The organism is Mesorhizobium sp. B2-5-4, assembly GCF_006441095.1.
GTDB classification, from domain to species: Bacteria; Pseudomonadota; Alphaproteobacteria; order Rhizobiales; family Rhizobiaceae; genus Mesorhizobium; species Mesorhizobium salmacidum.
The window spans coordinates 56,821-114,073 of the sequence record NZ_VFUR01000004.1 but is presented as its reverse complement, the minus strand read 5'-3'; the positions used below and the strand labels follow the sequence as shown (position 1 = coordinate 114,073).

46 protein-coding genes, 1 tRNA gene and 2 pseudogenes (2 of these 49 running past the window's edge) are annotated in these 57,253 nt (G+C 62.6%); 26 read left to right on the top strand and 23 right to left on the bottom strand.

Annotated features, from left to right (window positions below; all coding sequences use genetic code 11):
• From FJ492_RS06625 to FJ492_RS06615, 3 genes are all read left to right on the top strand, one after another.
• Positions 1-779 carry the 3' portion of a DUF2066 domain-containing protein gene (locus tag FJ492_RS06625; RefSeq protein ID WP_140506527.1) on the top strand. The gene continues 43 nt to the left of window position 1, outside the view, so 779 of the gene's 822 nt are visible here — the last part of the coding sequence; the start codon falls outside the window, past its left edge; its stop codon occupies positions 777-779.
• Positions 780-891: 112 nt separating this feature from the next.
• Positions 892-1,923, top strand: a complete 1,032-nt coding sequence (gene hemB, locus FJ492_RS06620) for a porphobilinogen synthase (RefSeq protein WP_140769119.1) — start codon at positions 892-894, stop codon at positions 1,921-1,923.
• 442 nt (positions 1,924-2,365) lie between these two features.
• Positions 2,366-3,010, top strand: a complete 645-nt coding sequence (locus tag FJ492_RS06615; protein WP_140506531.1) for a dihydrofolate reductase family protein — start codon at positions 2,366-2,368, stop codon at positions 3,008-3,010.
• A gap of 202 nt (positions 3,011-3,212) precedes the next feature.
• Here the strand turns inward: FJ492_RS06615 and ppk2 are convergent, their stop codons facing one another.
• A complete protein-coding gene (ppk2, locus tag FJ492_RS06610) occupies positions 3,213-4,133 on the bottom strand; it encodes a polyphosphate kinase 2 (protein WP_140506533.1) in 921 nt (306 codons plus the stop codon).
• A gap of 282 nt (positions 4,134-4,415) precedes the next feature.
• Here ppk2 and FJ492_RS06605 point away from each other — a divergent pair, with 282 nt between their 5' ends.
• Complete coding sequence (locus tag FJ492_RS06605; protein ID WP_140749490.1) at positions 4,416-5,459, top strand: aldo/keto reductase; 1,044 nt, start codon at positions 4,416-4,418, stop codon at positions 5,457-5,459.
• Positions 5,460-5,486: 27 nt separating this feature from the next.
• On the opposite strand, the pseudogene FJ492_RS06600 reads toward FJ492_RS06605, so the two are convergent.
• A pseudogene (locus FJ492_RS06600) lies at positions 5,487-6,458 on the bottom strand (glycosyl transferase family 90).
• Positions 6,459-6,709: 251 nt separating this feature from the next.
• Positions 6,710-7,681 carry a glycosyl transferase family 90 gene (locus FJ492_RS06595; RefSeq protein ID WP_140769117.1) on the bottom strand — a complete coding sequence of 324 codons (972 nt, stop codon included), beginning with the start codon at positions 7,679-7,681 and terminating at the stop codon, positions 6,710-6,712.
• Positions 7,682-7,879: 198 nt separating this feature from the next.
• On the opposite strand from FJ492_RS06595, the gene FJ492_RS06590 reads away from it, so the two are divergent.
• Entirely contained in the window at positions 7,880-8,026 is a 147-nt protein-coding gene (locus FJ492_RS06590; RefSeq protein WP_140506538.1) for a hypothetical protein, read from the top strand.
• A 60-nt stretch (positions 8,027-8,086) separates the two neighbouring features.
• Here the strand turns inward: FJ492_RS06590 and FJ492_RS06585 are convergent, their stop codons facing one another.
• Positions 8,087-8,347 carry a DUF982 domain-containing protein gene (locus FJ492_RS06585; protein ID WP_140769290.1) on the bottom strand — a complete coding sequence of 87 codons (261 nt, stop codon included), beginning with the start codon at positions 8,345-8,347 and terminating at the stop codon, positions 8,087-8,089.
• A gap of 103 nt (positions 8,348-8,450) precedes the next feature.
• Positions 8,451-9,116 (bottom strand): GntR family transcriptional regulator, encoded by a 666-nt coding sequence (locus FJ492_RS06580; protein ID WP_140769114.1) that lies wholly within the window; start codon positions 9,114-9,116, stop codon positions 8,451-8,453.
• A 115-nt stretch (positions 9,117-9,231) separates the two neighbouring features.
• Between FJ492_RS06580 and FJ492_RS06575 the strand changes: the two genes are divergently transcribed.
• The gene (locus FJ492_RS06575; RefSeq protein ID WP_140769112.1) at positions 9,232-10,491 is read left to right on the top strand and encodes a multidrug efflux MFS transporter; all 1,260 of its coding nucleotides are present in this window, start codon (positions 9,232-9,234) and stop codon (positions 10,489-10,491) included.
• Between the two features lie 36 nt (positions 10,492-10,527).
• Complete coding sequence (locus FJ492_RS06570) at positions 10,528-10,893, top strand: DUF423 domain-containing protein (protein ID WP_140769110.1); 366 nt, start codon at positions 10,528-10,530, stop codon at positions 10,891-10,893.
• A gap of 15 nt (positions 10,894-10,908) precedes the next feature.
• Here FJ492_RS06570 and FJ492_RS28665 read toward each other — a convergent pair whose 3' ends face one another.
• Together FJ492_RS28665 and FJ492_RS28660 are read right to left on the bottom strand one after the other, a co-directional pair.
• On the bottom strand, positions 10,909-11,058 hold the full coding sequence (locus FJ492_RS28665) for a hypothetical protein (RefSeq protein ID WP_181166593.1): 150 nt from the start codon (positions 11,056-11,058) through the stop codon (positions 10,909-10,911).
• A gap of 59 nt (positions 11,059-11,117) precedes the next feature.
• Complete coding sequence (locus tag FJ492_RS28660) at positions 11,118-11,261, bottom strand: hypothetical protein (RefSeq protein WP_181166592.1); 144 nt, start codon at positions 11,259-11,261, stop codon at positions 11,118-11,120.
• Between the two features lie 162 nt (positions 11,262-11,423).
• On the opposite strand from FJ492_RS28660, the gene FJ492_RS06565 reads away from it, so the two are divergent.
• Positions 11,424-12,500, top strand: a complete 1,077-nt coding sequence (locus tag FJ492_RS06565) for a substrate-binding domain-containing protein (RefSeq protein ID WP_140769108.1) — start codon at positions 11,424-11,426, stop codon at positions 12,498-12,500.
• A gap of 18 nt (positions 12,501-12,518) precedes the next feature.
• Here FJ492_RS06565 and FJ492_RS06560 read toward each other — a convergent pair whose 3' ends face one another.
• Positions 12,519-13,760 carry an OpgC family protein gene (locus FJ492_RS06560; RefSeq protein ID WP_140769106.1) on the bottom strand — a complete coding sequence of 414 codons (1,242 nt, stop codon included), beginning with the start codon at positions 13,758-13,760 and terminating at the stop codon, positions 12,519-12,521.
• 201 nt (positions 13,761-13,961) lie between these two features.
• On the opposite strand from FJ492_RS06560, the gene FJ492_RS06555 reads away from it, so the two are divergent.
• From FJ492_RS06555 to FJ492_RS06535, 5 genes are all read left to right on the top strand, one after another.
• Complete coding sequence (locus tag FJ492_RS06555; RefSeq protein ID WP_140506550.1) at positions 13,962-14,648, top strand: alpha/beta hydrolase; 687 nt, start codon at positions 13,962-13,964, stop codon at positions 14,646-14,648.
• 114 nt (positions 14,649-14,762) lie between these two features.
• Positions 14,763-15,842, top strand: coding sequence for a toxic anion resistance protein (locus tag FJ492_RS06550; RefSeq protein ID WP_140769104.1), 1,080 nt, complete (start codon positions 14,763-14,765; stop codon positions 15,840-15,842).
• 11 nt (positions 15,843-15,853) lie between these two features.
• Positions 15,854-17,425 carry a substrate-binding domain-containing protein gene (locus FJ492_RS06545; protein ID WP_140769101.1) on the top strand — a complete coding sequence of 524 codons (1,572 nt, stop codon included), beginning with the start codon at positions 15,854-15,856 and terminating at the stop codon, positions 17,423-17,425.
• A gap of 11 nt (positions 17,426-17,436) precedes the next feature.
• Positions 17,437-18,054, top strand: coding sequence for a 5-bromo-4-chloroindolyl phosphate hydrolysis family protein (locus tag FJ492_RS06540; RefSeq protein WP_140506556.1), 618 nt, complete (start codon positions 17,437-17,439; stop codon positions 18,052-18,054).
• A complete protein-coding gene (locus FJ492_RS06535; protein ID WP_140506558.1) occupies positions 18,054-19,160 on the top strand; it encodes a hypothetical protein in 1,107 nt (368 codons plus the stop codon). The genes FJ492_RS06540 and FJ492_RS06535 overlap by 1 nt, the downstream gene beginning before the upstream one ends.
• 1 nt (position 19,161) lies before the next feature.
• Here FJ492_RS06535 and sthA read toward each other — a convergent pair whose 3' ends face one another.
• A complete protein-coding gene (gene sthA / locus FJ492_RS06530; RefSeq protein ID WP_140769099.1) occupies positions 19,162-20,550 on the bottom strand; it encodes a Si-specific NAD(P)(+) transhydrogenase in 1,389 nt (462 codons plus the stop codon).
• Between the two features lie 202 nt (positions 20,551-20,752).
• Here sthA and FJ492_RS06525 point away from each other — a divergent pair, with 202 nt between their 5' ends.
• The 3 genes from FJ492_RS06525 to FJ492_RS06515 all read left to right on the top strand — a co-directional run bounded on the left by FJ492_RS06525 (position 20,753) and on the right by FJ492_RS06515 (position 23,151).
• Complete coding sequence (locus tag FJ492_RS06525; protein ID WP_140715243.1) at positions 20,753-21,223, top strand: RDD family protein; 471 nt, start codon at positions 20,753-20,755, stop codon at positions 21,221-21,223.
• Positions 21,224-21,362: 139 nt separating this feature from the next.
• A complete protein-coding gene (locus FJ492_RS06520) occupies positions 21,363-22,121 on the top strand; it encodes an arginyltransferase (RefSeq protein WP_140506563.1) in 759 nt (252 codons plus the stop codon).
• A gap of 133 nt (positions 22,122-22,254) precedes the next feature.
• The gene (locus tag FJ492_RS06515) at positions 22,255-23,151 is read left to right on the top strand and encodes a DMT family transporter (RefSeq protein WP_027146679.1); all 897 of its coding nucleotides are present in this window, start codon (positions 22,255-22,257) and stop codon (positions 23,149-23,151) included.
• A gap of 15 nt (positions 23,152-23,166) precedes the next feature.
• On the opposite strand, the gene FJ492_RS06510 is transcribed toward FJ492_RS06515, so the two are convergent.
• Positions 23,167-24,384, bottom strand: a complete 1,218-nt coding sequence (locus tag FJ492_RS06510; RefSeq protein ID WP_140769097.1) for an AI-2E family transporter — start codon at positions 24,382-24,384, stop codon at positions 23,167-23,169.
• A gap of 270 nt (positions 24,385-24,654) precedes the next feature.
• A complete protein-coding gene (gene parC / locus FJ492_RS06505; RefSeq protein ID WP_140769095.1) occupies positions 24,655-26,907 on the bottom strand; it encodes a DNA topoisomerase IV subunit A in 2,253 nt (750 codons plus the stop codon).
• A 331-nt stretch (positions 26,908-27,238) separates the two neighbouring features.
• Here parC and FJ492_RS06500 point away from each other — a divergent pair, with 331 nt between their 5' ends.
• Positions 27,239-28,429, top strand: coding sequence for a hypothetical protein (locus FJ492_RS06500; RefSeq protein WP_140769093.1), 1,191 nt, complete (start codon positions 27,239-27,241; stop codon positions 28,427-28,429).
• A gap of 110 nt (positions 28,430-28,539) precedes the next feature.
• Here FJ492_RS06500 and aspS read toward each other — a convergent pair whose 3' ends face one another.
• Complete coding sequence (aspS, locus tag FJ492_RS06495) at positions 28,540-30,330, bottom strand: aspartate--tRNA ligase (RefSeq protein WP_181166600.1); 1,791 nt, start codon at positions 30,328-30,330, stop codon at positions 28,540-28,542.
• A 223-nt stretch (positions 30,331-30,553) separates the two neighbouring features.
• Here aspS and FJ492_RS06490 point away from each other — a divergent pair, with 223 nt between their 5' ends.
• The 3 genes and pseudogenes from FJ492_RS06490 to rnd all read left to right on the top strand — a co-directional run bounded on the left by FJ492_RS06490 (position 30,554) and on the right by rnd (position 32,453).
• Positions 30,554-30,928 (top strand): avidin/streptavidin family protein, encoded by a 375-nt coding sequence (locus FJ492_RS06490; RefSeq protein WP_140769091.1) that lies wholly within the window; start codon positions 30,554-30,556, stop codon positions 30,926-30,928.
• 14 nt (positions 30,929-30,942) lie between these two features.
• Positions 30,943-31,226 (top strand): annotated as a pseudogene (locus FJ492_RS06485) (MFS transporter); the annotation flags it as partial.
• Between the two features lie 75 nt (positions 31,227-31,301).
• Positions 31,302-32,453, top strand: coding sequence for a ribonuclease D (gene rnd, locus FJ492_RS06480; RefSeq protein WP_027143088.1), 1,152 nt, complete (start codon positions 31,302-31,304; stop codon positions 32,451-32,453).
• A 48-nt stretch (positions 32,454-32,501) separates the two neighbouring features.
• On the opposite strand, the gene FJ492_RS06475 is transcribed toward rnd, so the two are convergent.
• The 3 genes from FJ492_RS06475 to guaB are packed head-to-tail and all read right to left on the bottom strand — an operon-like array spanning position 32,502 to position 35,023.
• The gene (locus tag FJ492_RS06475; protein WP_140769089.1) at positions 32,502-32,921 is read right to left on the bottom strand and encodes an MAPEG family protein; all 420 of its coding nucleotides are present in this window, start codon (positions 32,919-32,921) and stop codon (positions 32,502-32,504) included.
• Between the two features lie 25 nt (positions 32,922-32,946).
• Positions 32,947-33,489, bottom strand: a complete 543-nt coding sequence (locus FJ492_RS06470) for a hypothetical protein (RefSeq protein ID WP_181166599.1) — start codon at positions 33,487-33,489, stop codon at positions 32,947-32,949.
• 31 nt (positions 33,490-33,520) lie between these two features.
• Positions 33,521-35,023 (bottom strand): IMP dehydrogenase, encoded by a 1,503-nt coding sequence (gene guaB, locus FJ492_RS06465; RefSeq protein WP_140507237.1) that lies wholly within the window; start codon positions 35,021-35,023, stop codon positions 33,521-33,523.
• A gap of 280 nt (positions 35,024-35,303) precedes the next feature.
• Between guaB and FJ492_RS06460 the strand changes: the two genes are divergently transcribed.
• Complete coding sequence (locus FJ492_RS06460; protein WP_140769288.1) at positions 35,304-36,725, top strand: MFS transporter; 1,422 nt, start codon at positions 35,304-35,306, stop codon at positions 36,723-36,725.
• Positions 36,726-36,769: 44 nt separating this feature from the next.
• Here the strand turns inward: FJ492_RS06460 and FJ492_RS06455 are convergent, their stop codons facing one another.
• On the bottom strand, positions 36,770-37,483 hold the full coding sequence (locus tag FJ492_RS06455) for an RlmE family RNA methyltransferase (protein ID WP_140714296.1): 714 nt from the start codon (positions 37,481-37,483) through the stop codon (positions 36,770-36,772).
• Between the two features lie 25 nt (positions 37,484-37,508).
• Positions 37,509-38,870, bottom strand: coding sequence for a Ppx/GppA phosphatase family protein (locus FJ492_RS06450; RefSeq protein WP_140769085.1), 1,362 nt, complete (start codon positions 38,868-38,870; stop codon positions 37,509-37,511).
• Between the two features lie 55 nt (positions 38,871-38,925).
• On the opposite strand from FJ492_RS06450, the gene FJ492_RS06445 reads away from it, so the two are divergent.
• From FJ492_RS06445 to FJ492_RS06435, 3 genes are all read left to right on the top strand, one after another.
• On the top strand, positions 38,926-39,198 hold the full coding sequence (locus tag FJ492_RS06445; RefSeq protein WP_140769082.1) for a hypothetical protein: 273 nt from the start codon (positions 38,926-38,928) through the stop codon (positions 39,196-39,198).
• Between the two features lie 85 nt (positions 39,199-39,283).
• Positions 39,284-40,216, top strand: coding sequence for a lysylphosphatidylglycerol synthase domain-containing protein (locus FJ492_RS06440; RefSeq protein WP_140769080.1), 933 nt, complete (start codon positions 39,284-39,286; stop codon positions 40,214-40,216).
• A 180-nt stretch (positions 40,217-40,396) separates the two neighbouring features.
• A tRNA-Gln gene (locus tag FJ492_RS06435) sits at positions 40,397-40,470 on the top strand.
• Between the two features lie 399 nt (positions 40,471-40,869).
• Here the strand turns inward: FJ492_RS06435 and FJ492_RS06430 are convergent.
• Positions 40,870-42,267 (bottom strand): calcium-binding protein, encoded by a 1,398-nt coding sequence (locus tag FJ492_RS06430; RefSeq protein WP_140769078.1) that lies wholly within the window; start codon positions 42,265-42,267, stop codon positions 40,870-40,872.
• 508 nt (positions 42,268-42,775) lie between these two features.
• On the opposite strand from FJ492_RS06430, the gene FJ492_RS06425 reads away from it, so the two are divergent.
• Positions 42,776-43,405: a hypothetical protein gene (locus FJ492_RS06425; RefSeq protein WP_140769076.1), complete on the top strand. Its 630-nt coding sequence runs from the start codon at positions 42,776-42,778 to the stop codon at positions 43,403-43,405.
• A gap of 39 nt (positions 43,406-43,444) precedes the next feature.
• On the opposite strand, the gene FJ492_RS06420 is transcribed toward FJ492_RS06425, so the two are convergent.
• Positions 43,445-43,837, bottom strand: a complete 393-nt coding sequence (locus tag FJ492_RS06420) for a hypothetical protein (protein ID WP_140769074.1) — start codon at positions 43,835-43,837, stop codon at positions 43,445-43,447.
• 69 nt (positions 43,838-43,906) lie between these two features.
• Entirely contained in the window at positions 43,907-44,593 is a 687-nt protein-coding gene (locus tag FJ492_RS06415; protein WP_140714283.1) for a D-lyxose/D-mannose family sugar isomerase, read from the bottom strand.
• 186 nt (positions 44,594-44,779) lie between these two features.
• Here FJ492_RS06415 and FJ492_RS06410 point away from each other — a divergent pair, with 186 nt between their 5' ends.
• The gene (locus FJ492_RS06410) at positions 44,780-45,838 is read left to right on the top strand and encodes a D-TA family PLP-dependent enzyme (RefSeq protein WP_140769072.1); all 1,059 of its coding nucleotides are present in this window, start codon (positions 44,780-44,782) and stop codon (positions 45,836-45,838) included.
• A gap of 4 nt (positions 45,839-45,842) precedes the next feature.
• On the opposite strand, the gene FJ492_RS06405 is transcribed toward FJ492_RS06410, so the two are convergent.
• From FJ492_RS06405 to FJ492_RS06395, 3 genes are all read right to left on the bottom strand, one after another.
• Positions 45,843-46,604 carry a heme ABC transporter permease gene (locus FJ492_RS06405; RefSeq protein WP_140714279.1) on the bottom strand — a complete coding sequence of 254 codons (762 nt, stop codon included), beginning with the start codon at positions 46,602-46,604 and terminating at the stop codon, positions 45,843-45,845.
• Between the two features lie 102 nt (positions 46,605-46,706).
• Positions 46,707-48,479, bottom strand: coding sequence for a glucan ABC transporter ATP-binding protein/ permease (locus tag FJ492_RS06400; RefSeq protein WP_140769070.1), 1,773 nt, complete (start codon positions 48,477-48,479; stop codon positions 46,707-46,709).
• 371 nt (positions 48,480-48,850) lie between these two features.
• Positions 48,851-57,253, bottom strand: partial view of a glucoamylase family protein gene (locus FJ492_RS06395; protein WP_140769068.1) — the 3' portion only. Its footprint extends 186 nt past the window's final position; the window shows 8,403 of its 8,589 coding nt (coding positions 187-8,589); the start codon falls outside the window, past its right edge; it ends in the stop codon at positions 48,851-48,853.

The following is a 57,253-nucleotide window of genomic DNA, read 5'->3' as shown; positions in this document are numbered from 1 at the left end:
CTGCGTTGTGGGCAACCAATGTTCCCGCCAGGGCAACCGACCTTGGCGATCTTTACCAATCGCAGACCATCGTCACCGGCCAGGGTGAAGAAAACCGCCAGCTCGGCTTCAAGACTTGCCTCGACAAGGTCCTCGTCCGTGTTTCGGGCGATCAGCGGCTGCTTGCCAGACGCGAAATGGACGCGTTGCGCGACAAGGCCGGCAGCTTTGTCGACAGCTTTCGCTACCATGACCGGCTGGAGGGTATTCCGATCCATGACGAGCAAGGCACGCATGACCGGCCGCATGACCTCACCTGCCTCTACAAGCCTGATGTGATCGACAAGGTGCTGGCATCGCTTGGCAGCAGGCCCTGGCTTGGCGAGCGGCCGACACTCGCCGTCTTCCTCACGACTGAACAGGGCACTCGGCATTTCGTGCTGAGCGCTGAGGAAGGCCACGGCGAAACGATGCGCGAATCCTTCATCAATGCCGCCGGTCCAACACTGATACATGTCGTCTTTCCGAAGGCTGCGGAGCTTGGCGACCTGGGCGAAGAAGCGTTGCGCGCGGCTGACATGGCAAAGTTGGATCGGCTGGCCAAACAGGCAGGTGGCGACCGAGCGCTCGCCGGCAGCATCGTATGGAGCGATGAGGAGCTAGGCTGGATCGCCGATTGGCGACTGGCCGATCAGGGCAAGACCTGTCGTTGGCAGGTGCGCGGTGTCAGCTTCGACGAGGCGTTCCGCGTCGCGATCCGTGGCGCGGCACAGATCCTTTCGGGCAATGGGCAGCCCTGATCAATAGGCGTGGTGGGACAGCGCCGTGGCAGCTTTGACCCCTGGCACAAACGTGTCGCATTGGTCAGCACCAAGGGCTCGTGCTAAAAGCCGCCGATCCGGAGTTTTGGCCATGAACAAATTCACCCCAGCAAAACCTGCCGGCGCGCGCAGCGTCGACGACGTCACCGGCAGCCGCCGCCTGCGCCGCATGCGCAAGGCCGACTGGTCGCGTCGGCTCGTGCAGGAGAACAGGGTTTCGGTCGACGACCTGATCTGGCCAATCTTCGTCGTCGAGGGTAGGAATGTCCGCGAACCGATCGCTGCCATGCCCGGCGTCTTCCGCCTGTCGGTCGACCTTGCCGTCAAGGAGGCCGAACGCGCGGCCAAGCTCGGCATCCCGGCTCTTGCCACCTTCCCCAATGTCGATCTCGGCCTGCGCGACCAGACCGGCTCGCACATCCTCGACCCGGAAAACATCATCAACCGCGCCACCCGCGCGATAAAGGAGGCGGTGCCCGAGATCGGCATCATCACAGACGCGGCGCTCGATCCGTTCACCAGCCATGGCCATGACGGCATTCTGCGCGACGGCATCATCGTCAATGACGAAACCGTGGAACAGGTCGCGGCGGCGGCCGTCATCCAGGCGGCTGCCGGCGCCGACATCATCGCGCCATCAGACATGATGGACGGCCGTATCGGTGCCATCCGCGACGCGCTCGACGCCAACGGTTTTCAGGACGTGGCGATCATGTCCTACGCCACCAAATTCGCCTCGGCCTTCTACGGCCCCTATCGCGAAGCCGTCGGCACCGCCGGCCTGCTCAAGGGCGACAAGAAGACCTATTATATCGACCACGCCAATTCGGACGAGGCGGTGCGCGAGGCCGAGCAGGACATCGCCGAGGGCGCCGACATGCTGATGGTGAAGCCCGGGCTGCCCTATCTCGACATCATCCGCCGGCTGAAGGACGAATTCCAGATGCCGACCTTCGCCTATCAGGTGTCGGGCGAATATTCGATGATCAAGGCGGCCGGCGCCAATGGCTGGATCGACGGCCAGAAGGCGATGCTGGAATCGCTGCTCGCCTTCAAGCGTGCCGGCTGCGACGGCATCCTGACCTATTTCGCTCCCGAAGTGGCGGAAATGCTGAAAGGGTAGTCTCAAGGTCCCGGGCAAGGCCTTTCAGTAGATGTCACCACTCTTTCGAGCGGTCGGCGGTTCCTTCGAATTCCCGCTGACAAAAACCGGCAGCTGCAGCTAAAATAACCGCGCGGCCGGAGGCGGCCGGCAGCCCGCACCTCGGCCAAGAGGTACGGCTAACGCCTCCAGAGGATGCTTCCTGACCCGGTTCCCTGTCGGCCTCGTCAATGCGGGCACCACATCCGTTTCGTGAAATTTACAGGCGAATGAGTTGATATCGCGGCTGACTCGACGGCCGCCACTGGCGTCCGTGCCGACCGCTACACAACAGTCTGGACATCGCTTGGTGCAAAGGTCTGGATAGATGTCTTTCGATCCGAAAAATACCGCTTGCAATTCACAATCAGTTTGCTAGAAGAAAACCACTTGCAAAATACAACTGGTTACCGAGGAGGTCTTCATGTCCAAGCTTCGCGTCAACGCTTTCAGCCTGTCCCTCGACGGCTACGGCGCCGGGCCTGATCAGAGTCTGGAAAATCCGCTCGGCGTCGGCGGAATGGCCCTGCACAAATGGGCTTTCAGCACCCGCACCTTCCGCAAGATGTTTGGCGAGGAAGGCGGCGAGACAGGCGTCGACGAGGACTTTGCGGCGCGCAGCTTCGAGAACCTCGGCGCCTGGATCCTCGGCCGCAATATGTTCGGCCCGATCCGGGGTGAATGGCCCGACGACAAGTGGAAGGGCTGGTGGGGCGACAATCCGCCCTATCATGTGCCGGTGTTCGTGCTGACCCACCACGAGCGGGCGCCCATCACGATGGAAGGCGGAACGATTTTCCATTTCGTCACCGGCGGGATCCATTCGGCGCTAGAGCAGGCAAAATCAGCGGCCAGCGGCAAGGACGTGCGGGTCGGCGGCGGCGTCTCCACCATCCGGCAATATCTCCAGGAGCGGCTGATCGACGAGATGCACCTGGCAATCTCACCGGTGCTGCTGGGCAAGGGAGAAAACCTTTTTGCCGGCCTCGACATGCCCAACCTTGGTTATCAGTGCACCGAACAGGCGGCAACGGCACTTGCCACACACGTGGTCATCAACAGGGCTTAGGCCGAGCCCTTTTGGCGCAGCTCCTTTCTCCCCGTCACTATACCAGGAGAAAGGTCCGGCAGGACAATGAGGGGCGGTGCTGCCGAACGAAGATGATGCTGGCGTAGTCCTGCGAATGGCGGTCTAACCAGTTAGCCCTGCGCCCCTCTCATCCGCCCTTCGGGCACCTTCTCCCCGTGAAACGGGGAGAAGGAAAGGTTCCTCAATATTTCTCCGGCACGTAAAGTTCGCGCGGCAGGACCTGGCGTTCGTATTCGGGGTTGAAGACGCGCTCCGGCAGCGTGATCTCCTCGTGCGGCACGTCTTCGTACGGCAGCTGCTTCAGCAGATGATCGATGCAGTTCAGGCGCGCGCGCTTCTTGTCGTTGCCCTCGACGATGAACCAGGGCGCTTCGGGGATGTTGGTGCGCGCGAAAGTCTCCTCCTTGGCCTTGGTGTACTGTTCCCAGCGCACACGTGACTGCAGGTCCATCGGCGACAGCTTCCACTGCTTCATCGGATCATGGATGCGCATCAGGAAGCGCATCTGCTGTTCTTCGTCGGTGATCGAGAACCAGTATTTGACCACGGTGATGCCCGAGCGCACCAGCATGCGCTCGAACTCCGGCACGTCATGGAAGAACTCCTCCACCTGCTCGGGGTTGGCAAAACCCATTACCCGTTCGACGCCGGAGCGGTTGTACCAGGAGCGGTCGAGCAACACGATCTCGCCGCCTGCCGGCAAATGCGGGACATAGCGCTGGAAATACCATTGCGACTTCTCGCGTTCAGTCGGCGCCGGAAGCGCCACGACGCGACAGATACGCGGGTTGAGCCGCTGGGTGATGCGCTTGATGACGCCGCCCTTGCCGGCGGAGTCACGGCCCTCGAAAATCACCACCAGTTTCTTCTTGTGATAGGCGACCCAGGATTGCAGCTTGATCAATTCGGACTGCAAGCTGATCAGGTCGCGAAAATATTGCATGCGATCGATCGAAGGCGGATGCGAGTTCTTGTAGATCTTGGCGATCTCCATCGACAGCGCCGGCTCCGACATTTCGAGCTCATAATCTTCGTCAAGCGTGTCGGCGAGCTCGGCTTCGAGCCAGTCCTTGGCAGGGGAATTCTTTTTTAGCTCGGTCATATCAGCTGCTCCGCTTGCAAGCCCTGTCGGTTACCACTGGCGCCCCAATTTCTGGCCAGCGGCCAAGAATGGAAACACCTGAGCCGACTTCAATATAGGCCGGCGGTGACGGTTTTATTGCAGCCCGGGCGCGATTGCCGCCACGGCGGATTCGGCGATGTGTGATCGATCCAATGTCATTCTACGGCGACAAGCCGGCCGAATTGTCCTACAAATCCGCGGTCGCGTTCCAGGCCTGCCCCTTGGCGGCACGCCTCTTCAACAAAATCGTGAGGATCTGACATGGAATACCGCACCCTTGGCCGTTCGGGCCTGAAGGTTTCGACACTGACGCTTGGCACCATGACCTTCGGCGGCTCCGGGCCCTTCGCCGCGGTCGGCAACAGCGATCTCGCCGAAGCCAAGCGGATGATCGATATGTGCATTGACGCCGGCATCAACCTCATCGACACCGCCAACGTCTATTCGAACGGCCTGTCTGAAGAGATTATAGGCGAAGCGCTCGGCGGCAAGCGCAAGAACGATGTGCTGATTGCGTCCAAGGCGCGGATGCGGATCGGCAAGGGCCCGAACGACGAAGGCCTGTCGCGCCACCATCTGATCCGCGAATGCGAGAGAAGCCTGAAGCGGTTGAAGACCGATGTCATCGACATCTATTTCGTCCACCAGTGGGACGGCCTCACCCCGCTCGAGGAAACCGTTGCCGCGCTCGACACTTTGGTCAGCCAGGGCAAGGTGCGCTACATCGGCTGCTCCAACTATTCCGGCTGGCAGGTGATGAAGGCGCTTTCCATCAGCGACAGCCGCCACCAGCAACGCTTCGTCACCCAACAGATCCACTACACGCTGGAAGCGCGCGAGGCCGAGTACGAGCTGCTGCCGATCTCGGTCGACCAGGGGCTGGGCGTGCTGGTCTGGAGCCCGCTCGCCGGCGGCCTGCTGTCGGGCAAATACCGCCGCGACAGCCCGACCGCCCGCCAGCTCGCCGGCTGGTCCGAGCCGCCGATCCGCGACGAGGACCGGCTGTGGCGGATCGTCGATCTGCTGGTCGACATCGGCAAGGATCGTGGTGTGTCGGCGGCGCAGGTGGCACTTGCCTGGCTGCTCGGCCGCCCTGCCGTCTCGTCGCTGGTGATCGGCGCCCGCAACGACGTCCAGCTGAAGGACAATCTCGCGGCCGCCGCCCTGGAGCTCGGCACCGAGGAACGCCAGCGCCTCGACGCCGTTAGCCGACCGCCCCTGCTCTACCCCTACTGGCACCAGCAACTGACGGCGAAGGATCGCTTCGGCCCCGCCGACATGGTTCTCGACCGCAGCGACATCTGATCAGCGGCGTCGGGCCGAGCACAAGAGCTAGGTCCCGATGAACCGCCAGAGCTCGGGATCGGGTTCGATCTGGCCGCTGAGCACGAAATATTTGTAGAGGACGAGCAGGGAGATCGCCTGCTCGTCCCGTTCATTGGAAAATTTGCCGCAATAGGCATTGGCCGCGGCGATGATGCGCTCCGCCGCGGCCGGATGCTGCTCGAAATAATCTATCTTTTCACGAAGATCGGAGAAGTCCGGGTCGAGCGGCGCATAGTGGACACCGGCCTCGAGCTGGCTCTCGCCAAACCATGTTTCGTAGGTCGGCGGCGGCATCAGACAGAGCGAGTTGGAATTCATGATCCATTTGAGGTTGGTCGCCACGTCATTGCCCTCCAACGAGACGATGTAGCGATAGCGCAGATGCTGGCTGATGCTGAGGAACGGCTGGCTGTACTCAGCCGGTGCACTGCGCTTGTGCGAACCGACGTCGCAGAACGGCAAGCCGCGCGCGACATCCAGGAACCGTGTCCTGATCGGATTGTTGAGGTCGCCGCGCCAGACCACGACCGGGCGTTTGTCGGCGAAGGCGACGGTGTCGACGGGCATGTGGAAGTGGCGAAACTTGTTGAACTTCATAACGACAGCGTTGCCGTTGTCGACGCTGATCGGCCGATCCTTGACGAGCGTCGGCAGCTTGGGCACGCCTTTGACGTCGCCGAACTTCAGGTCGATGAGCAATGACGGATCGAAATAGCGGGCAAATTCCTTCAGGTCGTAATAATACATGCTCGGTTCAAACGGCATCTTGTCGATGCGCACGGCATCCGGGCTTGGCGTAAAAGCGTTCTGCAGCTTGTTGTAGTGATTCAGCCGTCGGCGCACGGCTTCATTCGAGAGTCTGGCCTGTTCCAGGCGGCCCGCCAACCGTCGTCGGAAGATCGCCTAGGGTGCGATATCGCGCATGACGTTTCGCGCGTAGTAGAAGACCCTTGCCGTCGTCCGTTGTATGGTGGCCATCGTTCTCGTAGTCTAAAACAAGCGCCACTAAACAGACAACAGCCGGGATGGTTGCCGCAGCGTTGCGCATCTTTAGTGCACGCATTCCGGCAGTGCCCGGACACGTGATGGCCGGCCTCGACGAGACGCGCCGGGGATGCCGCGGCAACTACAGCATGTCGCGGCGAACAGGATTCGCCCGACCTGCTGTAAGCTTCTGATTTTATGCATGTCGTTATCCCGGAACCGAGGACACTTCCGGGCGACATGCATTAGCCCGTTATGTAGCGCCACACCTCGGCATCAGGTTTGATCTGGCCAGAGAGCACGAAGTATTTGTAGAGCACCAGCAGCGAGATCGCCTGTTCGGTCCGCTCGTCGTCGAATGTCCCGCAATAGGCGTTCGCGGCGGCGATGATGCGCTCTGCCTTGGCCGGGTGCCGCTCGAAATAGGCGACGTTTTCGGCAAGATTGGAGAAGTCTGCCTCTAGCGGCACATAGTGGACATTGGCTTCGAGCTGTCGCTCGGCAAACCATGTCTCGTAGGTTGGCGGCGGCATCAGGCAAAGCGACTTCGAGTTCATGATCCATTTGAGGTTGGTCGCCACATCATTACCCTCGAGCGAGACGATGTAGCGATAGCGCTGGTGCTGGCTGATGCTGAGAAAAGGCTTGGCGTATTCCGCAGGCGCGTTCGGCTTGTGCGAGCCGACATCACAGAACGGCAGGTCGCGCACGGCTTTCAGGAATCTTGTCCTGATCGGATTGTTGAGATCGCCGCGCCAGACCACGGCCGGCAGCTTGTCGGCGAACGAGATGGCGTCAGCCGGCATGTGGAAGTGGCGAAACTTGTCCAGCTTCATGATGATCGCATTCTTGTCGTCGTTACGGATCGGTCGATCCTTGACGATCGTCGGCACCTTCGGCACACGCCTGACGTCGCCGTATTCCAGGTCGATGAGCAAATCCGGATCGAAATAGCGGGCGAATTCCTTCAGGTCATAATAGTACATGGTCGGCGTGAAGGGCAGCTTGCTGATGCGCTTGGCATTGGCGCTTGGCGCGAAACCTTCCTGCAGCTTGTTGTAGTAATTCAACCGCTGGCGCACCGCCCCACCGGAAAGCCGGGCCCTTTCGAGACGGCCGGCCAGCCTGGCGCGAAACAGCGCTTGCGGAGCCACGTCGCGCGCGACGTTTCGCGCATAATAAAAAAGTTTTGCTGCGGTCCGCGAAATTGTGGCCATCGGTCACTTGATCAAAACAAACAGGCAGCTCTCAATTCATTGGCGCCCTGGGTTTCCTACATCATTGTGGCGCCCATCTGGCAAGCCCCGCATCTCTTCGACACCAGCGTCCACGCATTGTCGCTTCGGCTGTTGTGTTTGACGGCTAATGCTCCTAGGCAGGTGCAGGGCCGCAAGGCAGTGACAAAAGGAGCCGATATGGCGCGAGCACCAAACTACGATCAGGAACGCAAGGAGCGCGACCGCCAGAAGGCGGCCAAGAAGGCTGAAAAACTGGCGGCCAAGGTTGCCGCGCGCGAGCGTTCGAAGCCTGAGACCGAGACGGAGAACGAAACCGAGGAATAACGGCATGCGGCCCGCGAATGCGGGCCGTGCCTCAATCCGAATTGTCGGTATCAGTCTATGTCAGGCTGGCGCCTTGTCGCTGATGAAAACATCCACCTCCCGCGCCGCGGCGATGAAAGCGCGTCGGGCATTCATCGCCGGCTTGTCGCCGGCGAGTGCGTCGTGGCAGGCCTGCAGCGCCGCACGATGCTTGGCGCTGCGCTTGCCCGGCCAACTGTTGAGGAGGTAATCGGAAGCCTCCCTTGCCGAATGCAAGAGCTGAGTGCTTCCCGCCGTGACGGATTTGACGGTCACGGGTGTTTCAAAGCGATTGTTTTCCATCGCCGCTCTTACGCCATCGGCTTGCATGAAGCGAGGCTGAAAGTGCGCTTCGCGTCGGATGCCGCCTGTTTTCCGGCGAGCGGGCTGCCGCGCATAGGCCGTACTAAGCGGCGACGACGGCAAATCCCCTCGCGCGAAGGCCTCGTCGGTCGTTGGCAAGCGACGTCACCAGCCGGTCGCGGCTGCCGACGATGTGGGCCGACAGGAGCCGCGCGGCTTCATCGGCCTGAGCAAGGCGTGTAGCGGCTAGGATGGCGCGATGCTCGAGCCAGGCACGGCCAAGGGCCGTTTCGTCACGCACTTCCAGCCAGCGGGCGCGCGACAGGCGCGTCATGGCGTCCCGAACCGCCCGGAACAGGAATTCGTTGCCGGAGAGCCGCGCCAGTTCGATGTGAAAATCCATGCCGACACGATGCCATTCCTCGCGCGGGGTGTTTTCGTCGCAGGAATCGAGCATCGCCTCGATGACATCGATGGCGCTCTTGTCCGCTTGCCCGCATGTCAGCCGCAGCGCCGCGACCTCGACCGCCTCGCGATAGACCGCAATCTGCTCGAGCTCGGCCAGGTTGATTGGCGAGACCGTCCAGCCGCGCCCGTCCCTGCCGACCAGCCCCTCGGTCTCCAGCCGCAGAAGTGCCGCCCTGACCGGCGTGCGCGAGGCGCCGAAACGGCCTTCGATCCAGCGTTCGGTCAGCCGCTCTCCCGGCCCGATCTCGAGCGCCAGGATCATCTCGCGAAGCTGCCGTTCGACATTCTGCATCTGCGACATCGCGCACCCTTTCCGAAGCCGCATTGACAGCGACCGGCTTGAAGTTCATGACGGATACCAGATTGGTATCCCAAAATGGTATCCGCAACAAGCACTGATACCGGGCAGGCAGGACATGACGCAGGAAGACACGTGGCAAAGCGGCTACAACATCCATTGGCGGCGCAATCTCGCCGTCTGTTTCGCGGGGTCGTTCAGCACGCTCATCGCCATGACCCTGCTCCTGCCCTTCTTGCCGCTCTACGTCGAACAGCTCGGCGCACAGGGTCATGCCGCCATCGTACAATGGTCCGGCATCGCCTATGGCGCCACCTTCTTCGCCGCGGCGATGGTCGCGCCGTTGTGGGGACGCCTGGGCGACCGCTACGGCCGCAAGGTGATGCTGGTGCGCGCCTCCTTCGGCATGGCGATCTGCATGTCGCTGACGGGCATGGTCGAGACGGTCTGGCAGTTGGTGCTGCTGCGCCTGCTGATCGGCTTCGCCGGCGGCTATTCCTCGGGTTCAACCATATTGGTGGCCATGCAGACGCCGAAGGAGCGCTCCGGCTGGGCGCTTGGCGTCCTGTCGGCGGGCATCACGGCGGGCTCGCTGGTCGGCCCGCTGCTCGGCGGCGTGCTGCCGCCGGTGATCGGGATTCGCGCCACCTTCCTCTTGTCGGGCGGGGTGATCTTCCTCGCCTTCCTGGCGACGACCTTCCTCATCAAGGAGAGTCCGCGCCCGAGCCCGAGGGCTGCCAAAGCCGCGTCGGCGACAAAACCGAAAAGCGGCTGGTCGCAGATCCCGGACAAGCGCCCCGTCGTGGCCATGCTGACCACCGGCATGCTGCTCGCCTTCGCCACGATGTCGATCGAGCCGATCATCACCGTCTATGTGCAGCAGCTCATCGAGGACCAGAACCGGGTGACGCTCGTCGCCGGCGTGGTAATGTCGGCGGCCGCCCTCGGCACCATCTTGTCGGCGTCCTGGCTCGGCAAGCTCGCAGACCGGATCGGGCACTGGAACGTTGTCGTGGGAGCGCTGGCTGTCTCGGCGCTGTTGCTCATCCCGCAGGCTTTTGTCACCAACAGCTGGCAGCTTATCGGCCTGCGTTTCCTGATGGGCCTGGCGCTGGGCGGCCTCCTGCCCTGCATCACCAGTGTCATCAGGCACAACATCCCCGACGGCGTCGGCGGCAACGTGCTTGGCCTTGCGATCTCGGCACAGTATGTCGGGCAGGTCGCGGGGCCGCTGGCCGGCGGTTTCGTCGGCGGCCATTTCGGAATGCCGGCGGTGTTTCTCGGCACGTCGGTGCTGATGGCGCTCGGTGCCGCCTACAACTGGATCGTCCAGTCGCGGCGGACGCGGCATATGGCGCTGGAAGCGGGCAAGCCCTGAGCTTGCCTGGCCTGCAAAAGAAGGAGCACGCCGACCATGAACCTCGCCAATCCAAACGGCAGCCGGCTCCTCGTGCTTGCCGGCGGTCTCGTCGGCGCGGCGGGGGTGGCGCTTTCGGCAGCTGCCGCGCATCGCGGCGGCGCCTTCACCGGCACGGCCGCGTCATTCCTCCTGATGCATGCGCCGGTCTTTCTCGCCATTGGCCTTGTCGGAGCAAACCGCTGGCTGCGCACCGCAAGCCTCGTTCTGCTCGCCGGGCTGCTGCTCTTCGCGGGTGATCTTCTCGCCCGCGATTTCTGGGGCTCAAGGCTGTTTCCGATGTCGGCGCCGATCGGCGGCACCCTGCTCATTGCAGGCTGGCTTGCGATAGCGATTTCGGCCGTAGCGCACCCACGACCCTGAGATGATTGCTTGAGGTCAATCCCGGCGACGTTCCGGGCGGATCCAAGGAGCACGGCCCTCAACAGCGGGTTTCACCCGGCGTCGCGCCCCCGGTCGTTCGATGGCCGGTGCGATGCCCCAGTAGTTGCGGTAGATATCTTCGAACAGATGCTTGATGGGATGCATGACTCATCCTCCTTGTCTTTGAATCGATCCAATCATTGGGCGCGAAAAGAGCCGGTTGATCAGCTCCGCTTGCGCGCCACCAAGAAGCGCAGATCGCGAATCCATGGGCCCGCCTCACCACGATGCCTGGCCTTGCTGGTGGCTGACCCGATATTCCAGTCGTTGCGATAGATGTCGGCGAACAGGTAGTTGACGGGATGCATGGCGCTCCTCCCTTTGCCGGTTCAGCAGAACAAGCTGCCACTTGGATCGATTCAAACGTAGGACTGGCACCGGCGTGGGTCAAGCAAAATTTGAATCGATCCAACGAAAGTGCTAGATGCGGCCCAGGAACGTGCTAAATGCATGTCAGGAGGCACGCGCAAATGGCGTCACTCACCGCAGGCAATCGACGACCCGTCCGACTGGCCGATATCGCAAAGGCCGCCGGTGTTTCGCACGGCACCGCGTCCAATGTATTCAGCCGCCCCGAGATCGTGCGCGAGGAAGTTCGCGACCGGGTTCGCGCGGCAGCCGAGGCAATGGGTTATGGCGGGCCCGATCCAAAGGGGAGGCTGCTGCGGGCCGGAAAGGTCAACGCCATTGGCGTGGCCACCGCCGAGCCCCTCTCCTATTTCTTCGACGATCCGTTTGCGCGCGTCATGATGGCGGGCATCTCGCAAGCTTGCGATGCGACCGGAGCCGGCATTTCCCTGGTCTCGGCCGCCAACAACGAGCAGCTTGCCTGGAACATCCAGAGCGCGCTGGTCGACGGCTTCATCGTCTTTTGCATCGAAGGCGGCTCGCGCCTGGTGGAGTTGGCACGCGAGCGCAAGCTTCCCTTCGTCGCGCTCGACCTCGATTCCGAGGACGGATCGGTCGCCGCGATCGGTGTCGACAACATCGCCGGCGCCGGCATGGCGGCCCGCCATCTCACCGATCTCGGACATCGCCGCTTCGCCGTTCTGGCCCTGCCCTTCGCCGACAACAGGACAGGCCTTGTTTCGGCCGAACAGGTCCGGGCGGCAACCTATGCAGGGACGCGCGACCGCCTCACCGGCTATCTCCGGGAACTTTCGCGGGTTGGCGTCGATACATCCAAAGTACCCGTCTACGAGACCGCCAACGACGTGGCGAGCACGAAGGCAGGGCTCGAAACCATCTTCGCCTCCGACGCACCGCCCACCGCCATCCTGGCCATGTCGGACCGAATAGCCCTGGTGGCGCTCGAATGGCTGAGCGCACGCGGGCTCAACGTGCCTGACGATGTTTCCGTCGTCGGGTTCGACGGTGTTCCGGAAGCAGCGGTGTCCGAGCCGCCATTGACCACGATCGCCCAGCCGATTGCCGAGATGGGCCGCCTCGCCGTCAGGGCGATCCTGGAGAGCGACGCGCCGGTCAGCCGGCAGCAACTGCCGGTCGAACTGATCGTGCGGGGCTCGTCGGGTCCGCCCCGCGGTTGAGCCGCACGCCCGAAACGACTACCGATTGGCTCTTGCCATGGCAGAGAGGCCCAAAGGCGCACGAACCGGCGCGGGATCCTTTTGGGCCGTGCGGGCCTTGCCCGAACCGCCGATGGCCGACAGCCATTCGAGATAGAAGGCGAGCGCGAACTGCATGGCAATGCCGGCCGATATCAGCAGGCCGTCATAGACGAACCCGCCCGGATTGATCACCTTCATCACCTGCGCGACCATGGCGATCAGCGTGCCGGCGATGAAGACCGGCAGCGATCGTTTGCCCAGTATCGCCAGCGGATGGTCGGGGCTGGTGCGGAACAGGTTTGACAGCGTCGGCAGGGCGACGACGAGGTAGCTGACCGCCAGGATGTGCAACAGCCGCGGCAACGACAGGAAGGTCTTGTCGAAGCCGCCGATCACCACCGGCAGGTTGAACCACGTTATATGTCCCCAGAGCGGGCTATGCACCCACACCAGCGCCGCCAGCACATAGGCGGCGGCCGCGCCGATCAGCCAGCGGTTGACCGGAATGACACCACCGCGCCTGACATGCAGCATGGCGGCAAGGCCGATGTTGAACAGGAACTGCCAGGACAGCGGATTGAGGAACCAGAAACCGGGCTCGGGATAATTGGGCGGCGCGATCTGCCAGATTCCAGCAACGAGCCACAGCATGCCGGACAGGAGAAGGGCCGCGACGGGCCTGTAGCTGACAAACAGCACGAAGGCCGGCGCCATCAAAAGCAGCGCGGCATAGACCGGCAGGATGTTGTTGTAGCCGAGCTGGTGGCCAAGCGTGACGATGCCGACCAGCACTTGCGGCGTGTCCTTCATCAGCGGCTCGATATTGATGAGCTTCAGCAGTTCCGGCCGCTTGGCAAACACCGCCACGGCGCAGAACAGGGCCATCACCACCATCGTCGTGACGATATGGGCGACGTAGAGCACGCCCGCCCGCCGCCACATCTTCAAGGTCGCCAGAAGCCGGCCTCCCGGCCGGAATTTCGTGCCGTAGGCGAGCGCGACCGAGATGCCGGAAATCAGCACGAACGCTTCGGCCGCATCAGAAAAACCGAAATTCTTGTAGGTCAGGGCCTCGAAAGCCGTGCCCGGCACATGGTCGATGAAGATCGTGAGCAGGGCCAGCGCGCGCAGTACATCGATACGCGTGTCGCGTTCCAAGATACGCGAATTGCGATCTGGGATACGCAACTCGCGATCTGGGATACGCGAATCGCGATCTGGCGAAATAGGGGTGGTCATCGACAAAAGGCCTCAAAGCTGGTTGTTCATGTCCAGCAATGCGACCCCCGACGCACCGCTTCGATTCCTCCCACAGGGAGTATATCGGCGCAGAAACGGGCTGGAATGCGCCTGGTTCAATCAACTTTCGCGGAGCATGAAAATATTGCGTTTTGAAGCCGGCAAATTGAGCGAAACCTCATATAATCAACGGGATGCGATATGATTGGCGCCAGTGTCGAAAATGGTCCGCCGATGCTGGACCTGGCCTTTCCCTATCGTCTCCTCGGCGCCGGCGGAGGCGGCCGTGAATGCCTGTTCCTGCTGCATGGATCGGGTGTCGACGAGACAAGCATGGTGGCGCTGGCGAGACGCATGGCACCAGATGCCGCACTGGTCGCGGTGCGTGGCCGTATCCCCCAGGAGGACGGTTTTCGCTGGTTCGAGCGAATCTCGCCGACGCGCTTCGACCAGGAAAGCATCCGTGTCGAAACCGCCACGTTCGCGGCATTCGCAAGAGAAGCCGCCGCGCGCCACGGGCTTGATCTCGATCACGCGACATTCCTTGGCTATTCGAACGGCGCCAATCTGGTTTCAAGCCTGATGCTGCTCCATCCCGGCATGGTCCGGAGCGCCGCGCTGCTGAGGCCAATGCCTGTGCTCGACAAGGTCCCGGCGACGGACCTTGCGGGAACACGGACATTGATCATTGCCGGAGCCGCCGACGAGACCTACGGGCCTTTCGCGCCGGCGCTGGTGACGCTGCTCAGCCGGCACGGCACGGAAATCGACGCCCGGATTGTTCCATCGGGCCACGAAATCGGCAACCCGGACGCCGCGATCGTCGGCCGATGGCTGGCGGAATCGGTGGCGGCTGCGCAGGAAGGGTCCATCGGACGCACAAGTTGAAGAATAGCGTTTATCTACGGCCTTGGGCTGCCTCCAGCTTCCATTGTCCACAGCGGCGACATATCACTGTTACAGATTGCCTATCGAGATACTGTTCACTGAGGGGAGGTCTGCATGGCCGACAAGAACAGCATCACTTTGCTCGACGACACTTCGACATTGCCGGCAATCGTAGCCAATCCGTCCGACATCGCCAGAATCGAAAGCACGATCGACGTCAGAGACCGTGCCGGCATTTCTGTCTATGGCGACCGTGCCCAGCAGGCAGTCAGCGACTATGCCGACAAGATATTGTCCCAGTTGCGCAACCGAGACCTCGGCGATACCGGCGACCTCCTGACCGACATCATCATGAAGGCCAAGAATCTCGATCCGGCCTCGCTCAAGGACCAGGGTTTCCTCAGCGGCCTGTTCTCCTCGTTCAAGGAGCGGCTCGAGCGCTTCAAGGAGAAGTACGAGGACGTGGCGGGACAGATCGATCGCATCGGCCTCGAACTCGACCGTCACAAGGACACGCTGCGGCGCGACATTGCCGTGCTCGACGAGCTCCATGAGCAGACAAAGGGCTCCATCCTCAAGCTCGATGCCTATGTGCAGGCCGGCAAGAAATTCGTCGATGACTACCGCGGCAACGAGTTGCCGAAGTTGAAGGCCGCGGCGGATGCCGCTAGCGGCGACACTGGAGGCACGCTGGAGGCGCAAACCTATCAGGACGCCGTGCAGGCGCTCGACCGCCTGGAAAAGCGCATCTTCTACCTGGTGCAGGCGCGCCAGCTCGGCATCCAGCAATTGCCGCAGATTCGCATCGTCCAGTCGGGCGACGAGACGCTGATCGAGAATTTGCAAGCGACCTCGGCGCTGACCGTGCCGGCATGGAAGCAGAAGATGGTGATCCTGCTTGGGCTGACCAACCAGAAGTCGGCGCTCGAGCTGCAAAACACGGTGACCGACGCAACCAACGAGATGATCCGCCAGACGTCGAAAATGATGAAGGACCAGGCGATTTCGGTCGAGGAACAGGCGCAGCGCGGCATCGTTGACGTCGAGACGCTGGCGCAGGCCAATCGCGATCTCATCGACACGGTACAAGGCGTTCTGAAAGTCCAGCAGGAGGGCCGCCAGAAGCGGGCCGAAGCCGAAAAACAGATGGACCAGATGACGATCGACTTGAAGAAAGCACTGACCCAGTCCTGATCGGAACCGCCATGCCGAAGACGCTGACGTCCGTTCTGCTGCTCGCCTTCGCGGTGTTTTTGACGGCCTGCAATTCCAGCCAAGTCAAATTCTCGATCGTCTCCGGCTCCGAGAATACGGTGCTGGAGCCGATCGTCCAGGAATTCTGCGCCAAGCAAGGCGCGACCTGCACCATTTCCTATCAAGGCTCGCTCGACATCGGGCTCGGACTGCAAAAGCCTGGCGGCCTCGACCAGGACGCGGTTTGGCCGGCCTCCAGCGTCTGGGTCGACCTGTTCGACAGCGGCCGCAAGGTGCGCAACCTGACGTCGATCGCGCAGATGCCGGTCATTCTGGGCGTGCGCAAATCCAAGGCCACCGAACTCGGCTGGGTCGGCAAGCCGGTGTTCATGAAGGACATCCTGGCCGCGGTGAAGGACGGCAAGCTGAAATTCCTGATGACGTCGGCGACGCAGTCCAATTCGGGCGCCAGCGCCTATCTCGCCATGCTGTCCAGCGCGCTCGGCGGCAAGCAGGTGATCGAGCCGGGCGACCTCGACAATCCCGCCGTGCACGATACGGTAAGTGCCTTGCTGCAAGGCGTCGAGCGCTCGTCCGGTTCGTCGGGCTGGCTCGCCGATCTCTACGTCGACAGCGCCGGCAAGGGCACCGTCTATGACGCGATGTGGAACTACGAGGCGACGCTGAAGGAGACCAACGACAAGCTCAAGCAGATGGGCAACGAGCCGCTATACGCCGTCTATCCGGCCGACGGCGTCGCTGTCGGCGACTCGCCGCTCGGCTTCATCGATCATGGACGCGGAGCCGATGTCGAAAAATTCTTCACCGACCTCCTCGCCTATCTGCAGTCGGACGCGGCGCGCAAACGCATCGCCGATACCGGCCGGCGGCTGCCGCTCGGCGGCGCGGCCATCCCGGCCACCGCCGAGCCGGATTGGAATTTTGATCCCGGCAAGCTGGTGACATCGATCCGCATGCCGGAGCCGGCGGTGATCCGCAAGGCGCTCGACCTCTATCAGGAGGCCTTGCGCAAGCCTTCGCTGACGGCGCTGTGCTTCGACTTCTCCGGCTCGATGGAAGACCAGGGCGAGAAACAGTTGCAGGCGGCCGCGCAATTCCTGTTCACGCCGGAAAAGGCAAGCGAGGTGCTGGTGCAATGGACGCCGTCCGACCGCATCTTCGTGCTGCCTTTCGACGCCGTCGTGCGCGACACATTCGAGGCGAAGGGCGATGCGGCGGGCCAGAGCGAGCTGCTGACGGACGTTGCCCAGCAACGCGCCGGCGGCGGCACCGATATGTATGCCTGTGCCGACCAGGCCCTGCGGAAGATCGTTGCCACGGCGGACCTTTCGAAATACCTCCCGGCCATCGTCATCATGACCGACGGCCGCACCGATGGCGGCGCGGACCTGTTTCTCGCACGCTGGCGCAACGCCCCCGTGCGCGTGCCGGTCTTCGGCGTCACCTTCGGCGACGCCGACAAGAGCCAGCTCGACAGTCTCGCCAAGGCGACGTCGGCACGGGTCTTCGACGGCAGCGGCGATCTGGCCGGCGCCTTCCGCGCCGCCCGCGGCTACAATTAGAGCCTGCCGGGATGCGCGGCTTGTTCGGCAATGACTGGAACTGGATCGCGGCGGGCGTGATCTCGGCGGCGCTTCTTGTCGGCTTGGGTGTTCTGACCCAGTTCCCGTTTCTGGTGTCGGCGATCATCGCTGCCCTCGTCTTTGCCGGGCTGGTGTTTGTCCTGGCGCCGCGACAGCTTTTCGAAGGGCTCGACCTCAGCACGCTCAGCGGCAGCAAAGTGGCCTTCGCCCGCGAACTTCTGGCGCAAGCGCAGCCAGCCGCGGACCGGCTGTCGGCAGCGGCCGGTTCGATCACCGACAAGGACATGAAGGCCAAGGTGAAGAACCTGTCCGACATCGCCGCCGACGTGATTTCCAAAGTCGAGACGAAGCCGGAAACCGCGCCCTCGGTGCGGCGTTTCCTCACCTACTACGTGCCGCAGGCGGCGGAAGTGGCGGAAGGTTACGCGACGCTGGCGAACCGGCGTGCACCCAGCCAGGTCCGGCTCGCCAATGTCGGCGCCGTCATCACCAAGCTGCAGGACGCGTTTGTGCATTATGCCGACAGCCTGGCCGATAGCGAACTCGGCACGCTCGACGTCGACCTGCGACTCATTCAGGAGTCGCTGAACGAGGATATCGGACGCTGATGGCCATTTCGCGCCGCGCTTTCGGACTGGGTCTGCTGGGTGTCGCCGCTGCCGGCACCGGCGGCTATTTGACGCTGAAGGATCGTCCCGAGTTTCGTGGCTATCTTGGCAACAAAGCGCATCTGTTCGGCTTCATCGGCGGCGAGAAGCAGGCATTCCTGGCCGATCTGGACGTCGTGCATGCGCTTGGCGGCTACGGGCTGGAACTCGATGCGCGTGTCGCCGGTTCGGTTGAGATGGTGCGCGAGCCGGCATTGCTCACCCAAAAACCGCAATTCCTGTGGCCCTCTTCCTCGATCATGGTCGATCTCGCGCGCAAGAACGGCGTCTCGATCCGCAACGACCAGGTGGTGCTCAACTCGCCGATCGTCGTCTACACCTGGGGACCGGTGGTCGAAGGGCTGAAGAAGAGCGGGCTAGTCACGGTCGCCGCCAAGGGCGGCTACAACCAGCTCGATCTCAAGGCCTTGCTCGATGCCGTCCTGGCCGGCAAGAACTGGGCCGATCTCGGCATTGACGAGCTTTATGGCCGCGCCCGTATCGTCTCCACCGATCCCAACCGCTCCAACTCCGGTTTCATGTTCGCCGGCCTGGTGCTCAGCCTGATGAGCGGCGACGTGGCGACCCAGGAACTGCTTGCCCAGCACGGCGACCAGGCCAAGGCGATCTTCCGCGGCATGGGGCTGAAGTCGTCCTCGTCGGGAAAGCTGTTCGACCAGTACATCGCCGGCGGTCTCGGCGCCGAGCCGATGGTGGTGGGTTATGAGAACCAACTGGTGGAATGGGCGCTCGCCGATCCCGCGCGCTGGCAAAGGGTGCAGGCCGGCATGGGCGCCAAGCCCGAGATTCTCTACCCCAGGCCAACCGTCTATTCGGCGCATCCGCTGATCGTCGTCGATCCCTCGGTTGACAGGCTGCTGGAGGCGCTGACCAGCCCCAAGCTGCAGGAGCTTGCCTGGTCAAAGCACGGATTCCGCGGGCCGCTCGGCACCGTGGCGGGTGACGTCGGCGCGATAGCCGGCGTGCGCCCCGCTGAAATCGAGGCGGTGCTGCCGATGCCCTCCGCCGACGTGATGCTGGCGCTGCTGTCGGGGTTGGAAGGCTGATCTACCCTCTTCCCATCCTGTTCCAGGCGTCGAGGCCGGCGATCTTGTAGGCTTCCGCGAGCGTCGGGTAGTTGAAGGTGTTGTTGACGAAGAAGTCGACCGTGCCGCCGAGATTGATCACCGCCTGGCCGATATGAATGAGTTCGGTGGCGCCCTCACCGACGATGTGCGCGCCGAGCAGGCGCCGCGACTCGATCGAGAACAACAACTTCAGGAAGCCGGTGTCGACGCCCATGATGTGGCCGCGCGACGTCTCGCGGAAGCGCGCGACGCCAACCTCATAGGCGCCGCCGCTTTGGCGTACCTGCTCCTCGGACTGGCCGACCGTCGATATCTCCGGCACCGCGTAGATGCCGTAGGGAAAGGTTTCCGGCGGCGCCGGCAGGGTCACGCCAAAGGCATGGCAGGCGGCCACCCTGCCCTGCTCCATCGAGGTGGAGGCGAGGCTCGGAAAGCCGATGACGTCGCCGGCGGCGTAGATATTGGGCACGCTGGTCTGGAAGGTCTGCGGATCGACCTTGATACGGCCCCTGGAGTCGGCTTCGATGCCGACCACGTCGAGGCCGAGGCTGCCGACATTGCCGGTGCGGCCGGCGGCGTAGAGCACGACCTCGGAGCGGATGGTTCGGCCATCGGCCAGTTCCACTTCGGCGGCTTCCGGCTTGGAGCGGATTTCCTTGACCGCGCTGCCCAATCTTATCGTCATGCCGCGGTCGCGCATCTGGTGGATGAAATCGTCGACGATCTCCCGGTCGACGAAATCGAGGATGGAGTTGCGCGGCTCGACCAGCGTCACCGGTACGTCGAGCGCGGAAAAGATCGTGGCGTATTCGACGCCGATGACGCCGGCACCGATCACCGTCAGCGTGCGCGGTAGCCGGTCGAGTTCAAGCATCTCGTCGCTGTCGAAGACACGGGTCTTGTCGAAGGGCACGTCGCGCGGCCGATGCGGCCGGGTGCCGACGGCGATCAGCGCGTTGGCGAAGCCGACTTCGCTGTAATCGCCATTGTCAGATGTCAGACTGACCTTGTTGTGGCCGAGAAATTTCACCGCCGCGCGCGCACTTTTGACCGTGTTTCGCATGAACTGGTGTTGCAGCACCTCCACCTCGTGGTCGAGCGTCTTGTGCAGGCGCTCGATCAGGTCGCCGACCGAGATATCCTGCTTGACCCGATAGCCGCGTCCATAGAAGCCGCGCTCGCGCCAGCCCGAGAGGTTGAGCACAGTTTCGCGCAGCGTTTTCGATGGGATGGTGCCGGTGTGCACAGAGACGCCACCAAGACGCCGGCCCCGGTCGACCACCAGCACCGATTTGCCGAGTTTGGCCGATTGCACCGCCGCGCGGCGGCCCGAAGGGCCGCTGCCGATGACCAGCATGTCGTAGTCCATATCACCCCGTCCCCTCGGCGTCTTGTTGCGCCGCAGCAAGCTAACGCCATCCACGCTGCAAATTCAACCGGTTCAGACCGTCAGCCCGTTCTACCCTGCCCGGTGCGCGGCGAAACGGTCCGATCTTGATTCCACCACCAGCCTTCACCATTTCTGATGAGGTGGGCCCAGGCTAAGCAGGCCCCTGTTACGAGGAAATGACATGGACGCTCGCGTTCTCGATGGCGAAATCATCAACACCCGGCTTGACGATGTCAGGGCTTATGAAGGCGTGCGCACGAGGCGCATCCTGGCCTTCGTGCTCGACTATATCATCGTCGCCCTGCTCACCATTCCGTTCGCCATCCTGGTGTTCTTCCTCGGGCTTTTGACCCTCGGTCTTGGTTGGATGCTATTTGGCGTCCTGGTGCCGGCAGTCGCCATCCTCTACATCTGGAACACACTTGGCAGCGCCGACCAGGCTACTACGGGCATGAAGATGATGGGCATCCGCCTCGACCGTCTCGACGGCAGGCCGATCGACGGCCTCACGGCGGTCGTCCATTCCGTGCTGTTCTGGGCCGGCAACGTCATCCTGTCGCCGCTGGTCCTGCTGGTGACCCTGTTCTCCGACCGCAAGCGCACGCTGCACGATCTTTTGCTCGGCACGGCCGTCAGCCGCACTGGCCGCTAAAACCGACCCTCAAGAGAAATCGCAGCCCCTTGAGCGCAAATGTGAAGGTGTTCAGTCAACCGCACCTTCACTATCCTATTGAATTTTTCGCCGCCGGAGCCAAAGGTAGAGCGATTCGAAGGAGTGTTTCCAAGGCTCGATGACGCAGCATCCGACCCAGTCGCCGCAGTTTTTCCTGACCGCGCCGTCGCCGTGCCCCTACCTCGAGGGCCAGTTCGAGCGCAAGGTGTTCACGCATCTGGTCGGCGACAAGGCCTCGGAGATGAACGACCTGCTCACGCAAGGCGGCTTCCGGCGCTCGCAGAACATCGCCTACAGGCCAGCCTGCGAGACCTGCCGTGCCTGTGTATCCGTGCGTATCCTGGCCCAGGAGTTTACCGCCAGCCGCAACATGAAGCGCGTGCTGCAGCACAATTCCGACCTCGTCGGCGCCATGCACAATGCCGAGCCCTCGACCGAACAATATTCGCTGTTCCGCGGCTATCTCGATGCCCGCCATCGCCGCGGCGGCATGTCCGACATGACGGTGCTCGACTACGCCATGATGGTCGAGGATACCCATGTCGACACCAAGGTGATCGAATACCGGCGGCGCGGACCCGATACTTTCATCACCGGCAAGGGTCAGGGTGAACTCATCGCGGTGGCGCTCACCGACAAGATGGCCGACGGCCTGTCGATGGTCTATTCCTATTTCAATCCCGATTTCGAAAGCCGCTCGCTCGGCACGTTCATGATCCTCGACCACATCGCCCGTGCCAAGGCGATGGGACTGCCCCATGTCTACCTTGGCTACTGGGTCAATGGTTCGCGCAAGATGAATTATAAGATGCGCTTCATGCCGCAGGAGCATCTCGGCCCAAAAGGCTGGGAGCGCTACACCAACGAAGCGGTCTGACGCTGAGTTTTCCCACGATCCACGCTTAACTGTTTCAAGGCAGGGGATGCTGGTCTTTCAGCCGCTCGGCTGGAGAGAGTGCGCGATTGCGCCGATCGGCCATCGCCTGCAATTCAATTGCGAAAGTTCCTGCATGTCCTCTCACCATGACCACCAGAAGGGTCTTCTGATAACCGCCATCGGCGGACTAATACTGACTGTCGACATACCGTTGATCCGCCTTGCGGATGGCGGCGCGTGGACCATCCTTTTGCTGCGGACCGGAACTACTTTCATCGCCGCGATGATCATCTGGTCGGTCTGGCGCGCGCTGAGCCGGAATGTGCCGCCGCTCATCCCCGGCTGGTCCGGGCTGATCGTGGCGATATGCTATGGGCTGACCTCGATTACCTTCGTTACGGCGGTCTTTCATACCTCGACCGCCGATCTGGTGTTTATCCTGGCCTTCAACACCGTGTTCGCCGCACTGCTGTCCTGGATATTCCTGAAGGAAAGACCGCGGGCGGTGACGATCGTGGCGATGCTGGTCATGATCCTCGGCGTGCTGGTCATCGTCGGCGGTTCGGTCGGCACCGGCAAGCTGTTCGGCGACTTCATGGCGCTCTGCTCGGCTTTCTTCATCGCGGTCGCCATCACCATCTCGCGCGCCAGCGGCAAGGATATGGGATTCACCTCGCTGATCGGCGTCCTTCTGCCGCTTGGACTGGCCGCCTTCATGGTGACAGGCGAAGGCTTCCACGTGAACGCGCCGTGGTGGATCATCTTCAACGGCGCCGTCATCATGCCGATCTCGTTCTTCTGCCTCGCCGCAGGGCCGAAATATATTTCGGGACCCGAAGTGGCGATGTTCTACCTGCTCGAAACGGTGCTGGCGCCGATCTGGGTGTGGATGATCTTCGCCGAGACGCCGACGCGCAACAGCCTGATCGGCGGCGGCATCCTGATCGTCACGCTGGTCGCCCATTCGCTCTGGCAGCTGCATGATGGGCGCAGGCGCCGGGGCGACCTTGCGGTGCACCATCCGGCCTAGATTTGTCCGAAATCCCTATCCGGCGCTCGCCTTCTTCGCGGCGCTTGGTTCGGGCAGGACGTCGATCTGCGGACCCGCCTCGATCTCGGCGGCAGAGCCGTCCGCCATCTCGTCTGCCATTTCCACCTCGCGCAGCCACTCGCGCCAGATCGCGACCAGCAGCGCCATCAGCACCGGGCCGATGAACAGGCCGAGAAAACCCATCGTCTTGACGCCGCCGATCAAGCCGAAAAAAGTTGGTAGGAAGGGCAGTTTTATCGGTCCGCCCACGAGCTTGGGGCGCAATGTTTTGTCGACGATGAACAGCTCGACCGTTCCCCATATGAACAGCGCCAGGCCGGCCATCGGCGAGCCGCTGGCGGCGAGGTAAATCGACACCAAGGTAAAGGACAGCGGCGCACCGCCGGGGATGAGCGCCATCACGCCTGTCAGCGCGCCCAGCGTCACAGGCGACGGCACGCCGGCCAGCCAGTAGGCGACGCCCAGCACCAGACCCTCGCCGATGGCAATCACGGTCATGCCGGTCACGGTCGAGGAAATGGTCGCCGGCACGACGCGGGAGATCCGCTCCCAGCGGGTCGGCAGGATGCGTTCGCCGAGGCGGTCGATCTGGCCGGCGAAATTCTCGCCATCGCGATAGGCGAAAAACAGGGCGATCATCATGAACAGCAGCGTCAGAAAGAGGCTGAAAGCGCTGCCGCCGGCGGCGAGCGCGCCGCGGTAGATGCTGCCGATATTGGCGCCGCTGACCAGCTGGATCAGTTCCCCGATGCCGCCGGGATGGCCGAGATTGGCCGTCCACTGCTCGTTCAGCCACTCACCCACCACAGGCAGGGTGGCGATCCAGTGCGGCGTCACCGCACCGTGCCGATTGGTCTCGATCGCCCAGCCGACCCACTCGCGCACCTCGTTGATTGCATAGGTGCCGGCAAGCGCGATCGGTATCACCAGGAAGGCGAGGATGAACAGGATGGCAAATGTGGCGGCGATGGTTCGGTTACCGCCGACGCCGACCAGCAGGCGCCGATAGAGCGGCCAGCTGGCGAAAGCGATGACGAGCGCGGCCAGCACTGGGAACAGGAAGCCATGGAAGAAATAGACACCAGCGGCAACGATCAGCACCAGCAGCCAGCGCGCCGCCGACAGCGGCGGTATGACGGCCGACCGAAGCGGTGTGGACAGCCCGAAGAGGCGCTGCTGCCGTTCCGGTTTCTGGATCTTTGCTTCCTTCAAATGCCCTATTCTCCCCGACCCGTCCGGTCAGTTATGCACTGATATAGTGCAGCAATCGTGACGATAGTCCAAATGGCGATGGTGGCGCTGCCAATCTCCCCCCTCGTGAGGAGATGTCCGGCAGGGGGCGTGAAGGATCGCCAGCCTCTGATTTGATCTGAAGGACTGAGAATTGCGACAAGTGTAACCAGTCATTTGATGCGCTGGCGGGACAGCGCCCCCCTCTGGCCTGCCGGCCATCTCCCCATCCAAGGGGGAGATCGGCAGTTTCTACCCGAACTTGCCAGTCCTCGGGAAACCCTTCGGCACCATACGCCCTGCCGATGCCCTCGCGCCGATCCACTCGGCCAGTTCTTCGCGCGACCGCGTGAAGGTGCGGTCGGCCGAATCCTGCCAGGAAAGACCGGTCGCCAGCGTGAACGGCTTGAGGTCGAGAAGGCCGCCGTCCTTGTATTTCTGCAGCCGCACGCCTTTACCGCGATTCATCTCCGGAATTTCCGAGAGCGCGAACACCAGCATCTTGCGGTTCTCGCCGACGATGGCCAGATGATCGCCGGTGACCGGCTCGCAGCGCTTGGCTTCGTCCGGGGCCTTGACGTTCATCACCTGCTTACCCTTGCGGGTGTTGGCGACCACCTCTTCCTCCGCAACGATGAAGCCGTTGGCGTCGAAAGAGGCGAGCAGCAGCTTGCGCTTGGGATCGTGGACGAAGGCGGTGACGATGTCCTGGTCATTGTCCATGTCGACGATGATGCGGATCGGCTCGCCATGGCCGCGGCCGCCGGGCAGCCGGTCGGCGCCGATCGTGTAGAATTTGCCGCCGGTGGTGAAGACCAGCACCTTGTCTGTCGTCTGGGCATGGAAGGCGAGCTTGAGACTGTCGCCCTCCTTGAAGGTCAGCGTCGAAAGATCGGCCAGATGGCCCTTCATTGCCCGCAGCCAGCCTTTTTCCGAAACCACGACGGTGACCGGCTCGCGCTCGATCATGGCATGCGCGATGTCGGTCAGGTCGTGCTCGGGCGCATCGGCGAACTGGGTACGGCGCTTGCCGATCTCGGTCTCCGGGCCGAACTTGTCGCGAACCTGAGTGACTTCCCACTTGATCGTCGACCACTGCTTTGCATCGGACGCCAGCAGCGCCTCGATCTGCTTCTTCTCTGCGGTCAGGCCATCGAATTCCTTGCGTATCTCGAATTCCTCCAGCTTACGCAACGCGCGCAGCCGCATGTTGAGGATCGCTTCGGCTTGGGTGTCGGTGAGCGACCAGCGGGCCATCATGACCTGCTTTGGCTCATCCTCCTCGCGGATGATCTTGATCACCTCGTCAATGTTGAGATAGGCGATCAGGTAGCCGGCAAGGATTTCCAGCCGCCTCTCGATCTCACCGAGGCGATGTTTCGAGCGACGGATGAGGACGTCGCGGCGGTGATCCAGCCATTCCTGCAGCACGCCTTTCAACGACAGCACGTTGGGCACCTTGCCGCGCGACAGCACATTCATGTTGAGCGGGAAACGGCTCTCGAGCTCGGTGAGCTTGAACAGTGATTCCATCAGGATGCCGGGGTCGACGGAACGGCTCTTGGGCACCAGAACGACGCGGATGTCCTCGGCACTTTCGTCCCTGATATCCTCGAGCAGCGGCAGCTTGCGGGCCATCAACAGCTCGGCGATCTTCTCGATCAGCCGCGCCTTCTGCACGCCATAGGGGATTTCGGTGACGACGATGCTCCAGGTGCCCCTGCCCTGGTCCTCCTGGTTCCATTTCGATCGTACGCGAAAGCCGCCGCGGCCGGTCTCATAGGCTTCGAGGATGGAGGCGCGGCTGTCGACGATGATGCCGCCGGTCGGGAAATCCGGGCCCTGGACGAAATCCATCAGCTTCGCCACCGGCGCGTCGAGATGCTCGATCAGGTGCAGTGCGGCGTCGCAAAGCTCGGCCGCGTTGTGCGGCGGGATCGATGTCGCCATGCCGACCGCGATGCCGGACGAGCCGTTGGCCAGCAGATTCGGGAAGGCGCCGGGGAGCACGACCGGCTCCTCGTCCTCTTCATTGTAGGTCGGCCGATAGTCGACGGCATCCTCGGTGATGCCGGCAAGCAATTCGGTCGCCACGTCGGTCATGCGCGCTTCGGTGTAGCGCATGGCGGCGGCGTTATCGCCGTCGATGTTGCCGAAATTGCCCTGGCCGTCGACCAGGGGGTAGCGCATCGAAAAATCCTGCGCCAGCCGTACCAGCGCATCATAGATCGACTGGTCGCCATGCGGGTGGAACTTGCCCATCACCTCGCCGACGATACGGGCGCATTTGGCAAAACCCTGGTCGGGATTGAGGCGCAGCAGGCGCATGGCGTGCATGATACGGCGATGGACCGGCTTCAGTCCGTCGCGAACGTCGGGCAGCGCCCGGTGCATGATGGTCGATAGCGCATAGGCGAGATAACGCTCTTCCAGCGCCTTCTTCAGATCGACCGGTTCAATATGATCGCCGCCGCCATTGTCAGGCGGCAAAAGCCTTTTTCCCATGGGCTGGGACTAGCCGAGCGGGTGATTCGCGGCAAGAGGCGCGCACCGGACCGGTCGATTTGCGCACGTTTCTGCAACAGGAGACCGCAAGGTCGAGCTTGCCGGCCAACATCAATCTGTTACATGCCGCATCTATTGCGAAGCACGCTGGCGGCCCGACCTTCATGCCAAATTCACTGCATTGTCCAATAGCGTTCGGATCGGGTTTGCCTTTCACCGCGATTTTCGACCATTGTGCCGGGACACGCCTTTTTCCCGTCCAGTTCGTCACGGAATGGTGATGGCGCAAAGAATTGAAAAATAATTTCAGGACACTCTCAGGGACCTTGCGATGACAATCAACCGCTCAACTCTCCGGAAATTCGCTCTTTCGACCCTCTTGCTCACACTGCCGCTGAATGCTGCCCTTGCCCAGGACGCCGCGGTCGCGGACCGGCTGAAGGCTGCGCTCTCCGCACAGGGCGTCGACATCTCTTGGACCGGCGTGACCGGCGACAACACCAGCATGGTGCTGCAGGGCGTGTCGGTGAAACCGGCCGCGGAAAAGGAAGCGCTGACGATCGGCGACGTCAAGCTCGAGAACATCACCGAAGCCAATGGCGGCTATGATATCGGCACCGTGTCGACCTCGGCCTTCGAACACAGCAAGGACGGCGTCACCCTCGATCTCAGCCCCTTCATCATCCACGACATGACGGTGCCGGCCGACGGCTCCACCAGCCCGCTTGGCTCGCTGATGATGTATAAATCCGCTGAACTGTCGAACATGACGGTCAAGGTCGCCGACAAAACCGCATTCTCGATGGACGGCCTTGCCATAGAGATCACGCCGCCCGCCGACGGCAAGGCGATGGAGTTCACCGCCAATACGGAGAAGTTCACGGCCGATCTCTCGCTGGTCGACGATCCCAAATCCAAGGAGGTCATCAGCGCGCTCGGCTACCAGAACATCTCGGGCAATCTCGAAATGGCCGGCATCTGGCAGCCATCTGACGGCAAGATGGAACTGTCGAAATACGACATCTCCGTCGAGAATGCCGGCACGCTCGGCATGACCTTCGACCTCGGCGGTTACACGGTCGACTTCATCAAGTCGTTGCAGGAAATGCAGAAGAAGATGGCCGCACAGCCGGAAGGCGCCGACAATTCGGCGCAAGGCATGGCCATGCTCGGCCTGTTGCAGCAGCTTTCGTTCAACAGCGCCTCGATCCGCTTCGACGACGATTCGCTGACCGGCAAGGTGCTGGACTATGTCGGCAAGCAGCAGGGCATGTCGGCCAAGGACATCGCCAACCAGGCCAAGGCGATCGTGCCGTTCGGCATGGCGCAGCTCAACAATCCGGAACTCACGGCTCAGGTGACCGCCGCGGTCAGCAAATATCTCGACGATCCGAAGAGCCTCGAAATCTCGGCCGAGCCGCCGGCATCGGTGCCGTTCGCTCTGATCATGGCGGGCGCCATGTCGAACCCGCTGGACCTGCCGAAGACGCTCGGCGTCAGCGTCAAGGCGAACGAGGACTGATCGAAGCGGCCTCAGGACACGAAAAAACCGGCAGCGATGCCGGTTTTTTTGTTGCCGAATCGGAAGAACCGGTTCGAGCAAGTTCCTGAAGTGAAGCCCGAAGCTTCTGGTCAGGCGTCCTTCTTGGTTGGCGCGACGCGCAGCGCCAAATCGCGAAGCTGCTGCGGGCTCGCTTCCGACGGCGCGTTCATCAACAAATCATAGGCCTGCTGGTTCATCGGGAACATGGTGATTTCGCGCAGGTTCTTGGCGCCGACCAGAAGCATGACGACGCGGTCGACACCGGCGGCCATGCCGCCATGCGGCGGCGCGCCATACTGGAAGGCGCGATAGAGGCCGCCAAAGCGCTCCTCGACCGTGGCGCGGTCCAGCCCGACCGTCTCGAATGCCTTGACCATGGTTTCTGGCAAATGGTTGCGGATGCCGCCGCTGGCGATCTCGAAACCGTTGCAGACCATGTCGTACTGAAAGGCCTTGATGCCGAGCAGGTCCTCGCCGTTCAGCGCATCGATGCCGCCCTGCGGCATCGAGAACGGATTGTGGGCGAAGTCGATCTTCTTCTCCTCCTCGTTCCATTCGAAGAACGGGAAGTCGACGATCCAGCACAGTTCGAAGCGCTCGCGGTCGACAAGGTTCAACTCCTCGCCGGCGCGCGTGCGCGCGGCGCCCGCAAAGGAGACGAACTTCTTCGGGTCGCCGGCGACGAAGAACGCGGCATCACCATCTGCAAGGCCAAGCTGGAGGCGGATCGCCTCGGTGCGCTCCTCGCCGATGTTCTTAGCGAGCGGGCCGGCGCCTTCGAGCTTGTCGCCCTCCTTGCGCCAGAAGATGTAGCCCAGCCCCGGCTGGCCCTCGCCTTGCGCCCAGCTGTTCATGCGATCGCAAAAGGCGCGGCTGCCGCCGGTTTTTGCCGGAATGCCCCACACCTCGGCCTTCGGGTCGTTGGACAGGATGTTGGCGAACACCTTGAAGCCGGACTCGCGAAAATGGTCGGAGACGGCCTGCATCTCGATCGGGTTGCGCAGGTCCGGCTTGTCGGAACCGTATTTGCGCATGGCGACATCGTAAGGGATGCGCTGGAATTTCTGCGTCACCGGCTTGCCGTTGGCAAAGGTCTCGAAGACGCCGCGCATCACCGGTTCCATGGTCGACAGCACATCGTCCTGCTCGACGAAACTCATTTCGACGTCGAGCTGGTAGAATTCGCCAGGCAGACGGTCGGCGCGCGGGTCTTCGTCGCGGAAGCACGGTGCGATCTGGAAATAACGGTCGAAGCCGGACACCATGATAAGCTGCTTGTACTGCTGCGGAGCCTGCGGCAGCGCGTAGAAGGTGCCAGGATGGATGCGCGACGGCACCAGGAAGTCGCGCGCGCCTTCCGGCGACGAGGCGGTAAGGATCGGCGTCGAGAATTCGGTGAAGCCGACCTCGCCCATGCGCTTGCGCATCTCGGCGATGATTTTCGTGCGCGCCACGATGTTCCGGTGCAGCGTCTCACGGCGCAGGTCGAGGAAGCGGTATTTCAGCCTGATGTCCTCGGGGTAGTCCGGTTCGCCGAATACCGGCAGCGGCAATTCCTTGGCCGCCGACAGCACCTCGATCTCGCGGGCGAAAATCTCGATCTCACCGGTCGGCAGGTTGGCGTTCGTGGTTTCCGGCAGGCGTGCCTTGACCTCGCCGTCAACGCGGATCACCCATTCACCGCGCAAGGTCTCGGCGACCTTGAAGGCAGGCGAATCCGGATCGGCGACGATCTGGGTCAGGCCGTAATGGTCGCGCAGATCGATGAACAGCAGGCCGCCATGGTCGCGCACGCGATGCACCCAGCCCGACAGGCGAACGGAATTGCCGACGTCGCTCTTTCGCAACTGGGCACAGGTATGGCTGCGGTAACGGTGCATGGTCATGGATAAAAAGTCCGGGATTGTGGGTTGCGGGCCAAAGCATCGCAGCCCGGCCCAAAATTTGCGCGAAAAGCGCATGAGAGGCATGGTTTGTCAAGGCAAACGGATGGAGCGGCAGTCTCTCAGTCTGGAACTTCGGGTTTCAATCCATAGCCGGTCATGTGGCGGAACCGTAAACCGCCTCTCGCGTTGGCGCATAATGGAGTGAGAGGAGGCAAACATGTTTTCCTGGAAGGGCACTTGGCGCAATCAATACGGTTCGGTTGTAGTTATCGAAGACGATAGCGATGGTTTGATCCGCGGTGTCTTCAAGACAGCATTGCCCGACAGCAGCTTTTCCGGGATGGAAGTGCCTCTCCACGGGGCCGCTCATGGAGATGTGATTGGCTTTACTTCCGCGGCGTCAGGAAAAACGGGCCCGGCGGCGGTCAGCTACACCGGCATTTTTCGGAACGGCAAGATGGAGATGTTGTGGCACACAGTGGCTGGAATGGCACTTTCAGCCGACGCCGAGGGTGAGCCCGCAAAGCTGACCCAGGTTGGAACATGGCGCGCCTTCGGGACCAGCCTAGACACTTTTGAGCGCGTCGATTGAATCCTCTGACCGCCGGCGAGTTCGTGCTGATCAACGCGGCCCTGATGCTGTTCTATTCCTTCGGCGCCGTTGGCGGCCCGTTCGCGGCCTCGACAGCGATGCAGTATTTCGGGCCAAGCGCGCTGTTTGTCTTCAGCGCCGTGGTCTACGCGGTCTTCACCGCCGTCATCCTCTCCGGCGTGGGTCCGGCGTGCCGGCCGGCAAGCGCAGCCGCTTCACCGCGGTGTTGCGCACCTCGACCATTTTTGCGCGGCTGGCGAGGAGAAATAGTGATCCAGACAGTCCGGAAGGGCCGTGACGGTGGCACCACAGCTTGACGAAAGCCTTCCCGGCTGAAATCTAGGAAGACCCTACTCCTGCCAAAAGCGATTTGATGCACGTCATCACCACCCAGAAAGAACTCGAGACCGTTCTCGCCGCTTTCGAAAAGTCGGATTTTGTCACCGTCGACACCGAATTCATCCGCGAAACGACCTTCTGGCCCATCCTGTGCCTGATCCAGATGGCCGCGCCCGGCGTGACGGCGCTGATCGATCCGCTGTCACCTGATATCGACCTCGCTCCCTTCTTCAGGTTGATGGCCAACGAGGCGGTGGTCAAAGTCTTCCACGCCGCCCGGCAAGACATCGAAATCATCGTCCATCTCGGCGATCTCGTTCCGCACCCGGTGTTCGACACACAGGTGGCGGCGATGGTCTGCGGCTTCGGCGACAGCGTTTCCTACGATCAGCTCGTGCAGCGCATCACCGGCGCACGACTCGACAAGTCGTCGCGCTTCACCGACTGGCGCCACCGCCCGCTGTCCGACAAGCAGCTCGACTACGCGCTGGCCGACGTTACCCATTTGATCGAGGTCTATCAGCACCTCAACGCCGAGCTGGCGCGGGAAAACCGCGCCCACTGGCTGAATGAGGAGATGGATGTCCTGACCTCGCGCGAGACCTACGATCCGCATCCCGAGGACGCCTGGAAGCGGCTGAAGATGCGGCTTCGCAAACCGCAGGAGCTGGCGATCGTCCAGACCGTAGCGGCATGGCGCGAACGCGAGGCGCGCGAGCGCGACGTGCCGCGCGGCCGCGTGCTCAAGGACGATGCGATCTACGAGATCGCGCAGCAAGGGCCGCGCGATGCGGCAGCCCTTGCCAAGCTGCGCACCACGCCCAAGGGCTGGGAACGCTCCTCGACGGCGACGGCACTGCTCGGCGCGGTCAACACCGCGCTCGCCCTCCCCAAGGAGCAGATGCCGAAACTGCCGAAAAGCTTCCAGCCGCCCGAGGGCTCGAATGCGGCCGCGGAGCTCTTGAAAGTGCTGCTCAGGATCATCGCCGAAAAGCAGGGCGTCGCCTCGAAGGTGCTCGCCTCCAGCGACGATATCGATCGCATCGCCGCCGAAGGCGAGGATGCCGATGTGCCGGCCCTGCAAGGCTGGCGGCGCGCCGTGTTCGGCGAACAGGCGCTGAAACTTGTGCGCGGCGAGATCGGCATCAAGTTCGACAATCGCAAGATCGCGGTGTTCGATCTATAAGCGCCGGCCTTTCCGTCTTCCCTTTTTGAGAAGGTGATTTGGCGCAGCTCATACGATCGCGAGCAAGTGCAGGGCCAACCAGATCCAGCCCAGCGCCAGCACCACCGCGCCCAGCACGAAGGAGCGGTTGCGCATCAGCAGCTTGTTGCTGGTCAGGTGAAACCAGGCGTGAAAATAGCGCGACGCGACGAAAATCCACATCAGTGCGAGCGTGATGTAATTGACGCCGTTGGTCATGTGCAGTGTCAGGCACAGCACGTAGAAAAGCACCGGCAGTTCGAATTGGTTGATCAAATTGTTCGCGACGGTGACAGTAGAGGTCGGCTCGGTCGAACGAACCTTGTACTGGCCGACCTTGGCTTCACCCGACTTGACAGCAAAATAGCGGCGCCGGCCCATGACGATATAGACGGTGTAGATCAGCAGCACGTGAGCCAGCACAGGCCAGAAGATCGTGGTCTGGTTCATGAAGTCGCCCCTGCCCTGCTCCGCTTCAATTCCGACGTCCTTGGCCCGCCAACCAGAAAGCGGCAATGACGATGACCGGGACGGCGAGAAGCACGAATTTGGTGACGATGAGCGCCGAGGCGAAAGACAGCGAGTCCGGGTTGGCGTAGAGGAAATCGGACAGAAGCCGCGCCACGGCGATATTCTGGGCGTAGTCGGCGAGCGTGTAGGGCAGCACCAGGATCAGCGCGAAGATCGCCTGCATCTGAGCAGGCAACACGCGGAAATTCTTCAGTCGCCGGCCAGTTGCCAGGATCAGGCTGACCAGCGTCAGCGACAGCAGCGCCGGAAACAAAAGATCGAAGGTCAGGTAATGCCAGACCAGGATGATCTCGCTGCCGCGCCGGCCAAGCGCCGTCAGCCAGGCCATGCCTTCGTCGGGCGTGAATCCGAAATAGCGCATGTCGAGCGAGGCCAAGCCCCCGCTCAATTGGCGGAAATAGAAGAACTCCATGCCCGCCATGGCGATGAAAACCGCCGCCGAGAGAAAGCAGAGCGCCCCGACATGGCGCGACAGGCGCAGCACCATGGCGGTCAAGTTGCGCCAAAGCCCGGAAGAATCAGGCTCCGCCGGGATAGTTGGGGCTTTCGCGGGTAATCGTGACGTCATGGGCGTGGCTTTCACGAAGTCCGGCGTTGGATATGCGCACAAAAGTGGCGCGGTCGCGGAAATCGGCAAGGTCGCGGCCACCAACATAACCCATAGCGGCTTTCAGCCCGCCTGCAAGCTGGTGCAGCACGCCAGACACAGGTCCTTTGTAGGGAACCTGCCCTTCAATGCCTTCCGGCACCAATTTCAGCGTGTCGCGCACCTCGGCCTGGAAGTAGCGATCGGCGGAGCCCCGCGCCATGGCGCCGACCGAGCCCATGCCGCGATAGGCCTTGAAGGAGCGGCCCTGGTGCAGATAGACCTCGCCCGGGCTTTCGTCGGTCCCGGCAAGCAGCGAGCCGATCATGGCGGCACTGGCGCCGGCGGCGAGTGCCTTGGCGAGATCGCCGGAATATTTGATGCCGCCGTCGGCAATCACCGAGGCGCCCGATTTATGCGCTGCCTCGACCGCCGACATGATGGCTGAAAGCTGGGGAACACCGACCCCGGCCACGATGCGGGTGGTGCAGATGGAGCCCGGACCAATGCCGACCTTGACGGCATCGGCGCCGGCGTCGATCAGCGCCCGCGTGCCTTCGGCGGTGGCGACATTGCCGGCCAGGATGCGCACGGAATTGGAAAGCTTCTTCGCCCGCGTCACCGCGTCCAGCACCCGCTGTGAGTGGCCATGCGCGGTATCGATCACCAAAAGGTCCACGCCGGCCTCGATAAGGCGCTCGGCCCGTTCGAAGCCGTCATCGCCGACGCTGGTGGCGGCCGCGGCGCGCAGGCGCCCCTGCGCATCCTTGGTGGCATGCGGGTTGAGCTGCGATTTCTCGATGTCCTTGACGGTGATCAGCCCGACGCAATTGCCCGTTTTGTCGACCACCACCAGCTTCTCGATGCGGTGCTGGTGCAGAAGCCGCTTGGCCTCGTCCTGGTCGACATTCTCCTTGACCGTGATCAGGTTCTCACGGGTCATCAATTCGTAGACCTTTTGCGCCGGATCGGAAGCGAAGCGCACGTCACGGTTGGTCAGGATGCCGACGAGCCGGCCGGTCTTGTGGCCGCCGGCGCCGCCATTCTCGACCACCGGAATGCCCGAAATCGAGTAGGTGCGCATCAGCGACAATGCGTCGGCGAGCGTGGCGTCGGGACCGATCGTGACCGGGTTGACCACCATGCCGGATTCGAATTTCTTGACCTGCCGCACCTGCTCGGCCTGTTCGGCGGGCGAGAAATTGCGATGGATGACGCCGATGCCGCCGGCCTGCGCCATGGCAATGGCGAGCCTTGCCTCGGTGACCGTGTCCATCGCCGCCGACAGGATCGGCACGTTGAGGTCAATGTCGCCGGCGATGCGGGTGCGGATGTCGGTCTGGCCGGGCATCACCTCGGAATGACCGGGCTGCAAGAGCACGTCGTCAAAGGTCAGCGCCAGTGCGCCGGTGGAGGTTTCGATGATTTTTGCCATGGCCAGCCCCTTTGAATGCAGAAAAAGCGCTGGACCGGAATGGACAGCGCCGACTCATTATTCCCTTTCAGGATTGGCGGTGGCTGGTAACACGTCCAGCGGCCGATGAAAAGCTGATCGTTGCTTCCACAACAGGATCACTCGAGCCCAGGCGACGCGACCCCTGGTTGCGATCGCACAAAAGTGACAGCATTTAACACGACATCGATGTCCGGCCATGATAACCGCCCTGCGTGCCGGCGAGGTCGGCAACATCTGGAATCAAACCCGGACGCGTTCGTTGAACCGCACCATCCCGCTTATCCTTGCGGTCGCTCTTTTCATGGAAAACATGGATTCGACCGTCATCGCGACATCGCTGCCGGCGATCGCCATCGACATTCATACCAGCCCTATCGCGCTGAAACTGGCGCTGACAGCCTATCTGGTGTCGCTGGCGATCTTCATTCCGATCAGCGGCTGGATGGCCGATCGCTTCGGCGCCAAGAACATCTTTCGTGCCGCGATCGCGGTGTTCATTGCCGGTTCGGTCGCCTGTGCCCTCTCCGGTTCCCTGCCGGCCTTCGTTGTGTCTCGCTTCCTGCAAGGCATCGGCGGCGCCATGATGACCCCGGTCGGACGCCTGGTTCTGGTTCGTGCCACGCCCAAAAGCGAACTGGTCGCCGCCATGTCCTGGCTGACCGTTCCCGCACTGGTCGGGCCGCTGGTGGGCCCGCCGATCGGCGGCTTCATCACCACCTACTTCACCTGGCACTGGATTTTCCTGATCAACGTGCCGATCGGCCTGATCGGCATCTGGCTGGCCACCCGCTTCCTGCCGGAAACTGAATCGATGGAGACGCCGCCGCTCGATTTCGTCGGCTTCGTGCTGAGCGGACTGGCCGCATCCGGCGTCGTCTTCGGCCTGTCGGTGGTCAGCCTGCCTTATCTGCCGCCGGCGACCGGCTTCATCACGATCGCCGTGGGGCTGCTGTCGGGCGCGCTCTACCTGATGCATGCGCGCCGCGCCAGGAATCCGCTGCTCGCGCTTGAGTTGTTCCGCAACCAGGTGTTCCGCTCGTCGGTGCTCGGCGGCAGCCTGTTCCGCATCGGCATCGGCGCGGTGCCGTTCCTATTGCCGCTGATGTTCCAGATCGGCTTCGGGCTGACCCCGTTCCAGTCCGGCATGATCACCTTCGTCTCGGCGATCGGCGCCATCGGCATGAAATTCGTCACCGCGCTGATCTTCCGCGTTGTCGGCTTCCGCCGCGTGCTGATCCTGGGCTCGCTTGTCGCCGCCGCATCGATCGCCATCTATGGTCTCTTCACCCCAGAGACGCCCTATGCGTTGATGCTGGCCATATTGCTGGTCGGCGGCTTCATCCGCTCGATGTTCTTCACCGGTGTCAACGCACTCTCCTATGCCGAGGTGTCGGCCGAGGACACCAGCAAGGCGACACCGATCACGGCGGTGTTCCAGCAATTGTCAATCGCGCTCGGCGTGGCGCTCGCCGGCGGCGTTCTGGAAGTCTCGACCTCGATCCATGGCGGCCCGCTGACGCTGGGCGACTTCCATATCGCCTTCTTCCTCGTGGCGGCGGTATCGGCGGCGGCATCGCTGTCGTTCATGCGGCTGGCACCCGATGCCGGCAATGCCGTCTCCCGCCATGGCCCGCTGACAACGCCCAAGACGCTGGAACAGGTGAGATCGCCGGGAGAGTGAGGCTCTCTCCCTTCTCCCCTTGTGCAAGAGGAGAAGGGAAGGCGTTACTCCCTGCTCGGCTCTCGCCCCTTGAAGTCCTTGGCCAACAGATAAAGCTCCACCGACTCATCGCGCGATGCCGGTGGCTTGACGTGGTGGACGGAGCGGAAATTCTTCTTGAGCATGGAGAGCAGCTCGTTCTCGGCGCCACCCTGAAAGGTCTTGGCCAGGAAATGGCCGCCGGGCTTCAAGACCGACAGCGCGAAATCGGCCGCCACCTCGCACAGATGCATGGTGCGGATATGGTCGGTCCGCTTGTGGCCGGTGGTCGGTGCGGCCATGTCGGACAGCACGACATCCGGATCCCCGCCCAGCGCTTCGGAGAGCTTTTGCGGAGCCTGCGGATCGAGAAAATCCAGCAGCAGCACCGGCGCGCCAGGCACGGCGTCCATTTCGAGATAATCGATGCCGACGACATGCGGATGCTCGGCCGTCGATTTCGTGCGCGCGGCCGCGACCTGACACCAGCCGCCGGGGGCGGCACCGAGGTCGATCACCTTCATGCCGGGTTTCAAGAGGTTGTGCTTGTCGTCGATCTCGATCAGCTTGTAGGCCGCGCGCGAGCGATAGCCGTCGGCTTTGGAGCGCTGGACATAGGGATCGTTGATGTGGCGCTGCAGCCAGCGGCGCGACGATTCCTTCAGGCCACTTTTTTTCTTGATCCGCGTTTTCAACACGCGAATGCTGGCGGACCCTGGTTTTTCCGGTTTCTTGGTCATTGCCTGATTTCTTGTTTGAGCATGATCATGCCCTAGCACGTCCATCGTTGCGCCAGACGCCGTCATCGGCCATCAGCTCGCTCAATATGCCCTCGCGCAGGCCCCGGTCGGCGACGCGAAGCCGCTCCGAGGGCCAGACGGCGCGGATTGCCTCGAGGATAGCACAGCCGGCGAGCACGAGATCGGCGCGGTCAGCACCGATGCAGGGGTTGGCGCAGCGCTGCTGGAAATCCCAGCCGACCAGCCTCTCCACCATGCGGTCGACGCTGTCGCGGTCCATCCACAGGCCGTCGACCCGGCGGCGGTCGTAGCGTTCGAGGTCGAGATGGACGCCGGCCAGCGTCGTCACCGTCCCCGAAGTGCCCAACAGATGGAAATTCGGGCTGGCCTTGAGATGGCTCAACCGATCGCGGCCCTCGAAAGCGGCCAGCCTGCCGGCGACGTCGTCGACCATGGCGGTGAAGATCTCGCGCGTTACGGTGCGGCCGCCAAAGCGTTCCGCCAATGACACGACGCCGACCGGCAGCGATGTCCACGAAACGATATGGTTGGCGAGGCGTGGCGAACGGCGGCCGGTGAGATCGATCAGCGCTATCTCGGAGGAGCCGCCGCCGATGTCGAACAGGACGACGCCTTGCGTGTCGCGCTCGACCAGCGAACCGCAGCCGGAAACCGCAAGGCGGGCTTCGGTCTGACGGTCGATGATCTCGAGCTTCAGGCCGGCTTCGCGTTCTACACGATCGAGGAACTCGACGCCGTTTTCGGCGGTGCGGCAGGCTTCGGTGGCGATCAGCCTTGCCTTCCTGATCTTGCGGCCGCGCAGTTTGTCACCGCAGACCTTCAGCGCCTCAACCGCGCGGTCCATCGCCGGCTGGCCGAGCCGGCCATTGGCGGTGAGCCCCTCGCCCAGCCTGACGATGCGTGAGAAGGCATCGATGACGCGGAACTGGCCGTGACGCGTGGGGACGGCGACCAGCAGCCGACAATTGTTGGTGCCGAGGTCCAGCGCCGCAAAGACCGGAAGCTCGTGCACCGGCGGCCTGCGGTGTCCTTGCTCGGGGCGTGGGATTGGAACGACGGGCGAGATCGCCGCAGCGGCAACAGGCTTCAGCTCCACTGCCGCGACAGCGGCCTTGCCTTGTGCCGGCGATCGATTGTCCCCGGGGCGCGCATCGTCGCGCGCAAAAACCTTGCGCCCACGCCTTCGCTTGCGCCGTTTCTTGGGCTTGCCCTTCTGGCTGTGGGTCGCGTCGCCTGCCTGCCCGTTCACGGAGCGAGGCTCCGTCGGGCGTTGCTGCCAACCGGCTGTGCCCGGGCCTGACGATCCCGGGGAAGCGCTGGACGCGCCCACCTCCGGCGCGCCTGCGCCGGTGTCGCGGTCTTCCACTGTCGTTCCTTCCGGCGCCGCGCGAACCGGTGACGGACGCAGCAGGCGCTTTGGCATGTTTCAAGTTGCGGCCAGATTAACAGTGCTGTGGCCGATCACCAAGGGCCGCATGCTGAATTTTGCCGGCCGGGGCGCGAACCGCCTTTTTCGCTGCACCGCCGTAATGTACCCGCAAGGCTGGATTGATACCGCGGCGCCAGCGAAGACCGCGCCCGTCGAAGCCGATGCCCTCGCCGCTTGTCAGCGTTTTGCGCCCTGTCCAGTGCAGGCAGGTCTTGCCGGCATCAGGCGCGACAAGTGTTCGCGGTTGAATAGCCGGCTTCAATGAGGCATTTCTGAAATGAATGGGGAATGCGGGGCGGTTGGCCTCTCGACAGAAAGGAAGCGGATACACAACGCATGGCAGTCGGGCAATGAACTGGAAACGCTATTTCTGGCCGGTCGTCGGCATCGGCGCGGTGATCTTCTCGTTGCTGCTGCTCTGGCATGAATTGCGCGGCATCTCGCTGGATGACGTCTGGGACGGGCTGGCGGCCATTCCGGCTCGCGACTGGATACTGGCAGGCTTGAGTTCGGTCGTTGCCTATGCCGCGCTCGCCGGCTACGATCACATCGCGCTGCTGCATATCGGGAGACGAGTGTCGTGGCTGTTCGTCACGCTCTGCTCCTTCACCACCTATGCGCTGTCGCACAATATCGGCGGTTCGGTGTTTTCCGGCGCCGTCATCCGCTACCGCGCATACGGCACCAGGGGCCTGACCGGCCAGGAAGTCGGCGTGCTGGTGGCGGTCTGCTGGATAACCTTCGTGCTGTCGACGATACTCGCCTCGGGCCTTGTGCTGGTGTTCGAGCCGCAGATTATCGACCGATTCTCCGGCATCGCCCATCACGGCCTGTCGGAGGCCGCAGGCATCGCGATGCTGATCCTCGTCGCAGCCTATATATTCGGCAGTTGGCTGCATCTGCGCCCGTTGACGATCGGCAGCTTCCAATTGCACTATCCGGCGCTGCCGATCGTCGCACGGCAATTGCTGATCGGCCCGATCGAACTGATCGCCGCCGCGGCGATCATTTTCTTCGCCCTGCCCGGAGTGCACAATCCCGGCTATTTTGTCGTGCTGGGCGTCTTCCTCGTCTCCTTCTCGGTCGCCCAGATCTCGCATGCGCCGGGTGGCCTCGGCGTGTTCGAGGTGGTGTTTCTGGCCGGGCTTTCCGACATGGAACCGGTCGGCGTACTGGCGGCGCTGCTGGTGTTCCGGCTGTTTTATCTGATCATCCCGCTGTTTCTGGGCCTCGGCATCGTGCTGTTCTTCGAACGCTCGCAATTCAGCCGCAAGGAGAGCTGAGGCATCGGATCGGACTTTGCACCCGCATTGTGCGCGCCATATGAACTCGGCGCCTGATACCAGAGGCCGAAACGTTGCGATTGAACCGCAGAGCAGGCTTGACTATTTTCCGCTGGCGGCTACAAGGCAGCGCTCAAGCGGCTCAGCCGTTCGGCCCGCGCGGTCCATGACCGCGCCTGCTGGGGAATAGGTTAACGGTAGACCCACGGACTCTGACTCCGTTAGTCCTGGTTCGAATCCAGGTTCCCCAGCCACTTCTCTTTTTAACAACAAAATCAAGTAGTTAAGGCGCATTAGAGAACGCTAAGAGTTACATGCTGGTTGACTAATTTTGCTATGCTGATGCGGCCGCCGTTTCCGCAGTTCAATCAAACGGTTGCCTGAAGGCGGCACAGACTTCGCCTCGGTTCCATTCGCAGCACCTGATGTAGGAGCTTCTCGTTAGGAAGCTGCCGGACGAACAGTCGGCTGGCTTCGCGACCCAGTCCAGGAGCCAAACGCCGTCGTCCATGGATGATTCTTCACGTTGCCCATAAACGTCGGCCACATTGATCGTGACAGACGCACATGCGCCGGCCCTTGCAATCAGCGGTGCCATCACCAGTTCCGGGCCGATGGCGGCGACACCACTATCGGTGCGATCGCAGAAGTTATCAAACGACGAACACGTCGTGATAGGTCAGGGCCGCCCCGGGCTCCAGATGGGCGATTTCCACCTGCGGGGCCGATTTCGAGCCGTCGGGATCATAGGACAGAACGCCCGTGGTCCGGTCGTAGAGCAGGTAATCGTTGCTGTGGGCGGCGTGTTCTTGCAACTCGAAATACGACGAGTTCACCTGTGTCGGGCTGGACAAGGAACCGGGGCCGAGCTTGGTGAAGACAGCACTGTCGAGATAAAGCGCGTCATGTTCTGCGTCGAAGTCGGTGATCGTGTCGACATTGCCGGGGCCATAGGCCGTGTCAAACACGAAGGTGTCCTCGCCCTTGCCACCAGTCAGCACGTCGTTGCCACCGAGGCCCCGCAGTGTATCGTTGCCAGCCTGGGCATCAAAGGTATTGGCCGCGCCGGTGCCGACAAATGTATCGTTGCCGGTCGTTCCGTGGGTCGGGTCCGTCAGAGGTGGCGGTGTCGGGTCCGTCGGAGGTGGCGGTGTCGGGTCGGTCGGCGGGGGCGGAGGTGACGGTGTCGGGTCGGTCCCGTCATGGGCTGCATGCCAGGCCGCCTTGGCGTGGTCCCAATAGTCGCGGGCCGCCTGGCCTTGAAGGACCGTCCAGCCAGCGGGGGGCATTGGATAATTCGCCGGCAGCGGCGTGTCGGAGAGGTTGAGATAGTAATTGCCGTGCGACTCGACTGTCTTGTCCCAGGCCCGCTGCACCCGCTCCAAGCCGTTGTGGTGAACGTCGGTGATCGCCACAACGCAGTCGACAAAGTGCAAGCTGGGTACGATGTCGTTGGCGCCTGTGCCCTTGTCGAGTTTGAATGGCGAACCGTGGGTCATCACGCCCTTGCGAAGATACTCTCCCATGCCCAGAAGCATGCCATCCATGGTGACCGAGTTGCCAGACCCATTCACCTCACCGTCGCCAAGGCTCACTCCGGAAAACACGTGGTCGAACAAGGAATCCCGGATGGTGCCGCCGATGACGTCGTCGTCCTCGACCGCGTCGTCTCGTGAGTTGCCGACATAGCTATCCTCGATAAGAAAGGTGCCAGTGCCGCCGACACGGATGCCATCCCAGGGCTGGGTGATCGTAAAGTCGTCGATGACAAAGCTGTGGGCTGAATTCACACGGACTGCGGCGGAGTTGACGTAGATGTTCTCCCAGTCGCCGGTTTGGGAGACCGTGCCGTTGATCGTGCCGCCGAAAGCCGTGAGGTTGTCGCCGGGGTTGACGACCGCGAAGGGATAGAGGTTGGTGGGGCTTCCCTGATTGGCAACGATCCACGAGGCGTTGGTGGCATCGATTGTGGTGTCGGCGGGCAGGTTTGATGCCTTATATTGGCGGTAGCCATAGTCGCCGCTCAAGACAATGGTGTTCGTATTGGCCATGTTTGGCCACCTTTCACACCCCCGCCCTTTTTTCTGCCCAAACGCCTGAAGCCAGAAAGGCCTGCACCTACCAGAGCCCTGTTAACCATATCGTGCAAATCACAAAATGTAAAAATAATGGGCGTCCCTCGCAAAAAAAGCTGTCGCGCAGCGATTTCAGCGGGGCCCGACGTCCTATATGCCTATATGCCTATATGCTTGGCGCATTAGCACGGGAGAAAGGTGTGTCCCGAGAGCGTGACGCGCATATGTGGCGCGAAGCCGGGAAGCTTGCGGCGTCTGGCGACTATGAAGGATGGCTTGCCATTGAATGGGAGCTTCGTAGCAGAGGATTCTCACGCGCCAAGCTGCTGTTTGATAACGACCGGGTCCGCGAAAAATTGGATGACATCTGTAAGAAGGCACAGGAGCAACGCGCCCACGCCAACCGGACCTAAAGGCCAGAAGCGCGGCGATCTTGCCCTTCACCGATCGCATGTGGGCTGCCATTCCCGTATAAGGCCGCCTGATGGTCACTGACACGGAGTTCATCCGCGAAAGCATCAGCCAAGGCTGCGTGATGCTGGCCGATGGCGAGTTCTTCATCGACAGGTTGGTGAAGTATGTCGGCAATGGGAGGGTCCGGTGGCAGGTCGAATTTCGTGGACATCGAATCGAACTGACGACCGGCCAGCTCAAGAAGCAGCCTACGTTCCGAAGGAAGATGCTCGAACAGGCCGGCGTGCTGCCGTCTCAGCGTACCGGGGCCAATTACAGGCGATGGGCTATCGATCTGAGGAAGAACGCTATCGAGCTTCCTTGGCGCCATAGACCGGTCGATGCCGGATTCGCCGTCGACAGGCTTGTCAGCCATGGGAGCGTCCGGTGGATAGTTGAATACCAAGGTAAGGCAATCAAATTCACGACCACCAAACTGCGCAGGCAAACCAGTTTCCGCAAGAGGATGCTGCTCAAGGCCAAGGTGCTGCCGCCCCAACTTGACCCGGTTGCCTATCGGAAGTGGGTGGACTGGCTGATTCAAAACGCCACGGAGGCGGCACCGCAGACCAGCGATGCCTTGATGACCGAGAAAAGTTGGCTTGACGACCTGCCGGAGCTAGCCGGCTGGCAAAAAGAAGCGCCACCCGAAAGCGACTAACAGGGCGCCGGCCGACCTTCCCAGGCGGTTAATTTCCGATCATGGAATGCTGAAGGGCACCGATTCCGCAACCGTTCCATCAATGGCCAAATCAACACGATAGGTGCCCTCCGGCCATCCCGCCGTAGGTTTGGTGAGTTGTGAATCAGCCTCGTTGTTCGCTCCGACGTCGAGGTCGACCTTGTCGATAGTATAGTTTTCCGGTGCGGCGCCGTGGGAATCGACCGAGACCCAGGAGAATGTGATTTTCGATGTGGGCGCGATATCCACCAAATCGGCCGACACATAAATCACCGGTGTGTCGACAGGGAAGCTGCTCTGAGGCGTTCCCCCGTCCTTCGTCGCGGAAAGGACAATGTCATCAAAGCCGGCCGCATGGGCCGGCAAGCTGAGGGCCGCCAAGGCGGCAACGGCAACTAGAACTGATTTCAAGACTTACTCCTCGGACTTGGTTACTGGCCCGCAAATCTGGGGGCGAATTGGCGCTAAGGGCGGATGCCTTCAGCCCAGCCATTTGTCATAGTCGGCCACCAGCAAGTGCAGTGGCTGCGTGTCTTCCTCGACATCGGCGAAACGGCCGATCGGCTCGCGGAAGACATTGTCGGTGCGATCGTCATTGACGGTCGATACCTCGCCGATCAGGACATCCTTGCCTTCGGCCCAGAAGGCGTGCCAGACGCCGGGCAAAAGCGTGACGCTCTGGCCCGGATCGAGCTTCAACAGCCCGCCCGCCGGCAACCTGTGGATGGTTCCGTCGACCGGCACCGACACCTCGGCCTTGGGGTCGATACCGCCATCGCGGTCATGCATGAACAGTTCAAGCACCAGCTTGCCGCCGCCGCGGTTGATGATGTCCTCGGCCTTGATGTTGTGGCGGTGCATCGGCGACATCTGCTCCTTGCGCGAGATCATGATCTTCTCGGCATAGAGCATGCCCATGCCCTTCTTCATGTCCTCGTAGCGACCGTTGCGAACGGTGAACAGGAACAGGCCGAGATCGTCGAACTTGCCCTGGCCGTAGTCGGTGATGTCCCAGCCGAGCCGTGAGGTGAAGATGGCCGAGGAATCGACCTGACGCGCCTTCATCTCTTCCGGCGACCAGTAGGCGAAGGGCGGCATGATGTAGCCGAACGAGCGGATGAAAGCGTCGGCTTCGCGGATGATATCGTTGATTGCGGAGCGTTTCATGATCATGACCCCTGGTCTCGGTTTTTCCGATAGATCGCATAGCCGAACGCCGGTGCGGTGTCGATCCATTCTGCTTATTCGAGCCTTGCGCGTTCCCGACCATGGCCCACCGATCGGGTTCGCCTGCGGCGTGACATCGCTTGCTTTCAGGCTCATAAACCCTGCGAATTTTCACAGAGATAGCCGATGCCGACCATCCATGACCTCGATACGCCGTCGATCCTCATCGACGCCGCACGCGCCGAAGCCAACATCGCCAGAGCGCAAGCCCATGCCGACAAGAACGGACTGAAGCTCAGGCCGCACATCAAGACGCACAAGCTGCCTTATTGGGCGAAGAAACAGGTGGCGGCTGGCGCCGTAGGCATTACTTGCCAGAAGATCGGCGAGGCCGAGGTGATGGCCGATGCCGGGCTGACGGATATCTTTCTCCCCTACAACATCCTTGGGCGCGCCAAGCTCGAACGGCTGAAGGCGCTGCATGGTCGCGTGAAGCTGTCGGTGACGGCCGACAGCGCGCAGACGCTGGAAGGGCTCGCCGCCACCTTCATCGATGCCGGGCACCCGCTATCGGTATTGGTCGAATGCGACACCGGCATGGGACGCTGCGGCGTGCAGACTGCCAATGAAGCGGTTGCGCTGGCGAGGTTGATGGACAAGGCCGGCGGCCTTGCCTTCGGCGGACTGATGACCTATCCGGCCGCCGGCCGGGCCATGGAGGCCGAAGCCTGGCTTGCCGACGCCAAACAGGCGCTGGCCGCCTCGGGTCTCGCTTGCGAGCGCATCTCCAGCGGCGGCACGCCTGACATGTGGCGTTCCGCCGATGGCTCCGTCGTTACCGAATACCGGCCCGGCACCTATATCTATCTCGACCGTTACCAGGTCGCCAAAGGCGTCGGCGGCCTAGACGATTGCGCGCTGACGGTGCTGGCAACCGTGGTCAGCCATCCGACAGCGTCACGCGCCATTCTCGATGCCGGCAGCAAGGCCTTGTCCAGCGACACGCTGGGGCTAAAGGATTTCGGAGAGTTGATGGGCGTGCCGGGAGCGCTGGTGACGGGCCTGAGCGAGGAGCACGGTACGGTCACGCTGTCGGGCGATGGCAAGCTGCGCATTGGCAAACGCGTGCGTGTGGTGCCGGACCATTGCTGCGTCGTCACCAACCTGTTCAACGAGGTCAATCTGATCGACGGTGAGAAGGTGCTGGGAACGCTGCCGGTGGCGGCACGCGGACTTATGGGGTGAATTTCTAGGCCGGACGCTCCGCCTGCCGCGCCGCCACCCGCCGCATGGCAATGACGCGGCGGCGCCGGATTTCGGTGCGCATGGCCATCAGATGCAGCGTGAAGAAGAGCGCGGTGAAGCCGACGGCCATCACCAGCAGCGGCCAGAGCAGGCTGGGATCGATGGTCGGGCCGCCGAGCCTGAACACGGAAGCCGGCTGGTGCAGCGTGTTCCACCAGTCGACCGAGAATTTGATGATCGGGATGTTGATGAAGCCGACCAGCGTGATGATGGCGGCGGCCCAGGCGGCGCGGCTGGCATCATCCAGCGCACGGGTCAGCGCGATGATACCAAGATACATCAGGAACAGCACGAACACCGAGGTCAGCCTTGCGTCCCAGACCCACCAGGTGCCCCACATCGGCTTGCCCCAGATCGAACCCGTGATCAGCGCCAGCGCGGTGAAGACCGCACCGATGGGGGCCGCTGATTTGAGCGCGACATCGGCTAGCGGATGGCGCCAGACCAGCGTGCCGAGGGCAGACAGCGCCATCAGCGTGTAGCACATCATGGCGAGCCAGGCGAAAGGCACATGGATGTACATGATGCGAACGGTGATGCCTTGCTGGAAATCCTCGGGCGCGGTGAAGCTCATATAGAGGCCGACGGCGAGGACGAGCGCGGCGAGCGCCGCCAACCACGGTACAAGCTTGTCGGCCATCCCGACGAACCGCGTCGGATTGGCAAGATCGGCCCAGCCGCTCAGGCGTGAGGTGGTGTCACTCATGCGACTTTACATAGACCGCCGATGCGTTTGGGGCAATCGAGCGGTGGTGTCGCAGGCGTAGAAGCGTCTTCCTTCCCTCTTGTGGGGGAAGGAAAAACCGGCTCAAGCGGCCTCACCCTGTACGGAGCGGCTCAGGCGGCGGACTTCCTCGTCATTGAGCAGGCCGCCGGCGCGCAGCAGGCTGGCGAAGCGGCCGTTGCGCAGCGACAGTTCGGCGAAGCCACCCATCTCCACCACCTTGCCCTTGTCCATGAACACGACCAGATCGGCGTCGCGGACGGTGGTCAGGCGGTGGGCGATGATGAAGGTGGTGCGGTCGCGGCGCAATTCGTCGATCGCTTCCTTGACGCGATCCTCGGTCTCGACGTCGAGTGCGCTGGTCGCCTCGTCGAGCACCAGGATCGGAGCATCCTTCAGCACGGCACGGGCGATGGCGATGCGCTGGCGCTCGCCGCCAGACAACTGGCCGCCACGTTCGCCGACCACCGTGTCGTAGCCGTTGCTCTTGGCCAGGATGAAATCCTGCGCCGCGGCCGCGGTGGCGGCGGCATGGATTTCTTCGTTGGTCGCGTCGGCACGGCCGACCCGGATATTGTCCTCGATCGAGCGGTTGAGAAGCCCGGCATCCTGGAACACGGTGGCGATCGAATGGCGCAGCGACTTGCGGGTCACCGTGCGGGTATCGATGCCGTCGATCAGGATACGGCCACTGGACGGCGAGAAGACGCGCTGCAGCAAATTGATGAGCGTGGTCTTGCCCGCACCTGTCGGCCCGACAATGGCGACGGTCTGGCCCGCCTGCACCTCGAAGGACACATCGCTGACGCCCTGCCCCGAATTGGCGAACTCGAAGCTGACATCCTCGAAACGGACATGGCCGGTGACGTTGGCAAGGTCGCGCAGGCCGTCCGGCTCGGCGGTATCGGCGGCCGAGTCCTCGAGCTTATAGAAATCCTCAAGCTTCGCGCGGGCTTCCGAAATCTGAGTGGTGAAGGCCGACATCTGGTCGAGACGGGCGATCAGCATTCCGGCAAAGCCGGTGAAGGCCACGACGTCGCCGACGCGGAGCTGGCCACGGGTGACGAGATACGCGCCGATCGACAGCACGATCATCATCGAAATGGTCGAGGACAGGCGGTTCAGCGCATTGGCAATCGCCCACCAGTCGAGCACAGGGTTCTGCGCGTCGAGCAGGCCCTTGACGTAACGCTTCAACGCCGCGGTCTCGTGGCCGATGCGGTTGTAGCTCTGCAGCACGGCGACATTGCTGACGCTGTCGGTCACATGGGCAAACACGGTATGATAGTGACGCTCAACGGCGGTCTGCCCTGCCTTGGTGCGGCGCATGACGATACGGCCGATGCCCACGTAAAGGACGCCAAGGCCAAGCAGCACAATGGACATGCGGACGTCCATCGCAAGCGCGGTCGGCACCAGCAGCACCAGCGCGATGGCCGTCGAAAGATGCACGCGCATGAATTCGAGCCACAAGCTGAAAAGGGTTTCAACGGCGCGCAGCAGCGTGTGCAGCGAATTGGAGGTGCCGCGCTGGTGATGCCAGGCGAGCGGCATGGTGATTACGCGCTCGAAGGACTGGCACAACACTTCCGAACGACGGGCATGGGCGAAACGATCGGCGCCACGCGCCACCAGCACGAAGGCCATGACATTGAAGAGACCGAGAGCTGCCCAAACCGCAAGCGTCGAAAACACCGGACCTTTTTCGGAAATAGCGCCGATCACCCGGCCTAAAAGGATCGGCTCAAGGATCGCGATGGCTGCAAGCGCGACGTTGGCCGCACAGATCAGCGCGACGCGCTTCTTGTCGGCAGCCAGATATCCCAGCGCTCTCCAATAGATCTGCAGAAGTGACACTTTAGCTACTCCGCCAACTTTCTATTGTGCCCAACACCAATATTGTGCACTGCACCATTTCGTAACACCTAACGGTTGATGCGTCGCAAAACAATGCCCGTCTATCGCTTCCGTTCCCGTTTAGCGAACAAAAGATGACGACGATACGAAATCTGACGTGATCACCTAACGGTTTGAGATAAAAGGTGAAATGTCAGCCTTGCGGCAAAATCGTGGCAGCAGCGGAGCACTGCCACATTTTTAATCAACGCGAGCTTGCACGGTCGGTTTCGCGCGTCTTTGGCGGACGCCCCACAGATCGCGCGCAAGTAAACAGGGCGCGGCGGCGCGCGTCCGGAGGACGCGCGCGCTTCTGACATAAACTGCTGATTTTACGCTGGTATCTTGACCACGACCTCGGTCTGGCCGCCGGCCTTGGGTTCAAAGGACGCCGCTTTTGTCTTCGATCCGTTGACTTCGAGCGAGATCGTCTTGGCCTTTTTGTCGCGAACGACCTGGACCTTGATGTCGGCGCCCAGCATCTTAAGCGAAGCCTGGTAGCCATCCCAGTGGCTGGGCAGCTTCGGCCGGAATGTGATCTGCTTGCCGCGCCGTTCGATGCCCAGGATGCCTTCGACCGCCGCCCGGTAGAGCCAGCCCGCCGAGCCGGTGTACCAAGTCCAGCCGCCGCGCCCACCCTTGTCGTCCCCGGCATAGATATCGGCCGCCACTACATAGGGTTCGACGCGGTAGTGCTCGGTCGACGCCTCGTCGAACGCGTGGTTGACCGGGTTCAGCATCGAGAAGCAGCGATAGGCTTCATCGGTCTGCCCCATCTCGGCGAGCGCAATGACGAACCAGGTGGCGGCATGGGTGTATTGGCCGCCATTCTCGCGCACGCCAGGCGGATAGCTCTTGATGTAGCCGGGATCCTTCTGCGTCTTCGAGAAGGGTGGAGTGAACAGTTTGACGATCTTGAGATGATCGTCGACGAGCAGCTTCGTCGCCTGCTGCATCGCGGTGGTCGACCGCGCCGGGTCGCCCTCGCCCGAAAGCACGCTCCAGGACTGGGCGATGGAGTCGATCTTGCACTCTTGCGATGTACGCGACCCCAAAGGCGTGCCGTCATCGAAACTGCCGCGCCGGTACCATTCGCCATCCCATGCCGTGCTTTCGAGCGCTCGCTTCAGCGCGTCGGCATGTTTTGTCCAGGCCTGTGCGCGCTTGGTGTCGCCCTCGGTCCTGGCGACCGCGGCGAAGTCGCCCAGCGTCTTCAGCAGGAACCAGCCCAGCCACACGCTCTCGCCTTTGCCGTGCTCGCCGACACGGTTCATGCCGTCGTTCCAGTCGCCGCCGAGAATCAACGGCAGGCCGGCTGGACTGCTGCGCTTGATGGCGAGGTCGAGCGCACGCGCGCAGTGGTCGTACAGGGACACCGTCTTCTTCGAGATTTCCGGGGTGAAAAAGGCGTCGTGCTCGCCCTCGCCCAGCACCTGTCCGTCGAGGAAAGGCAGTTGCTCCTTCAGGATAGTGGCGTCGCCGGTCACCAAGAGATAGCGGGCCGTGGCGTGGGCGAGCCACACCACGTCGTCGGAGATCAGGGTACGCACGCCGGCGCCGGTGCGCGGCAACCACCAATGCTGCACGTCGCCTTCCGGGAACTGCCGCCGCGCGGCATTGAGGATTTGGTCGCGCGCCAGCGTGGGATCATGCGCCAGCAAGGCGAGTGTGTCCTGCAACTGGTCGCGGAAGCCGAAGGCGCCGCTTGCCTGATAGAAAGCCGAGCGGGCGCGGATGCGGCAGGCAAGGCTCTGATAAGGCAGCCAGTGATTGACCATGGCATCGAGCGCCTTGTCGGGCGTCTCGACCTGGATGGTGTCGAGGAAGGCGCGCCATTCGCGCTCATTGTCGGCCAGGCGCTGGTCGAAATCCTTGCCCCGGTGCTTCTGCACCAGCGCGCTCGCCTGCGCCGAAGACTCGGCATCGCCAAGCAGCCAGATGAGCGTGACGTCGCCGCCAGCCTGAATCTCGATGTCGCGGGCGATCGCCGCGCAAGGATCATCTCCGGCCTCGACGCGGCCTGACAGGGCCGCGCCGCTCAGCACCGCCTGCGGCAACTCGCTGGACCCGTGCCGGCCGAGGAACTCGGCCCGGTCTGATGTCACCGAGTGGACGCCGGTGTCGGCGGCGAGGAAGGCCACCCGCTCGCTGAAATCGAGCCCGTAGGGATTTTGCGCCAGCAGCGCGCCGGTGGCACCGTCGCGGGACGGCACTATAGTTGCCGCGGTGCGCGACCGATGCCCGCCAAGCACCCATTCGGCATAGGCGTAAACGCGCAGCCGGGCCGGTACCGGGCCGGAATTCTGGATGCGCAGCCGCGTGATCTTCACCGGATCGATGGGATCGACGACGTGGGTCAGGTCCATCGACAACGATCCGCGCTTCGAGCGGAAGGTCGAGAAGCCCTGGCCATGCCACGCTTCGTAGGTCATCGAGGGATCGCGCACCACCGCGGCGATCGGCGAGAACGCCTTGCCGCTGGTCTGGTCGTAAATATAGACGCCCTCGCCCGGCCGGTTGGACACCGGGTCGTTCGACCATGGCGTCAACTGGTAATCGCGACTGTTGCGGCTCCAGGTGAAGGCAGCACCTTCGGCCGAGGTGTGGAAGCCGAACGAGGCGTTGGAGACGACGTTGATCCAGGGTTGCGGCGTGGTGCGCCCGCCAGTCAGGCGCACCACATAATGCCGCCCGTCGCCGTCGAAGCCGCCAAAACCGTTCCACTGGCTGAGGCCGGAGCCATCAGCACTGACATCGGCCCCCGCCTGCGAGGCAAATGCATGCATCTGCGGTGCGGGCGCCGGAATTTCGCGCGGGCCTGGCAACCCTGCCGGCTGCTGGCCATCGCGTGCCTGCAGTGCGGCCGCTTCGGCCCGTTCGATCTGGTCGAAGATGGTGCCGTTGCGCGTATGCAGCACAACTCGGGCGACGGCGAGCAGCGTCTTATAGGTGGTTTCCTCCATCAGGTCGCGGCGCACCGCGAAAATGTGCTGGCGGGGTCCGAGTTCCTTGCCGCGCAAGCGGCTGTTTTCGCAAAGCGTTTCGACCGCGCGCTGCAGATCCTGGACATAGGAGGAAGCCTGCTCGTTGACGACGACGAAGTCGATCATCATGCCGCGGGTGCGCATATATTCCTGGAAGCGCAACGCCTGGGCAACGATCTCCAGATCGGCAACGTCGCCGATCCTGACCAGGAAGATCGGGTAATCGCCCGAAATGCTTGTCGGCCACAGGCTCGACTGCTTGCCCAATCCGGAAGCAACGGACTCGGCCGGCAGCCGCAGGAACGGGTCGGGATAGATCAGATAGCGCGCCAGTTTCTGCACATTGGCCGCATCGGTCAGGCTGAGGCCCATATGGCGGGTCTGCACCTGGCTGCGCGTCCAGGCAAGCATGGCCTGGCGAGCAAAGCTCTCCTGATGGTCGAGCCGGCTTATGGCCTCATCCAGCTCGGCGCGGTTGGCCCCGACGACTGTCCAGAAGGTCAGCGATACCTTCTTGTTGGCGGGCACGCGCACCTGACGGCGCAGCGAGGCGATGGGATCGAGCGTGAAGCCGGAATGGCCACCCAGCCTGGCGCCTGGATCGAAAGCGGCGGCATCGACGATGGTGCGGCCACGGCCGATGAAGGCGCGCCTGTCGGTCTCGGCTTCGGCATCACGCGCCGGTCCCGACGGATCGGTGACGAAATGCACCAGGGTGACATCGGGCTCGCTGGTTTCGCGCTTGCGGCGCGTGGCGAAGATCGCGCCATTGTTGGCGGCGATCTCGGTTTCCACGAACATCTTCGAGAAAGCCGGATGCGCGTTGTCGGAGGCCTCCGAGCCCAGCACCAGCTCGGCAAAGGACGTCACTTCGATGTGACGGTCTGACGTGCTCTCATTGTAGAGCGTGATCCGGCGGCCCTCGCCATTGCCCTCGGAAACAACGATGCATTCCACCTCGGAGCGCAGCGTGCCGGCGGTTTTGACAAAGCTCGCCTTGTCGTCGGAAAACAAGGTTTGCGTCTTTTCCTCGGCGGCGCGTCTGGGCTCCGATGTCGCCGACCACCAGTCGCCGGTGGCAGCGTCGCGCAGGAAGATGTAGGAGCCAAGCCGGTCCTCGACGGGGTCGGGCTGCCAGCGGGTGACGGAAAGATCGCCCCAGCGGCTGTAGCCGGAGCCGGTCGCGGTCACCATCACCGAATAGCGGCCGTTGGACATCACATTGGTCGAACGCAGCGCCCGCACGGGATCGAGCACGATGCGGGTATCGGGGCTCTCGGTTTCGGTCTCGTCCTTGGAGCGCTCGTCGGCCTCGGTGCGGACGGTGGCGGTCGGAATATCGCGCGGCGCCCTCTCCTGCAGCAGCAGTTCGGCCGATTCAATGACCGGATCGCTGTGGAAGCGATCGCGCAGGCGACCTTCGAAGATGGCGTCGGCGACGGCGGCGATCGACATGCCCGAATGGTGGGCATAGTAGTTCAGCACGACCGCTTGGTTGGTGCCTTCCGGCACGCGCTGCGGCGTGAAGTCGACCGCATCATAATAGCCATGACGGCCAAGCGCGCCGATCTCGCGCAGCCGGGCCAGATTCTGCACCGCTTCGCGCGGGTTGAACTGCGCCGCCATGATAGTCGCGTAAGGCGCAATTACCGTGTTCTGGCCAAGGCCGCGCTTGAGCCCAAGCCCCGGCACGCCGAAATTGGTGTACTGATAGGTCAGTTCGCGGTCGCGGGCGTTGTAGGCCGCTTCCGAGATGCCCCACGGCACGTTCTTCTGGCGGCCGTACTGCATCTGGCGCTTGATGATCAGCTTGCTGGTCTGGTTGAGGATGGAGCCTTGCGGCTCCTTCATCACCAGCGGCGGCATCAGGTACTCGAACATCGAGCCGGACCACGACATCAGCGCGCCCTGGAAGCCGATCTCGACGATGGGGCGGCCGAGCCTGAACCAGTGTTCGGTTGGCAGATCGCCCTTGGCGATGGCAAACAGGCTGGTCAGCCGCGCCTCGGAAGCCAGAAGATCGTAGCAGCTTTCGTCGAGCTGATGTTCCTCGACCCGGTAGCCGATCGACAAAAGCTTGCGCTCCGGCCGCATCAGGAAGGCGAATTCCATCTCGAAGGCGAAACGACGGGTGCGCTCGCGCAAGGTGAGCAGCTTGGCACGCAGAGCCTCGACAGCGTTTTCGTCGCTGTGGGCGTCGTGGACGTGCGCCTCGCAGGTGGCTTCGAGCCTTGCCGCCCAGTCGACGATGACGTCACTCTGCGGCGATGCGGCCTCGGTGTGAATGGCGGTGGCGAGCTTGCGGATTTCGCCGGCCAGCACCGCCAGGTTGATGGTGCGGATCGACGCCATTTCCGGCTGGGCCTTGATCGTGTCGACGGCGCGCCGCATGCCGTCGAGGCGATCGACAAGCCGTTGGCGCAACGGGCGCAACTGACGGCGGTCGTCGGGCAGTTCATCGAGGCTTTCGCTCAGGATGGTCACCGTGTCGAGAATGCCTTCGAAATCGCCCTGCAGGTGGACGGAAGGCGCTTCCGCCCATTCGGCGCAGGCCGCCGCCACCGCCACCAGGTGACCGGCGAGATTGCCGCTGTCGACAGCCGAGATATAGAGCGGATAGAGCGGCTTGAGCGTCGTGGTGTCGTACCAGTTGAAGAGATGGCCGCGGCTGCGCGGCATGCTCTCGATGGTCGTCATGGTTGCATCGATGCGGGTGATGGCATCGGAAAGGCTGATCCAGCCGAAATCGCGCGCCGAAACGACCGAGAGCAGGTAGACGCCGATATTGGTCGGCGAGGTGCGCGGCGCCACGACGGGCGCCGGGCTCTCCTGGAAATTATCCGGCGGCAGATTGTGATGTTCTGCCGTGACGAAGGTTTCGAAATAATGCCAGGTGCGCCGCGCCACGGTGCGCAGCGTATGGATGTCGGCTTGCGATATGCGCAGCCGGTCCTCGGTTTCGGCGGAGCGGCTGATCCAGCTGGCGATCGCTGGCGAACCGATCCAGAACAAGGCAAAGAAGAAGGCGACGAAGGCACCGGTGGAATCGGCCAGCACCGGAATGGCGAGGCCGACAAAGCCGATGATCACGGCGCCATACATCATGCCGTAATAGGAGCCGACATCGTTGTCGCCCGCCTTGTGCGCCTGCGAGGCGGTGCGCCACTCCAGGAGGTTCTGCCGGCTGACGAACAGCCGGTAGAGCGTGCGCACAATGGCATCGCCCATCATCCAGGCGTTATGTGCCATCAGCACGATCTTCAGCGCCACCATGGCGGTGCCGAAGGCGACGTCGCGCGCCAGCGCCGAGAAATGGCCGCGCGGCGTCTGGTCGCCGCTCTTGGGCAGGATGGCGTTGACCACGTCGAAGGTCGGCGCCATGAACAGGCTGAGGATCAGCAAGGCCTGCCACTGCGCGGCCTGCGTGAACGGCAGCAAGGTCCAGCCGGCGATCGCCGCCATCACCCAAAAGATCGGCGTCAGCGAGCGGCGCAGATTGTCGACCATCTTCCAGCGCGACAAGGCCGGAACGCCGGAACGAGGGTTAAAGATGTAGCCCAAAAGCTGCCAGTCGCCGCGCGCCCAGCGATGGTGGCGCGAGGCATCGACCGAGTAGCGGGTCGGGTAATCCTCGACCAGTTCGACGTCGGTGACCAGTGCGGCGCGCGCCAGGGCGCCTTCGAGCAGATCGTGGCTGAGGATGGTGTTTTCCTCGATGCGGCCCTGCAAGGCGGCCTCGAAGGCATCGACATGATAGAGGCCTTTGCCGGTGAAGGATCCGTCACTGAAGACGTCCTGATAGAGGTCCGAAACAGCGAAGACATAGGGATCAAGGCCGCGATTGGCCGAGAAGACGCGCTGGAAGAACGAGGCTTCGTCGCCGCTGGTGAGTGAAGCGGTGATGCGCGGCTGCAGGATGGTGTAACCGGCGGTCACGACGCGCCTCGTGGCGTCGAAATGCGGACGGTTGAGCGGATGGCAAAGCTTGCCGACCAGGCTCGATACCGCATCGCGGGTGGTGCGGGTATCAGCGTCGAGCGTCATCACATGGACGACCTTTTCCGGCAGCGGGACTTCGAGCGGCAGGAAGGTGGTATCGCTGTCGCCGCGCAGCAAGAGGTCGAGTTCGTGCAGCTTGCCGCGCTTGCGTTCCCAGCCCATCCAGCACCCTTGACCGGCATTGTAGAGCCGGCGGCGGTGCAGGATATAAAAGCGCGGCGCGCCGTCGGAGGGATAGCGCGCGTTGAGACGGGCGATTTCGGCGCGGGCGAAGTCGAGGATCTCGGTATCCGCCGCATCGATCTCGATCTTGCTGTCGGGCCAATCCGAAAGCAGCGCGAAATGGATCTCGTCCGCCAGATTGGCGAGGTAATGCACTTCGATGTTGCGGATGTTTTCCTCGACATCGTCACGCGAGCCGATCAGCGACGGCACGACCACCAGAGTACGCGCCTCGGGCGGCACACCGTGCCTGTAGTCGTAACCGATAAGGCGTGTCGGCTTAAGGAACAGCGAGACCACGGTGTTGAAGAAAGCGAGCGCGCCTTCGCTGGCCGGCACGGCAAACAGAGCCAGCATCAGCACGATCGACGGCACCGACAGGCCGAGATTGGAAAGGGCGTTGCCGGACAGGACAAGCAGCAGGACGGTCAGCGCGAAGACGGGCAGGACGATGCCCAGCCAGCCGGTCTTGGCGAAGGTCCGCTTGACCGTCTGGCTGATCGTGGGCCGGTAACCGATCGCCTTTTCCAGTTCCAGCCGGCGCGGGCCAACGACGTAAAAACCGACATCGGTATGAGCGGATGCGACCTGGGCGTCCACTCCTTCACCGCTCTCCGGGACGGTTTCACCGACGGCGTGGCCGGCCAGTTCAATGGCTTTTTCGGCGACACGGTACTCCGAAAGGTTCGAGCGGCGAGCCAGTTCCTCGATCGCGGTGCGGTATTGATCGCGCGAGAAGAAGTCGAGCGCGGCAAAATCGGTGCGCTCGCGCAGCACGGTATCGATGCGGCTGACGCCTTCGAACCACACCGTCCAGTCGACGTCGTTGATGAGGCGCAGGCCGCGGACGATATTGCCGGTGGTCACATTGCCGCTGGACAGCGTCTGGTGCTCGGAAATGATGATTTCCTCGGCATCCGAGCCGGTCTTCTCGAGTTCGCCTTCCAGCCACTCCAGCGCCTTGCCGGCGTTCTGCGATCCGTCACGCAAGCGATAGAGAAGCTGAGTGGCAAAGGTGGTGTCCTGCGCATGCGCGCTGAAATTGGCTAGGATCGTCTGCCGATCCGGATTGTCGTCGGTCGCCAGCACCTTGTCGGCCACGTCATTGGCGATCTGGCGCATCTGGCGGGTGCGGTTGACCCTGACCGCCAGGCGACGGAGGTTCTCGATCAGCACGAAACGCAGAAGGGACGGCAGTGCCCAGAGTTCACCAATCTTCAACGGTTCGACCGACTGAAAGCCCTGGACGATAGACTTGAACATGGTCGCCGAGACGGAACTGTCGGAATGCGCGACATAAGTCCAGGCCAGCGCCAATGCGCGCGGCACGGTACCGCCATCGGGCAGTTTCAGGGTCGGCAATTGCCGGTAAAAGCGGCGCGGCAGGTCGCGTTTGACCTGGAAAATGGTTTCCTCGATCAGATAGTTGTTGTCGAGCAGCCACTGCGCGGCCGGCGTGATGGTTTCGCCCCTCGCCTGCGCGGCATTGGTAGACCGGTAGACTTCGAGGATCTTCTTGGCGCTGTCACG

What these genes read in the sequence shown, in the direction of transcription:
- FJ492_RS06555 (WP_140506550.1), top strand. Translation starts at nt 13,962, where the DNA reads ATGATTGGCGCCAGTGTCGAAAATGGTCCGCCGATGCTGGACCTGGCC.
- FJ492_RS06445 (WP_140769082.1), top strand. Translation starts at nt 38,926, where the DNA reads ATGTTTCAAGTTGCGGCCAGATTAACAGTGCTGTGGCCGATCACCAAG.
- aspS (WP_181166600.1), bottom strand. Translation starts at nt 30,330, where the DNA reads ATGCACCGTTACCGCAGCCATACCTGTGCCCAGTTGCGAAAGAGCGAC.
- FJ492_RS06605 (WP_140749490.1), top strand. Translation starts at nt 4,416, where the DNA reads ATGGAATACCGCACCCTTGGCCGTTCGGGCCTGAAGGTTTCGACACTG.
- FJ492_RS06500 (WP_140769093.1), top strand. Translation starts at nt 27,239, where the DNA reads ATGACAATCAACCGCTCAACTCTCCGGAAATTCGCTCTTTCGACCCTC.
- FJ492_RS06580 (WP_140769114.1), bottom strand. Translation starts at nt 9,116, where the DNA reads ATGTCGCAGATGCAGAATGTCGAACGGCAGCTTCGCGAGATGATCCTG.
- FJ492_RS06430 (WP_140769078.1), bottom strand. Translation starts at nt 42,267, where the DNA reads ATGGCCAATACGAACACCATTGTCTTGAGCGGCGACTATGGCTACCGC.
- FJ492_RS06595 (WP_140769117.1), bottom strand. Translation starts at nt 7,681, where the DNA reads ATGGCCACAATTTCGCGGACCGCAGCAAAACTTTTTTATTATGCGCGA.
- FJ492_RS06515 (WP_027146679.1), top strand. Translation starts at nt 22,255, where the DNA reads ATGTCCTCTCACCATGACCACCAGAAGGGTCTTCTGATAACCGCCATC.
- FJ492_RS06540 (WP_140506556.1), top strand. Translation starts at nt 17,437, where the DNA reads ATGCGCGGCTTGTTCGGCAATGACTGGAACTGGATCGCGGCGGGCGTG.
- FJ492_RS28665 (WP_181166593.1), bottom strand. Translation starts at nt 11,058, where the DNA reads ATGCATCCCATCAAGCATCTGTTCGAAGATATCTACCGCAACTACTGG.
- FJ492_RS06405 (WP_140714279.1), bottom strand. Translation starts at nt 46,604, where the DNA reads ATGAGTGACACCACCTCACGCCTGAGCGGCTGGGCCGATCTTGCCAAT.
- FJ492_RS06415 (WP_140714283.1), bottom strand. Translation starts at nt 44,593, where the DNA reads ATGAAACGCTCCGCAATCAACGATATCATCCGCGAAGCCGACGCTTTC.
- FJ492_RS06455 (WP_140714296.1), bottom strand. Translation starts at nt 37,483, where the DNA reads ATGACCAAGAAACCGGAAAAACCAGGGTCCGCCAGCATTCGCGTGTTG.
- FJ492_RS06590 (WP_140506538.1), top strand. Translation starts at nt 7,880, where the DNA reads ATGGCGCGAGCACCAAACTACGATCAGGAACGCAAGGAGCGCGACCGC.
- FJ492_RS06535 (WP_140506558.1), top strand. Translation starts at nt 18,054, where the DNA reads ATGGCCATTTCGCGCCGCGCTTTCGGACTGGGTCTGCTGGGTGTCGCC.
- FJ492_RS06440 (WP_140769080.1), top strand. Translation starts at nt 39,284, where the DNA reads ATGAACTGGAAACGCTATTTCTGGCCGGTCGTCGGCATCGGCGCGGTG.
- FJ492_RS06545 (WP_140769101.1), top strand. Translation starts at nt 15,854, where the DNA reads ATGCCGAAGACGCTGACGTCCGTTCTGCTGCTCGCCTTCGCGGTGTTT.
- FJ492_RS06525 (WP_140715243.1), top strand. Translation starts at nt 20,753, where the DNA reads ATGGACGCTCGCGTTCTCGATGGCGAAATCATCAACACCCGGCTTGAC.
- FJ492_RS06585 (WP_140769290.1), bottom strand. Translation starts at nt 8,347, where the DNA reads ATGGAAAACAATCGCTTTGAAACACCCGTGACCGTCAAATCCGTCACG.
- FJ492_RS06560 (WP_140769106.1), bottom strand. Translation starts at nt 13,760, where the DNA reads ATGACCACCCCTATTTCGCCAGATCGCGATTCGCGTATCCCAGATCGC.
- FJ492_RS06475 (WP_140769089.1), bottom strand. Translation starts at nt 32,921, where the DNA reads ATGAACCAGACCACGATCTTCTGGCCTGTGCTGGCTCACGTGCTGCTG.
- FJ492_RS06410 (WP_140769072.1), top strand. Translation starts at nt 44,780, where the DNA reads ATGCCGACCATCCATGACCTCGATACGCCGTCGATCCTCATCGACGCC.
- sthA (WP_140769099.1), bottom strand. Translation starts at nt 20,550, where the DNA reads ATGGACTACGACATGCTGGTCATCGGCAGCGGCCCTTCGGGCCGCCGC.
- ppk2 (WP_140506533.1), bottom strand. Translation starts at nt 4,133, where the DNA reads ATGACCGAGCTAAAAAAGAATTCCCCTGCCAAGGACTGGCTCGAAGCC.
- FJ492_RS06565 (WP_140769108.1), top strand. Translation starts at nt 11,424, where the DNA reads ATGGCGTCACTCACCGCAGGCAATCGACGACCCGTCCGACTGGCCGAT.
- FJ492_RS06490 (WP_140769091.1), top strand. Translation starts at nt 30,554, where the DNA reads ATGTTTTCCTGGAAGGGCACTTGGCGCAATCAATACGGTTCGGTTGTA.
- FJ492_RS06575 (WP_140769112.1), top strand. Translation starts at nt 9,232, where the DNA reads ATGACGCAGGAAGACACGTGGCAAAGCGGCTACAACATCCATTGGCGG.
- FJ492_RS06425 (WP_140769076.1), top strand. Translation starts at nt 42,776, where the DNA reads ATGGTCACTGACACGGAGTTCATCCGCGAAAGCATCAGCCAAGGCTGC.
- guaB (WP_140507237.1), bottom strand. Translation starts at nt 35,023, where the DNA reads ATGGCAAAAATCATCGAAACCTCCACCGGCGCACTGGCGCTGACCTTT.
- FJ492_RS06470 (WP_181166599.1), bottom strand. Translation starts at nt 33,489, where the DNA reads ATGGTGCTGCGCCTGTCGCGCCATGTCGGGGCGCTCTGCTTTCTCTCG.
- FJ492_RS06550 (WP_140769104.1), top strand. Translation starts at nt 14,763, where the DNA reads ATGGCCGACAAGAACAGCATCACTTTGCTCGACGACACTTCGACATTG.
- parC (WP_140769095.1), bottom strand. Translation starts at nt 26,907, where the DNA reads ATGGGAAAAAGGCTTTTGCCGCCTGACAATGGCGGCGGCGATCATATT.
- FJ492_RS06615 (WP_140506531.1), top strand. Translation starts at nt 2,366, where the DNA reads ATGTCCAAGCTTCGCGTCAACGCTTTCAGCCTGTCCCTCGACGGCTAC.
- FJ492_RS28660 (WP_181166592.1), bottom strand. Translation starts at nt 11,261, where the DNA reads ATGCATCCCGTCAACTACCTGTTCGCCGACATCTATCGCAACGACTGG.
- hemB (WP_140769119.1), top strand. Translation starts at nt 892, where the DNA reads ATGAACAAATTCACCCCAGCAAAACCTGCCGGCGCGCGCAGCGTCGAC.
- FJ492_RS06570 (WP_140769110.1), top strand. Translation starts at nt 10,528, where the DNA reads ATGAACCTCGCCAATCCAAACGGCAGCCGGCTCCTCGTGCTTGCCGGC.
- rnd (WP_027143088.1), top strand. Translation starts at nt 31,302, where the DNA reads ATGCACGTCATCACCACCCAGAAAGAACTCGAGACCGTTCTCGCCGCT.
- FJ492_RS06520 (WP_140506563.1), top strand. Translation starts at nt 21,363, where the DNA reads ATGACGCAGCATCCGACCCAGTCGCCGCAGTTTTTCCTGACCGCGCCG.